The following is a 57,671-nucleotide window of genomic DNA, read 5'->3' as shown; positions in this document are numbered from 1 at the left end:
AGCCTGCGACAACTGGATCCAAAGACTGAGCATTTATCGTATCTAGAGTTCGCTGAGCTCGGTGGCACAGATTACTATGCAACTCTGATGTATTATGGCGACGGATCTCTGCACGGCTGCACATTTGTCACGCAGGAACCAGACGGCTTTTCACCGCAACATCTGGAATTGATTGAGGCAGCGCTGCCTGCTTTGTCTTCCGCTTTGGAACCTGTCACGATGCGCAAGTCAGCCAAGGGTCTATTGCGAACATATCTTGGCGATGGGCCCTCCGACGCCGTATGGAGCGGGCGGATCAAGCGAGGCGAACGAACGACCCTTGATGCGGTGGTCATGTTTTCTGATTTACGAGGGTTCACGGCGCTTTCAGAAGCCGCACCCGAGGCCGATGTGTTTGACGCGCTGAGCGGCTACTTTGATCTGGTTGTTCAGTCTGTGGAAGATAACGGTGGCGATGTTCTCAAGTTCATGGGTGATGGAATTCTCTCGATCTTCACCATCGCAACTCAGGCTGATCACGCCGACCGATGCCGAAAGGCTGCGCAAGCCGCACAAAGTGTATTGGCCGGTTTGACGGTCCTCAACCGTCGCCGCGCTGAAGCGAAAAAGCCGTCTTTGGACGTTGGGATCGGGATCAATGTTGGACAAGTCAGCTATGGCAACATCGGCAGCCCTGGTCGACTTGATTTCACGGTTCTCGGAGGTGCAGTGAACGTTGCGAGTCGAATTGAGGGGCTGACTAAATCTATTGGCCGGAGAGTGCTGGCAACATCTGCGATTGCCGAAGTCTCCCCTGATCTGTTTTCCCCTTGTGGGTTTCAAGAAGTTCGTGGACTTGCGCGTCCAATCGAATTGTTTTCTCTCGTCGAAGAAGAGCTTTGATTCAGCGCTGACTTAATTTTGGCAGCATCGCGAGAAGCAGGAACCAGATATTGGGCACCAAGTGTTAAGAGGCAGGTTTTTACCTCATTTGGGAGTTTGCAAAGCCCGACGATGGATGTCCGGTTTGGGCTGACTGCGGTCCTTTGAATTAAGAATGCGGATGGCTGCAAAGTCCGCAGAGCGGTCACTAAGTCTGAACGCAGCGAACGGCTGCTCTGAGCCCCAACTGGACCTTGCTTCTTGGCGCAGCATCCTCCTCAATGGGCGGAAAGCGGCCATTCGCTGCGGCTGCAAAGCTGACACTCTTGAAACTACGCGGTAGCCTTTTAGTTCGCGTGCGTCCTACCCTAATCGATGTAGTAAAAGTGCCTTGATGAGTTGCAGAAAACGTCGGTGTGGTTCTCCCTCGGGATAAGGAGTTGATATCGATGAGCAAGCTCTTCGTAAGTAGACGAAAGGCTATCAACCGGAAAATTTGATCCGAACATGCAACGATCTGCGCCGAATTTTGACAAGCAGGTCGAAACGATGTGGGAGACGCTTTCTGCGCTCCAGTTGTGGTCAAACATCCCGAGGCCAGAAAGCTTACAATAGACCTGTGGCAGGTTCGACAGTGCCGTCAGCGCGTCCGCCCATTTCTGTATCCCCGTTGCGGACCGGTCATGGGGCGAGCCAGCATGGCAGAGCGCGATCTGCGTATCCGGGGCCTTCGCAAGCACACTTGCGGTTTGTTTCATCAGCTCGGGCAACAGTTGAAGATCAAAGGACAAACCGCGCTCGCCCAGTTGCCTCAGGCCAGACAGGAACCTTGGGTCCTGAAGCAGCGCATTCGTGCCCGTTTTTGCATCCTCTCCCGGGGCGCGGCCAATGATTTGACGCACGCCGCGCACAGACGGCAACGTTTGGAGGCGGTCAAGCTGTTCGCTCAAATCACCAGCAGTCAGGTCGCAGAAAGCAATCTGAACCAACGGCCAATCCGGGGACTGATCGGCCACTGACTGCACCCATTGCGCCTCGGCCCAAGGATCGGCTGCGCCGACCTGAACGTGAACCGATGCGGTGAAGCCTTGAGCCTGGGCATCTGCGCGAAACTCCGGCAACAGATAGTCCCGTTGAATCGAGGCTGGGTCGCCGAAAAAGCGGACGGCACCTTTTTCCATGAGCCAGGGATAGGTTACGGCCGTAAGGTCCCACAGATGGTGGTGCGCATCTATTCTCATGGTGTTTCGATTCCTGTGGTGCGGCCCAGAATGTCTACCCCTTGCCCTTTCCAGAAATGCAGCAAGTCGATGAAAATCCAATTCTCGGCCAGCTTGTCGCCTGCGCGGCGATAGATATCAATCACCCTGAACTCACCGGGTTTTCTGGTGGCTGGCATCCCCATAAACCCACCCGAAGGAATTGCAGTGAAATTGGGCCAACCAAAAAAGCCGCCATAGTGCCCCTCGGCCAAACGGCAGATATGGCTGGTTTTTGTCCGGTCTGTGAAAGTGGCCCGGAAGGGGCCCGAATGTTGCCTTGCGTATCGGTCGATTGAGTAGGTCGCGCCAATCCCCTCTGGGCCCCACCAGATCATGTCATCATGCCAGGCTCGGGCCAGTTCATCCTCAATAGATAACCCGCTGTCCCATTGGCCGAGATCCGATATCATTGCGTTGATGACTGCTAAGGTCTTTTCGCCCTCGTCGACAGGTTGTTTGTTCCATAGCAGACCGTCATGGGTCATTGGTCCGGGCTGAACCAGATGCGCCGCCGTTTGTGGTGGAAAGGGGTTCTGTCCGGCCTGAACCATCAGATGCGGTATATCAAAATACATTGCCGTTTCGACAATCCTGTCACCGACAATTTTGTAAAATGCGCAATAGCGCAGGAAAGCCAACTTGCCAGTGGGGCGGATGCCCAGCCACGGCTGGTCGAACAACCCCATCAGATGCCCCATGGATACAACCCAGACATCCGCATCGTCCCGCAGCGAGTTTTGCCCTGCAAATAGGATATCTATGCGGTTTTGCAGCCGTGTCAGGCTGCTTTTCAACGGTTGCCAGAAATACCGGGCAACTTGGTTGGCACCGATGATCTGGTTGAAGGGATGAAAGCCGCGCCACAGCAAATCAGGGGCGCAGAATTGGCTCAGGACATTTGAGGTTTCTTCCTGTGTCGCGGTTTCCAGCGCGTTGTGAAATGCAGAGACAAGGCTTTTTTCTGTCTGAAAGGTCACGGTATTTACCATTGCGATCAAGTTTTACGGTTGGTTTACAGCCGTTGTGAGTCGGGTGTTCCGCGCATTCTTGCATACGTATGCAAAAATGTCTTGCCAGAATTGATAAGTGCATATTACAGTTTTGCAAACGTATGCAAAACGAATCCTTGCAGGGGGCATCATGGCGGAAATTCAATTGCGCAACGTCGGCAAGCGCTGGGGCTCGTTCGTTGGGGTTCATAATTTCGACCTGACAATTGCGGATCGTGAGTTTCTGGTTCTGCTGGGGCCGTCGGGCTGTGGCAAAACCACGACGATGAGGATGATTGCCGGGCTTGAAGACGTGACCGAGGGTGAAATTCTGGTTGATGGCAGAGTCGTCAACGATCTTGAGCCCAAGGATCGGGACGTGGCGATGGTGTTCCAAAGCTACGCTCTGTATCCGAACATGAACGTCTATGAAAACATCCGCTTTCCTCTGAAAGTGCGCGGGATTGATCCCTCGACCCATGACGAAAAAGTTCGCCAGGCCAGCGCGATGGTGGAATTGGATGACTTCCTGCATCGCAAACCTGCCGAACTGTCTGGTGGACAGCGTCAGCGCGTGGCGTTGGCCCGCGCCATCGTGCGCGAGCCGAACGTGTTCCTGATGGATGAACCGCTGTCCAATCTGGACGCCAAGCTGCGGGTGTCGACGCGGGCGCAGATCAAGAACCTCAGCCATGAACTGGCGGTGACGACGATCTATGTGACCCACGACCAGATCGAGGCGATGACGCTGGCTGACCGCGTTGTCGTCATGAAACAGGGCGTAGTTCAGCAGGTCGGCAGCCCGACCGAGATTTACGACCGGCCTGCCAATACATTTGTCGCCAGCTTTATCGGCTCGCCTGCGATGAACCTCATGGACGGAGAGGTGTCGGGCGGTGTGTTCCGCGCCGAGAACGTCCAGATTCCGGTCGATGCCCCCGATGGCCCCCTGACCTTGGGTTTCCGGGCCGAAGACGCGGGCCTTGCCGAAGGACAGGGCGAAATTACGGCTCCGATCTACACGCTCGAACTGCTGGGTGACGCGACCATGATCTCGGTCCGCGTCGGTGGTGCGCTGGTGTCCGTGAAAGCCGACAAAGCATTCCGCGCCGAGATCGGCGAAAGCGTCTCGTTCTCGGTGCCGAAAGACATCTGTCACCTCTTTGAAGCTGAAAGCGGTGCGCGGATCGGGGCATAGCCCCACAACAGCCCAACCGGGCACACAACCGGTCCGGACGTCGACGACGGACCGATCCTGACAGGGAGAAACGCATGAAACTCAAAACAATCCTCTTGGCCGGTGCCATGTCCTTTGCCGCCGCAGGCGCGTGGTCGGACTGTGCCTTTGAAAACGATGTCCCGCTAAAGTCGCTCTCGGCCGGGTTTGAAGCCTGGAAAGCCGTGACCGACGCGATGGCCGAGTGCGGCAATTTCAGCGCCTCGCTCGATCAGGAATTCCGCGAAAAACAGCCCGAAGCGTTTGCGGCTGATCCCGCGCTCTACCAGATTGGCGGCGTCTCGAACGCCACGCTGGTGCCGCTGCTGAACGCGGGCACTATCCGGCCGCTGGATGATCTGGTTGAGAAATACGGACAGGACCTTCTGCCGAACCAGTTGATCAAGGTGGACGGCAAAACCATGGCGATTGCTATGATGGTGAACGCGCAGCACCTGATGTATCGCGACGACGTTCTGGCCGAGCTGGGCATCGAAGAACCCAAGACCTATGCCGACGTTCTGGCCGCAGCCGCCAAGATCAAGGAAGCGGGCGCCATGGACTATCCGATTGGCGGTACGTTCAAGACCGGTTGGAATCTGGGTCAGGAATTCGTCAACATGTACCTTGGCGAAGGCGGCCAGTTCTTTGGCGACGGCAACATGCCCGCGATCAACAACGAACAGGGCGTAGCCGCGCTTGAGACGATGAAGGCCATGACCGAGTTCATGGACCCGGAATATCTGGTGTCGGACTCGACCTATGTTCAGCAGCAGTTCCAGCAAGGCAAGATTGCGATGGCGAACCTTTGGGCCAGCCGCGCGGCTGCCATGAACGACGAAGCCGAAAGCCAGGTGGTTGGTAAGGTTACGATGGCCGCAGCCCCGATGGGATCGGCTGTTCCTGCGACCACGATTTGGTGGGACGGTATCGTGCTGGCCTCGAACATGAGCGATGAAGAGGCCGACGCCGCCTTCCGTGTCGCACTGGAAGGTATGGATGGTGACATGGTCAGCGCCAACAACGACACGGCGGTCTGGCTCAGCACTGCGTATACCCCGGGCGATCTGGCCGCCGGTGCCGCGGCCTCGGCCGAAGGTGGCGCCAAAGCCTATCCTGCGTCCGGTCCGATGGGCATCATGCACACCTCTCTGGGCAATGGTCTGGCGGACTATCTGACCGGTGCCAAGGATGCGCAAACCACACTGGCCGACATTGAGGCGGATTACATCACCGCTGCGAAAGAGGCTGGTCTGATCAGCAACTGATCCTCTCTGGGGAGGGCCCTGCGCCCTCCCGCTTTTTCCACCCGAGAACTATGAGAAAGGCAGAGCCATGAATTTCCGGACATTTGCCGCCTTTGTCGGCCCCTCTGTCTTTATGATGCTTCTCTTTATCGCGTTCCCGCTGGTCAGCGTGTTCAAGCAGAGCTTTTACGTCACCCAGCCGATCTATGAGACGGTTGAGAAGGAAACCTGCACGCCGGGCTTTCTCACGCAGACCTGCGTGACCGAGCTGGTGTCGCAGCCGAAACTGGATGAACACGGCGAGATTATCACCCAGACCCAGTATGTCGGATTGCAAAGCTACCGTAACGTGCTAGAGCCCGAGCGAGCTTGGCGCGCGATCAGCGACGGGAATTGGCAGGTTCTATCCACGATCAACTTCTGGAAAGCGCTGCGCTTCACGCTGACCTTCACGCTGATCACGCTGCCTTTGGTGGTCGGATGCGGTCTGGGTATCGCGGTTTTGATCAACAATGCGGCCCGGTCGATACGAGGCCCCGTGATCTTTATCTCGCTGCTGCCCTTCATCATCACGCCTGTGATCGGCGTCTTGTCGATCAACTGGCTGTTTCGCGGCGACGGGATCATGACAGCGTTGATCGAATGGTGGTTGAACCGCGACATCGCGTTGTTTGCCCAGGCGTGGACGATCGAAATCCTGATGATGCTTTACCGCGTCTGGCACGTCGCGCCGTTTGCCGCCATCGTCTTCTATGCGGGTCTTCAGACCGTCAATCAGGACAGTCTGGAAAGCGCCGTCATCGACGGGGCAACGCGCTGGCAGCGGATGAAGTACATCGTGATCCCGCATCTGATGCCGCTGATCATCTTCGTGTCGATGATCCACCTGATGGACAGCTACCGGGTGTTTGAAGAGATCGTCGGCTTCTCGAGCCAAGGCTACGTCATCTCGCTGCAATGGCTGACCTTCGATTATCTGACGCCGGATCAGGCGGGTAACCGGTCGATCAGTCGGGCCTCGGCCAACTCGATGTTGACCATGATCGGTGTTGTCATCCTGCTTATCCTGCCGCTGCGCCGTACATGGCGCGATCACAAAGGAGGCCACTGATATGTCCTCACGCGCGCTTCGCCAGCCTTTCAGCCTGCGGCTGACCTCGAACATCTTTCTGGCGCTTTGGTGCCTGATTGCGGCCTTCCCGATCTTCTGGATCGTGGTGATGAGCTTCAAGTCACCCGTCGATGCCTTTGACAGCAACGCGCTGAACGTGATTTTTGGCCCCGCGACCTTGGGCGTCGGAAAGGGATTGTCCCTGCTGGATATCATTCTGGGTATCGCGATGATCTGGGGAACGATCACTCTGGCAACCAAAAAGCTGCCGTCGATGATCAAATCCTACACCAAGCCCAGGCAGGAGTGGTTTGGCTGGCTGATCGGCGTGCTGGCTTTGCTGGTTGGCTTCCTATTGGTGTTTTTTGTTGTACTTCCCGCCATTCTGAATGTGCTGAATCCAGTATTCGGTCCTTTGGGGCGGGACGTGCTGGGCCTGACCACCGAACATTACAAAACGGTCTGGATTGACCGGGGGTTCTCGAACAACTTCAAGAATTCTCTGATCGTTACGACCGGGGTGGTTACCGTGTCCCTGACCGTCGGAACGCTGGCCGGGTACGGTCTGGCACGGTCCGGGTCCACGCTGGCATTCTGGATTCTGATTGTGGCTTTGGTGTTCCGCGCACTGCCGCATTCGGTTCTGGTTGCGGGCTACCTGCCAGTTTTCATCAATTCGGCCGAATGGCTCAGCCCCATTCTGGGGGAAAACGCGCCGACCCTGTATGGCAAACCCTTCGCGGTCATCGCGGTTCTGGTTGCGATCAACCAACCCTTTACAATCTGGATGCTGCGGTCCTTCTTCCAGAATATCCCTGCCGAACTGGACGAGGCCGCCCGCGTCGATGGGTGCAGCCATTTTCAGGCGTTCCGCCGTGTGATCATGCCGGTGATGTGGCCGGGGGTCATCACAACCGGACTGTTCAGTTTCCTTCTGGCCTATAACGACTTTCTCGTCACCGCGCTGCTGCTGGATGCACAAAACCAGACGATGGTTCCCGCTATCGTCGGCATGTTCAACCGTGAGACCACGACCACCGATCAGGTTGTCGCCGTGGCCGCCGCCGTGTCGATCACCGCGCCGCTGATCTTCCTTGTCCTGATCTTCCAGCGTCAGATCGTCAGCGGTCTGACAGCAGGGGCGGTGAAAGGCTGATGAGCAACCACGCCCGCCATAACGCCATGTCGCGCCACCCGGCGCTGAACAGGATGCCCAGAGATTTTCTGAGTGTCGGGGGTCACGCCCCCAACACCACTCTCTGGCAACCTGAAAGGATATGGAAATGAAAGGTTCGCGCCCCGAACAAGCGGTTTTGACCCGTGACACTGACCTGAGCAAAACAGACGACACGCGCCGGGTTATCGAAACCATGGTGGATGGTCTGAATGACCATCGCATTGACGACATTGGCGAGTTTTTCGCGCAGGGCTTTCGCTGGATGGGCAATCAGGGCTGCGGCACGAAGACCGGCCTGCAGGAATTCCAGAACAACTGGCAGCGCCCGTTTCAGGCGGCGTTTTCCGACAAGGTCTGCATTGATGAGGCTCGCCTTTACATGGGGGAATGGGCTGCCGCCTTCGGCCGTCAGGAAGCAACCCATTCCGGCGAGTTTCTGGGCATCGCCGCGACAGGAAAGCGGGTCGAGATCCGGTACATGGATTTCTGGAAAGTCTTCGACGGCAAGATTGTCGACAACTGGGTGAACGTGGATTTTGCCCATGTCGCAGCCCAACTGGGCGTTGACCTGTTCAACGGTCAGGGCTGGGAAGCATTTGACCGAGGGGAAAAACTTCCACCTCGGCCCGAAAACTGAGGATTGAAAAATGGCGATCGAGTATCTCAAACGCGGTAAATCTGACGCTGACCGGGCCGAAGATGACGCCAAAACCCGTGCCGTGGTCGAAGCGACGCTGAAAGACATTGAAACCCGCGGCGATGTCGCCGTGCGCGAGCTGAGCGAGAAATTCGACAATTATTCACCGGCCTCGTTCCGGCTGTCGCAGGACCAAATCGAAGACCTGATCAGCCAGCTTTCCGACCGTGAGCTGGCGGATATCAAGTTCGCCCAAGAGCAAGTGCGTAACTTTGCGCAGGCGCAACGGGATTCGATGCTGGATATCGAGGTCGAAACCCTGCCGGGCGTTATACTGGGCCACAAGAATATCCCTGTGCAGTCCGTTGGTTGTTACGTTCCCGGCGGTAAGTTCCCGATGGTGGCTTCGGCGCATATGTCGGTGGCGACGGCGTCCGTTGCGGGGGTTCCACGCATTATCGCCTGCACGCCTCCGTTTCAGGGCAAGCCAAACCCTGCGGTCATCGCGGCCATGCATCTGGGCGGAGCACACGAAATCTATGTCATGGGCGGCATTCAGGCCATTGGCGCAATGGCGCTTGGCACTCAGACAATCAACCCCGTTCATATGCTGGTCGGCCCCGGCAACGCCTTTGTCGCCGAAGCCAAACGCCAGTTGTTTGGCCGTGTCGGCATCGACCTGTTCGCAGGCCCGACCGAAACCATGGTGATTGCAGATGAAACCGCGGCCGATGCGGAACTGTGCGCGACCGACCTGCTGGGTCAGGCTGAACATGGATATAACAGCCCCTGCGTGCTTTTGACCAACTCGCGCAAACTGGCCGAGGAGACTTTGGCCGAAGTTGATCGGCTGCTGGACATTCTGCCGACGGCGGACACCGCCAAAGTGTCGTGGGCGGAATATGGCGAGGTCATCGTTTGCGAAACCTATGACGAGATGCTGAAGGTGGCCGACGACATTGCCTCGGAACATGTGCAGGTGATGACGGATCGTGACGATTGGTTCCTTGAGAACATGACCTGCTACGGGGCGCTGTTCCTTGGGGCTCGCACCAATGTGTCGAACGGGGACAAGGTGATTGGGACGAACCACACCTTGCCCACAAAAAAAGCAGGGCGATACACGGGCGGTCTTTGGGTCGGCAAATACCTGAAAACGCACTCGTACCAGAAGGTTCTGACCGACGAAGCGGCAACTCTGATCGGTGAATATGGCTCGCGCCTGTGCATGCTGGAAGGGTTTGTGGGGCACGCGGAACAATGCAACGTGCGCGTTCGCCGGTATGGGGGCATCAACGTGCCATACGGAAAGGCCGCGCCGTATAGGGATGCGGCGGAATGAGTGACCAGCACAGTCTGCACAAAGACCTGATCGCCCCGCTGAGGGCAGCGATGTACGACTTTTCCGAAGCCGGGGTGCGTCGCGTCCTGGCTGATCTTTGTGCGCCCGATGCCTTGTTCCGCCTGTGTCATCCGTTCGGAGACATGACCGGCAGCGAAACCTACTACGATGGCGTTTACAAGGGCTTGCTGACGGCGTGGCCCGATCTGGAACGGCGCGACTATATCGTCATGGCCGGACCGGATGAGTTTGGCGCTGATTGGGTCGGTTGCGGCGGGTACTACACCGGCACCTTCACCGGACCATGGCTGGATATCCCGCCAACAGGTCATCAGGTCACGATGCGGTTCCACGAATTCTATCGGTTCGTGGACGGTAAAGTGGTCGAGATGCAGGCGCTTTGGGACATCCCCGAGGTGATGATGCAGGCAAATGCGTGGCCCATGGCCCCCAGCCTTGGCCGCGAATGGCACGTGCCCGGTCCTGCGACCCAAGATGGGTTCGTGCCCGGCCCCTATGATGCGGCCAAGGGCAAGGAAACCTGTCAGCACATCATCGACATGCTGGAATACCTCAAGAAACACCCGTCAGAGGGCGGTCCCGAAGTGATGGAGATGGAGCGGTTCTGGCATCCCCGCATGAACTGGTACGGCCCGTCCGGGATCGGCACAGGGCGGGGTATTTCCGGGTTCCGCAACTGGCATCAGATCCCCTTCCTGAATGGCATGCCAGATCGCGGGCAATATGTGGATGACATCACCTATCACTTCTTCGGAGATGGAGAGTATGCGGCCGTCACTGGTTGGCCCAACATGATCCAGACTGTGACCCATGACGGCTGGATGGGCATTGCGCCTTCAGGCAAAAAGATCACCATGCGCAGCCTCGATTTCTGGCGTCTCGAAGACGGCAAAATTCGCGAAAACTGGGTGCTGGTCGATCTTCTGGATGCTTTTCGGCAGCTTGGCGTTGACGTCTTTGCCCGTCTGCGGGAATTCAATAAGGCCCGCAATCTGGGCCGTATCGAAATACCTGACGGAATGAGCCAATGACAGACCTGCCCCGAACGCCATCCTTTTCCCTGAACGGCAAAACCGCCCTGGTGACCGGAGCGTCATCGGGCATCGGGCAGGGATGTGCCGTTGCTCTGGCCGAGGCCGGGGCACATGTGGTGTGTGCGGCGCGCGGGGCAGATCGGTTGCAAGACACGGTGGCCGCGTTGCAATCGAACAGCTGGTCCGCAGAAGCATTGGTCGTGGATCAAACGGATTTGGAGGCGCTGAAAACCCTGTTTGCGTCCCGTGTGTTTGACGTCGTCGTCAATTCCGCGGGATTGGCGCGGCACAGCCGGGCGACCGAGACAACGCCCGAGGATTTCGACGCGGTCGCAAATCTGAACCTGCGATCCGCGTATTTCCTGTCGGCCTATGCAGGCAAGGCTTTGATCAACGCGGGCAAACGCGGCTCGATCGTCCATATCTCAAGCCAGATGGGTCATGTCGGCGGGATTGACCGGGCGGTCTATTGCGCGACCAAGCACGGGCTGGAGGGTATGGTTAAGTCGATGGCCATCGAATGGGGCAAACAGGGCGTACGGATCAACACCGTGTGCCCGACCTTCATCCGCACGCCGCTGACGCAATCGACATTCGACAATCCCGAACGCGCCGCGTGGATCATGGACATGATCAAGCTGGACCGCGTGGGCGAGGTCGAGGACATCATGGGTGCCGTGCGCTACTTGGCGTCGGACGCGTCGGCGCTTGTGACCGGCACCTCCATGTTGATTGACGGCGGGTGGACGGCAGACTGATGGCTGAGAAAATTACATCCCTTCAGGTCGCGCAGCGCGCAGGCGTCAGCCAGTCCGCCGTCAGCCGCGTCTTCACGCCCGGAGCATCCGTCAGCAAGAAGACCGAGGAAAAAGTGCGCAAAGCCGCTGAGGAGTTGGGATATCGCCCAAACGTGCTGGCCCGCGCCATGGTCTCTGGCAAAAGCCGCATCATCGGTTTGGTGGTCGGTTATCTGGACAACTACTTTTATCCCGAAGCGTTGGAGAAACTGTCGAACGGTTTGCAGGAGCATGGCTATCACGTTCTGATATTCATGGCCTCTCGGTCGGCTGGCAACATAGACGACGTGATGGAGGAGATTCTGGATTATCAGGTCGACGGCGTCGTTCTGGCCTCGGTCCCGATGTCTTCCGATATCGCGACGCGGTGCCAGCAGGCAGGTGTCCCGGTTGTCCTGTTCAACCGTAGTCAGGATATCGAGGGGATCACTACCGTCACGTCGGATAACTACGCAGGCGGCCGAAAGGTGGCCGAGTTCCTTCTGGCGGGTGGGCACGAACGGATCGGCTATATCTCGGGGTGGCAGGGCGCCTCGACTCAGCGTGACCGCGAGGCTGGTTTTCGGGCGGTGTTGTCCGAAGCGGGTCGATCCGTGTTTGCGGTGCAGGACGGGATGTTTCACACCGAAAACGCCCAAGCCGCTGCGCGTCAGATGTTTGATGTAGACCCCGACGAACGCCCCGACGCGGTATTTGTGGCCAACGACCACATGGCATTGGCCGTGATGGACGTAATCCGGTTTGAACTGGGGTTGCGCATCCCCGAAGATGTCTCGGTCGTTGGTTATGACGACGTTCCTCCGGCTGGATGGCCAGCGTATAACCTGACAACGATCCGACAACGGGCCAATCTGATGGTCGCGGAAACCGTCGCGGCCCTGCTGGACCACATTCAAAATCCCGATGCAGCCGAGCCACGCAAGGTCGCGATTGACGGCCCGCTGGTCGTGCGAACCTCGGCGCGGCTGCCGCGGGGCTGGACTCCACAAAGGACAGAAACATGAAGGGCTTTGATCCGAAATTCCGGGATTTCCCGGACTATATCGTCGGTATCACCAAGGAAATCTGGGAAGATCGCGGTATCGCGACCTTGCACGACTACTACGGTGAGGACATCGTGGTCCGGTCGCCCGGTTCCGTCGTTTTGGGGAACCAGAACGTGATCGGCGCGACCATGGCGACCTTGGCAGAGTTCCCGGATCGCCAGCTTCTGGGCGAGGACGTGATCTGGTCCGGCACCCCGGAACAAGGCATGCTCAGCTCTCATCGCATTCTGTCCACGGCCACACATTTGAGCGAAGGCGTCTATGGCAAGCCCAAGGGAAGCAGACTGCAATACCGGATCCTCGCGGATTGTCATGCGAAAGATAACAAGATCGATGACGAATGGCTGATCCGGGATCAGGGGGCGATCGTCCGTCAGTTGGGCTGGGATCCCAAGGGCTATGCGGCCGATCTGATCGCGCGGGAAAGCGGCCCTGAAAAATGCGTCCGGCCCCTGACCCCATCCAACGATGTCGAAGGTCCCTATAAGGGAAAGGGAAACGACAACGCGTGGGGCCAGCGCCATGCCGATCTGCTGACCCGGATGATGAACGCGGATATGGGCGCGGTCGAGCGTGACTATGACAGGGCCGTGCAATCCGAATACCCAGGTGGTGTGACAGGGCATGGGTGGGATCCGGTTGACCGGTTCTGGATGTCATTGCGTGCCGCGATGCCCAACGCCACGTTCACCATCCATCACCAGATCGGGCGCGACGATCCCAACATGCCGCCGCGCTCGGCCCTGCGGTGGAGCCTGCACGGAACCCATGACGGTTGGGGCACATTTGGCGCGCCGACAGGGGCCGAGCTTTATGTTCTTGGCATCAGCCATGTCGAGTGGGGAGAGCTGATTGGCGGCGACATCAGGGTTCGGCGCGAGTGGACCCTGTTCGATGAAACCGCGGTTTGGAAACAGGTGCTGCTGGCCACAGGGGACGTGTAATGCCGCAAAGCCTTGCCTTGCTCGACACCAGCGAAGGAACCCGGCGACTGCATTGTCACCGGGCGTCTTTGCGGGCAAGGCGGCTGAACAATCGTCCTCCGGGCGCAATGGGTTCGATCGACCTGCCGCACTGCTATTCGTTTCGGAGACTATCATGAGCACAATACAACACCGCATCGTTCGCTATGGCGAACTTCGGCCCTGCAAAACCGCCTTTATCGACGCCCACACACCGGGATCGGACCAAAAGGAAAACTTCACGATCATCGGCGGCGGGGTGTCCGAGTCGCCTGATCAGCACGTCCACATCACCGATAAGATCGGGTTCAACATTGGCGCGGCGGGACAGCCGCCCAAGTGCCGCAACTCGCTGCACAGCCATACAACTGCCGAGGTGTTCTTTGTTGCCAAGGGCTGTTGGCGCTTTTTCTGGGGTCGCTATGGGACAGCGGGCGAGTTCATCGCCGAAGAGGGTGATATCTTCAACATTCCCACGGGTATCTTCCGTGGTTTTGAAAATGTCGGCCAGGACTACGGCATGATCATGTCGATCCTTGGCGGGGATGATGCAGGCGGCGGGGTGACATGGGCTCCGCAGGTGATCGAGGACGCGCAGGCGCATGGGCTGATGCTGGGTGACAACGGGGTTCTTTATGACTCCAAGAAAGGGCAGGAACTGCCTCACAACGTGCATCCTATGCCGGTGCTGACCGACGAACAGTTGAAAGACTACCCTGAGGTTCCGGTCGAAGATGTGGTTGGCAAATACGTTGCTCGTTACTGGGACCTGATGGCGCTGTCAGCCAATAAACCGGCCCAAGTGATCGGTGAAAACGGTCTGATTAAGGATAAGCCCGGGTTCGAGGTCGACTTCCTTGGGCGTGGATCTAGTGTGACCGATCCGGTTGTCGCTGAGAAACCGGTTGTTCTGATGCCCGCAAGCGGACACTGGCGGGTTTCGGTCGAGGGGTTTGAAACCACAATATCAAATGGGGATACTGCCTTGGTTCTGCCGGGGGAACGCTATAGCGTTGAACCGTCGATGACCGGGCAGGCGGGTCTGTACCGGATCAAGGCGACTGACGACCCGGCAGGAGCAACCTGGACTGGATGATCGCGGATCCCGAAGATACCCACGCCGTCTACGAGCGTCAGGCCAAGGCTTATGACGATCAACGGTCGCGTGAGCGCTGGCCAAATGCTGATTGGCGCCAGGCGGACGGGCGTACTTTTGAGTTGGATCAACTTTTCGATGGGATCATTGCCTGGAACAATTTCTCCCACCTGACTGCAGACCAACAAAAAGAAGGTATCGCCCGCATGGCGCGCCATGGTGGAATGTTGTTGCAGACCGTTGGCCCCAAAGCGGGGGTAGAGCACGGCACGGTTGGAACAGAAAGCGTTTATCACGCCTCGTTGTCTCCGACCGGCTATCCCGTGTGCCTTGATAAAGTGGTCTGCGTATGACTGGGCTCCTTGCAAAGAAAAAGGAAACCGAAAGCCACAGCGTGCTGATGGCGCGAAAGAATTAGGAGGGCTCAATGTCGGTCCAGACTACTCATGTCGGGTCTTTGCCGCGTTCGCAGGACGTGGTGGATTTCATCTTTGCCAGGGAACGGGGCGAACCCTATGACGTAGCCGCGTTTGATGCCTGCATGTCCGACGCCGTAACTGAAACGGTGAGCAAGCAAGTTGAAGCCGGGGTGGACATTGTTAGTGACGGCGAGACCTCAAAGATTTCATACGCGACTTACGTAAAGGACCGTTATACAGGCTTTTCCGGTGACAGCCCGCGTAACGCCCCCGCCGACCTGAAAATGTTCCCCGGCTTCCTGCAACGGTTGGCTGATGACGGTGGCACACCACAATACGCGCGCCCCATGTGTACCGGAGAGGTGCGCTCGAAGGGGCAGGGCGAACTGGAAAAAGATATAGCCAATCTCAAGGCCGCGATGACGCAGCATGGGGTGAAGCGCGGGTTTATGAACGCTGCGTCGCCGGGCGTGATCTCGCTTTTCTTGCAGAACGATTTCTATTCGACGCGAGAGGCCTATCTGGCCGCCCTGGCCGATGCGATGAAAGAGGAATACGAAACTATCGTTGCTGCCGGTTTGGACTTGCAACTGGATTGCCCCGATCTGGCCCTGTCTCGCCATATGCTGTTCACTGATTTGTCTGATGAGGAGTTTGTCAGGATCGCCAACATGCATGTTGAGGCCCTGAACCATGCGCTGCAGAACGTGCCGCAGGATCGCGTCCGGGTGCATATCTGCTGGGGTAACTACGAGGGTCCGCATTGCTGTGATATTGCGATGGACAAGGTTTTCAGCACGCTGATGGCCACCAAGTCGCGTTATGTCCTGTTCGAAACGTCCAACCCGCGCCACGCGCATGAATGGACCGTATTCCGCGACCGTAAAGCCGAAATCCCCGGTGACAAGGTTTTGGTGCCGGGCGTGGTCGATACCACCACCAATTTTGTCGAACATCCAGAGCTTGTCGCCCAACGGATCGACCGATTCACCAGCATCGTCGGTACGGATCGTGTGATCGCAGGCAGCGATTGCGGCTTTGGTACTTTCGCCGGGTTCGGCGCGGTGGACCCGCAGATTGCCTACGCCAAGCTCATCGCACTGTCCGACGGCGCAAAGCTGACTAGTGCATGACGCCGCTTATCTTCTTACCGGGCATGATGTGCGATGCCCGCCTCTTCGGTCCTCAGATCCAGGCTTTGTCGGGCAGGGTGCCCGTGATGACCTTCCCATTGAGCCAGCACGACGATGTAGAGGCGATGGCGGCCGATACCCTGAATCATGCGCCACCAAACTTCGCCCTCGCTGGCCTGTCCATGGGCGGTATCGTGGCGATGGAGGTGGTGCGTCAAGCACAAGACCGGGTCACGCAATTGGCTCTGCTCGACACCAACCCGCTGGCCGAAAAGCCCGAGGTCAAAGCCCGCCGCGCGCCGCAGATGGCGGCTGTAAGTGAGGGTCGACTATGGGATGTGATGCGGGATGAGATGAAGCCCAACTACCTTGCTGACGGTCCCCGGCAAGGGGCTATTCTTGACCTGTGCATGGCAATGGCAACCGATCTGGGCCCGGATGTGTTTCTGCGCCAGTCGCAAGCGCTGATGGGCCGTCCAGACCAATGCGCGACCCTTTCATCCTACGCGGGCAAAACACTGGTCCTGTGCGGGCGTGACGACGGACTTTGCCCGGTTGAACGTCACCAGATGATGCATGACCTACTGCCGCAAAGCACGTTGGAGATCGTCGACGGGGCAGGTCACTTGCCCACACTGGAAAAACCCAAGGAAACCACAGCGGCCTTGATCCGCTGGCTGGAGGACACATGACACCATCCCTATTGTCTCTGCTTCGCAAGGTCGACACGCCCACCGTCTGCAACGCCATTGAGGTGGCGCAGGGCAAACGCGGGTTTGACCGGTTCACGCGTGGCACCATGCTCAGTTCGGCACCGAACGAACCGGCAATCGTCGGCTATGCGCGCACCGCTAAAATTGCAGCGGTCCATCCGCCGACCGAGCCGCAGGAGGTCATCAAATGCCGACGCATGGCCTATTATAAATATATGGCCGAAGGCCCAAACCCATCAGTCGCGGTGATTGAGGACGTGGATTACCCGGACTGCATCGGAGCTTATTGGGGTGAGGTCAACACTACGGTTCACAAAGGCTTTGGCATGTCTGGCGTGGTGACCAATGGTGTCATGCGCGACCTCGGAGACCTGCCCGAAGGTTTCCCAGTTGTCGCCGGTTCGATCGGGCCGAGCCATGGTTTCGTCCATGTCCGCGAGATCGACACGCAGGTCTCGGTATTCGGTCTGACGGTCAATTCGGGAGAACTGATGCACGCCGACCGACACGGTGCTCTGGTGGTTCCCGAGGATGTCGTCGATCAATTGGAAGCCGCAATCCAAAAGCTATTGACAACAGAGCACATTATCCTCGACGCGGCGAGCCAGCCGGGATTTGATTTTGAAGTATTCGAAACCGCTTGGTCAGCCTTCGAGAAAGCGAGGGTATGAATTTAGGTCACTTCGTCTTTGCGTCAGCAATGGTTTGCCAAAAGTGAGCCTAAGTGAGGGTTAGTACTGAGGCTATCAAAAACCACTTTAGAATTAGAGCATGCCGCGCTGCGGCAAAAGCTGAAACCCGAAGGTCGGCTTTGGGCCGTTTTCATACATCCCAACAAGCTGACTTATCGGCAGCTTTGTCCGCAGAGCGGACATTAATGTCATAGTGTTTGTGCTCCGTATGGTGGGGAACTCGTACTTCAGTCCAAGTGTTTGAAAGCAAAAATCTCTACGGCTTCTTCAAACCCACGCATGGTTTGCGACCCAAGTGCAAGAGGCGTTTCGGATACAAGCTTTTCAAAATCACTCGTTGCCAGCAAAGGCGCATCAAGCGACCGAGTTAAGTTTTCCAATCTGCTGACCAAAGCAACTGACGTACCTGTCACCGTGAAGTCCAATCGTTTTTCGGTTCCCACGTTGCCATAGATCGCTGAACCCATGTGTAGGCCAATTCCAAAATCGGTTTGGTAATCAGGCGCAATTTCTGCGCGCCTTTGAAACGCTTCTCGAGCAGCTGACAGGGCTGCCTCGCACATGTCTTCCGGCAAACGTCGGTGACCGTCAAACGGGAAAATCGCCAGCAAGCCATCACCTACAAATTTCAACACTTCTCCGCCGTGGTCGTGAACCGCTCCGGCAACACATTCAAAGTAACGGTTAACGACAGCAACATAGTCTTCCGGCGACAGGCGTTGGCTCAGAGCCGTTGACCCGTGCATGTCGCTGAATAGAAGGGCACAATCGATTTCCTGAACATCGCCACGTGATATCTGACCGTTCAAGACTGATTGACCGGAAATCCTGCCCAGATAAGCTTCCATTAATTCTGCTGCCAAAAACTGCTCTGTATAAACACGAACCGTGCCAAAAAGCGGTATGGACAGACGCGCAAGACCATCGATTTCTCGTTGCGTAAATCCAGAGCGCCTCTTTGTTGCAAAGGATACAGAAGCACCAAGCACCCACTCCGATCCATTATCGAACGATACGGTGCGTGTGCCAAACGGAACGGACAATACGAGGTAGTCGGTGAAACCTGATGAAGCCAGTTTTTGGTATATCGGGTATTTATCCCGGATTGATTGGTTCGTCAGGTTGGCACGCAAAAGCGGCACCATTTCCAATTCGCCTACAAGGCTATCGGCAAGGTCCCAGATTTCTCGGCGAAAAAACCTGCTGGCCACTTGATCTGACAGTTTAGTGTTTTCGCCAAAGGGTGCACTGTCAAAAAGCTCATCCGTGATGGAACTGCGAGGCATGACAGTCCATTCAATACGATCCGTTGATATATCCCAAGTGGCATCGACCAAGCCAATGACGGGATGCATCATGAGGCGACCCAGAGAGACCCGGGCAACTGGCACGCCGCCGTCGATCAGCCTGTGGCTCAGATGCTCGACCAGACCACCTACCTCGCCTTCGAAGAAGGCTAATTTCTGCGACCAATCTGAAATTCGGTCGAAAACATCCGGCATAATGCTCTCCTCAAAAAGCACTTTGGAGCAGCCCACCGCCTATGTCATTTTTTTTGAAGCAAAACGTACGCTTTAGAGGGGCGAAACAATTGTCCACTTTGTCCGCTTGGCTAACACTTGTCGCGATTGAGCGAATGACGGCTCATAAGCGGCGCAGACTGGAAGGGCTGCGTCCTATCGCTCTCGATCCGATTTCGCCTTCATTGCACTGCGGACGAGCTTACCGAAAGCTCGATCTTTTTCCCGGCGTTCGGCCAGGCTGGCGGAGTTGAAGGCGTCCTCGGCCTGTAGCTTGCGCCAACGAGCGAGGCGCGCAGGGTCGAGGCTGCCGTCCTCCATGGCAGACAAGACGGCGCAGCCGGGCTCTGTTTCGTGCTGGCAGTCAGTGAAGCGGCAGCGCGCTGCCAGCGCTTCGATATCCTCAAAGACGTCGGCGATGCCTGTGGCCGCATCGGTCAGCTGTAGTTCACGCATGCCCGGCGTGTCGAGGACGAGGCAACCACTTGGGGTCACATGTAATTCCCGCGTGGTCGTGGTGTGCCGGCCTTTGGCATCATCTTCTCGGATACCTTGGGTAGCGATGGCCCGAGTGCCAAGGAGTGCATTCGTCAGAGTGGACTTGCCGACGCCTGAAGAGCCAAGGAACGCGACTGTGCGGCCCGGTTTGCACCAGTCGGCCAGCGCCTTTTCCGGCTCTTTACCACGAGCGTCAAGCGCCACCACAGGTACTCGGTTCGACACTTTTTGTGCCTCTTCGATATAGTGCGTGGTGTAATCGGTAAGATCCGCCTTGGTCAGCACGATCACAGGCTCGATCCCAGCCTCGAAGGCGACCGCCAAATAGCGTTCCAGTCGCGCCACATTCAAATCCAGATTGCAAGAAGTGACGACGAAAACCGTGTCAATGTTCGCCGCGATCAGCTGTACCTCACGACTGGTTCCTGGCGCCCGGCGCTTAATAAGGCTCTTGCGCTCCAGCACACGGCTCGACCGGGGACGCGCGCGATCGAGTAGCAGCCAGTCGCCGACAGTAGCCTCCGGTCCTGGTGGACTCGTCTCGTTGATGCCGTCGCCCGCCACCTGCAACCCGCTGCGGTGCACGGCGACAACGCGCACCGGAGGCGTCTCGGTCAATTCTCCGGCGTCGATCTGGCTGGCGAAGGCCGGGCCCCAGCCCAGGCGTTCCAACACCGTGGGCTCGCGGCGTGCGGGCACTGCACCCGGCAAGAAGGCGGAGTAATCACGTACCATCGATCTAACAGGGCGTGTCGTGGCCGCAGGCGACCAGTCGCTGCCCGATTCCCTCGCCCTGGCGTTCTGAAGCGACGGCCAAGGGGGCAATCATGAAAAATGCGCGCGGGTCGCGTGCGTTGTTGCGGCAGGTAAAGAAGATGCCGCCGAGGAGCGCGTCGCCGTGGCGCGGGAGTGCGCGCCAGTCTGCAAACGCCTTCTCCACCGCGAGGATATAGGCGCTACTCTCAGACCAGACCATGTCCCATAAGTGCTCGGTGGCCGAATTATAGACCATATCGACGTTCTGTGCCTCTTTTCGGTCGGCGAACCCAAATACGAAGATCCGCGACCTGAGCTGCTCCAAAGCGACTTCGGCTGTGTCTGTGTCGGTTATCCGTGTCTGCGTCACTTCGACCAACGTCATCGTCGCCATGCTAGTGTCACGTACGATTTCGAGGATTGTCTCAGGCTCACTCAGCGCCAAAGTAAGCACCGGCGTCTCGCCTCGGCCGTTCCCGGGCCCCACCAGTTGGGGCCCGCGAGAATCTCCAGGAAGCCAGCCATATTCGTGTTGGGCGCGACGCGTTCGACCTCTTAGTGCCAGTCTTTGAGGTTCGACTGTCCGAGCAGAGCTTCCAGAAGGTCGCGCGATTTGTGCTTCTCGGCAATTTCCGCGTCCATCACTGTGAATCACTGACGTGGCATATCGCGGTCGAGCTTGCCATCGAGACAAGCCCGACACTCCTGCTAGGTCAGCCTGCGTGGATGAAACTGCTGCATAGGCCGCAACCGCTGGTGGTCGACGTCCGAATAAACGCGACAACCGTTCGCCCTTAAGTAGCCCGGGCTTCTCGTAATTCGGTAGCGTGGTGCGCGACAGGCCCACGCTCTCCGCCGGTTCCGAAATCCGCACTGCCAATCACCTTTTCCGCTCAAACCGTTTCTCGATCGTAATGATTATCCTAAAGTGAGAAGCTACAGACAGGTCAAGCTCCTAATACGATTTAAGTCAGCTTTGTCCACAGAGCTGTCATTCCGCGCAACTCTCTCTCATGTCTGCGTCGCGGACGATTTGGTCATTCGCTGCTCTGGCAAGAATGTCCACTTATTGGGCAGTGCAGAAATTGAGTGGAATTGAGTACTGTTCGCCAGGAAGCGGCTTATGAAGAAACGCGGGTCGGATACTCCTGGATACAGTTTCTGTCGAACGCTCAAACAGACGAACACCTAGTTAAGTTCCGAGTATGAGTCCCAATCTACCCAACTGCACCGCTCTGAATTTTTGAGAGTTAGTCAAAAGTAATCTGATCAAGCAGATTTTGGGCGTTGTTCACGTCGACTGTTAGCTCTCCTCCTATGATAGTTTCTAAGACAGCATTTAAGCCAAAGTTGGGAGTGGGGTTCTGTCTAAATTTTTGGCAACTCTTGATGTAGTCTACAACAATCCGAAGTTCGTACATCCTTGCCTGCTGTCGTTTCGCCGTGTTCAAAGCCTCACAAAACTCTACTTCGGCGAACCGACTTTCAGAAATTGCGAGAGCATAAACGCGGTCGGTCTCAGCTTGCGCCCATCCTTCGTTTGTAAGGCTTTGGTACCTGCGGGCCTCGGCTAACAACTGTAAGGCACTTTCCCGATCACCCGTTTTCAACGTGAGTTCCGCAATCATCGTCAAAAAGAAAGGTTTGTAATTCCCAGCTCCGCTGGCCCACCACGCTTCCGATGCTTGTCGCAATGCGTGGATGTTTTCGGGCTCAGGGGAAAGGTAGGCATCCACCCAGCTTCGCCAGAGCGTTGCAGTCAGCGACATGAAGGTGAACGAGTGTTTTGAAGACAGTTCCTCCAACTGATTTGCGGATTCAATGACTTTTCCAGGTTCGCGGCGCAAAAGATAGAGCATACACTGGTAGGTTAGCGACTGTGCTATGCTGTGCGCATGCTCCAGCTTTTGAGCTGCAGCAACCGCTTGTTTTTGTATCTCAAGTGCTTTGTCTGGCGCACCGCGCATCCATACAGCCATGCTTAAAAAGCACGACGTTATCGCTGCGTGGTCCGAACCGTATATGTAGGCCAGGTGCCCATCGCGTTTCCGACTGTAAAGCTCTAGCGCTTTACTCAAGTGCTCGTATGCAGGGTTTAGTTCTCCAATATGAAACAGCACAGCGCCCATGGCTCGATGCCCTACCATCTGATGGTGTGTCTCACCCGTTGTATCTGCCAAATTCAGCAACTGCGCTGCAACACTTCTGGCTAAATCATATTCAGCACGCACCAAATGGAAGGAATACAAGCCATTCAAAACAGGGAACAGATGTTCTGTTTCGTCCACCCGTTCACACAAGTCGCGTATTCTTGCATAAACGGTCCCTGTTTCATCGGCAGCTATTCCTGCAGTCGATCGTAGAACACCTGCTCTGAGAACCTGAACCTCAATTTCTTTCTGATCCCGCTCAACACCATGAGACAGTTGGCTCAACTGCTCGATCGCCAAAGAAAGCTGTGTGTTCGCCTCGATATTGGCAGAACGTTGGACTGCGCGTTGGCCTGCGAGATAGCGATAGTCGATTGCCTCCTTGCTCATACCCGCCATCGTGTAGTGGTGCGCAAGTATTTCCGGACTGGCATCGCCAATATGGGTTGATTTACCACTTAACGCTCGCGCAACACGTGCGTGCAAGACCCTGCGCTCGCTCTTCAAGAGACTGTTGTAAGCTGTGTCGCGAATTAGCGCGTGGCGATAGCTGAAAGTTTCAAGGTTTTCTTGTTCAGAAACTGTCACAATGCCCGCGTCGACCAAAAGTTCCAATCCCGCGCGCAACGCCTTGTCGCTGATCCGAGCGACCTTGGCGATCAACGGAAAAGAAAATTGAGGTCCGATAACCGCCCCAATCTGGGCGACCTCCTTGACGGAACTCAGTCGGTCAAGCCGCGCCATTAGTGCATCATGCAACGTGCTTGGGACCGAGCTTGCCGGGGACGCCCCACCCTTTGAGTATGCGTCCCTTCCTTTTGTCAAAACCCCTGATTCCAATAGATCTTTTGTCACTTCTTCGACATATAGCGGGACGCCATCGGATCTGGCAGCGACGACATTGTACATTTCGTCAGAAATCGAATGCCCTTTTGCAACTTCGTCCACAATGTTTTTGACCTGGTGAAAATCCAATTGCTTCAAGACCAATTTAGAAAGGTTGGATTGCAATGCCCAACCCGGGTCAAATTCAGGTCTGAACGTCATCACGACCAATACTGGAAGGTCACGAATCCGATCGGCAACTCGGTCGAGCAACAATTTAGTTGTCGGATCAATCCAATGCGCGTCCTCAAACAAGAGCAACACTGGCTTTTCCTCAGCCTGCGAAGTCAGATTGCCCAACAGCATTTCTAAGGTCTGATCCATGAGTTGCTGTGGCGTCAGATTCAGTTCACCCAATTGGTCTTCAAAAGGAACTGAAAGTAGGGACGCGGCCAGTTTCAGTGTGTGATCCGACTGGTCACTTAGAACAGAGGATATCTTTCTGAGTTTCACTTCGTTCTTGTCGTCTGAACGAAGGCCCGCAGCATTCTCAATTTGGCGAATGGCCGGATAAAACGCACTCGCGTAATGGTAGGGAGAACACTGATATCGCGTTTGAGCGTGCGACATCGTCGGAATGCTCTGCCTTAATTCTTCAACCAATCTAGACTTGCCAATTCCTGGCTCGCCGGACACCAGCACAACTTGTCCTTGACCGCCACTTGCCAACTTCCACTTTTCATTGAGGGTTTCATATTCTGCGGCGCGTCCGATCAAAGGGTTCAGTAACTCGTCTTCTTCTGCCATGAAGCGGCTGACTGTTTCCCGTGCTCCTGTCACCTGCCAAGCTTCGACCGCTCTGGCAAAACCTTTAAGCTTGAATGCGCCACGCAGAACGTATTCGAAAGCATCACCCGCCAAATGATGAGTATTGGGAGCGACGATCAATGTCCCGGGCTCAGCCATTGCTTGTAGACGTGCGGCCAGGTTCGGCGTCTCCCCCATCGCCGTTCCGTCCTCAAACATTTTTTCTCCACGTAAATCACCAACTACAACCAACCCAGTTGCGATCCCAATTCGGACATTCAGTTTCGCATGAGTGCGGATAGCTGGAATTTCCTGGATAATGCGAAGACCTGCGCGAATGGCTCGCTCTGGGTCATCTTCGTGCGCATGAGGAAACCCGAAAAAGACCATTATCCCATCACCATAGTAACTTGCGATGTGGCCATCAAAAGCGGCCACCGACGCAGCGCAGGTTTCTTTGAACAGGCGGAGTACTTCCGCCAAATCTTCCGGATCGACGCGCTGGGATATTTCCGTTGATCCAACCAAATCTATAAACATGACGGTAAGCTGCCGGCGCTCAGCGACGATCGCGGGACCTAACGCGGTGTTGTGCGGGTAAGTCACTCCCTTTGCTTCAGCTCGAACAGCTTTCATGAAACGGCGCCTCGGACCTAGGGGAAGCCCGATTGTAGTGAGATCTTTGTCCGTTAATTCGGTTAAATCACCTAGTTCGATTTCATGCTCTGCAAACGACCCAGCATACTTGGACAAGCCATGTTTCTCTAGCCAGCGCGAGATTTCAGACATTTGATCCTTTCGCGTGCGGCGGCTGCAGAACTATCGCCTGCGATGCACCAGCATGCATCCCTTTCTCCGGTTGGTCGTTGCGGTTTACTGAGTCGCAATTTCCGCGCACTTGAACTCTTTTTACGCATTGAAAATCGCCGTATCTAATTTGGTCAAGGACTTCGTCGCTCTGGATGGGACGGGTCCTTCGGCATCGGGTCGGTACAACGTGATGGTATCGTAACATAGATATTTAGTGCGGTTCCGTATCCAGTGGATAGCTGTATTTCTGCTCTGGGCTTGGCACGGACATTCGCTGCACTCGGCGTGAATGACTGTTATGCGGACAAAGCTGACATTCCGGGCTAGTGTATTTAGCTGCCACTTTGCTGCAAAAGACTGCTTGAGCGGTCTTTCGAACCGTTCGCAGCGCAGCAGAAAACACTGAAAGAAATCGCCTTTTTTGGCATGCGGCATGCCCAAAAATAGCAGAAACGGCTCCCTACATTTATCGGGAGCCGTGTTTACTGAATAGGAGATTCTTTTAAAAATCAGGCGTGTCCGCCACCGATCAGGCCGATGCCCGAGGTCAGACCAAACCAGGCCTTGACCCGTAGACCAACCGCCTTGATGATACCCATGGCTTGGATCCCATGCGCGACAAGTGTCCCTTCCATGTCCCCTTCGAAACTGGTGGTGTAGGACTGAACAATACAGCCGCTGCCGGGGCACCAGAAGATCACGGTGTTCGGGGTGTACAAGATCAAGATGGACAACGATCTGACCCCGTTTTGCCTTTTCGCTGGGCTCAATCAGTCGACCGCTGGGCGCAAGCTGGCCGGAAGAGATCGACTCTTGAATACGCACGATCCTTGCTGGAAGAACCGTATTGCGCATCGAGATGTTGAAGTTGCTTTCGCAGGCCACTTCCGCCGCCATGCCTTCGTACAATTCGGTGCGGGATACCTGCGAGAACCCGGCCACGATACGTCCACGCTCGGCCTCTTTGCGGTCAGGGACGATCAGCATGGCTGGGCTCATGGCCGCCTACGCGGCACGCGATCCAACGTTGAGCGTGACCTGCTCAACCACACCGTCTACCGAGCTGAGCGTCAATGTCTTGGACAGTTCCACCCGGGCCTGTTTCAGCGACGCACGCGCCGACGCAAGCTGGGCTGGCAAAACGGCGTTTGCCTGAACTTGCGCTACACCCAGTTGTGTCTCAGCGGCCTCAACCTCTGCCTCACGCGTATCCAAGGTCGCCTGGGCGCGTTCCAACTGGCTAACCTGAAACGCGGCAGATCCTTTGGCCTGCAAAGCACGATGATCCAACAGAACCAGTTTTGCCTGCTCTCTGGCGGTGAGCGCCGCGTCCAGAACGGCCTGTGCCGTTTCGACTTGCAACTCGGCGGCCAGTTTCGCGCTTTCGATTTCCTCGACTTTGCGCTGCGCGAAATCAACCGCAGCCTGCTCAGACGCGTTCTCAACGGCGAACAGTGGATCACCGGGCTCGACATGGTCTCCGCCCTTTACGAAGACGTCCGTGACGGTCCCACCATTTTCGGCCACGACAGGTACAGTCCTGAACGGAACAAGGCCGGTGTAGGATTTGGGATAGTAGTAGAACACCGCAAAAAAGACGATCAGGGCCAGTACAAACCACATAAAGACGGCACGGTGAACGTTGTAGAGCGTTACGGGCATCCCGCGCCATTTCAGATAGATCACGCGCAGGACAAACGGAAAAGATGTGACGAGAAGTTCGATCATTTCACCATCTCCTCTTTCGATGGACGCCACCACAGCATGAAGTCGCGAGCGATTGCGGTCAGGATCAGGGCGCCCGGCAGCAGGTTGCTAAAGTGGCTGAGCGCAGGCATCAGCTCATACGCCAGCGCCACGGTCAGCATCGTCGGAATAGTTGTCCGCAGCGGAGTGCCGATTGATTTGTGTTCCAAATCATTCGATGACGGACAAGCTGGAAGCCTCTGGTGACCTGCCGTTGCGGATTTACGGGTCTTACTACTGGAACGACCCGGAGATTGACCCAATTCCTATGATCGAGGAATTGGTGAAGGAGAATAACACCGAACTTGTGAAAGCCAGAAAAATCAAGGTCAATATAGACGGTGGTGACGAACACCACACGGCCTTGTTTGTGGATCCATATTCGGACAAGCCCGATGTCCAGGTCGCCCCGATTATTCCGTACGATACCCTGAACGAAACTGTAAAACGTGCCGACGCAAAAGGGCTTGACGTTTTTTGTCACTGCCACGGCGATTTGGCCGTGCGCAAGATGCTGGACGCAATCGAATTGGCCATTGAAGAAAACCCCGAGCGTGACCGCCACAACGTGATATCGCACGCGATGCTTATTCATCCGGAGGATTACGGTCGGTTTAAAGAACTTGGTGTTGTTGTCGATCTGCAGGCCCATTGGGGTACGCTCGACCCGTTTCTGGTGAACGTGACCAAGGTCCGGTTGGGAGAAGAGCGATTGAACAGGTATATTGCTATCAAGACAATGATGGATAATGACGCGACGGTCTCGATTAGCTCAGACTGGCCAGCAACAACCTACTTCGCCGCTGTTGAGCCTCTGACCATCATTCAGATGGCTGTAACGCGCAGATTGCCCGGTCAACCGGAGATGGAGCAGCTCGGTGGTGCGGAAGCGATGGTGCCGTTAGCTGATGCGTTGCGCGCCTACACACTAGATTCAGCGGCCGGAATTGGCATCGACAATATGGTCGGATCGCTCGAAGAAGGAAAATTGGCCGATCTGATCGTACTGGACCAGAATCCGTTCGATGTTGCGCCCGAGGATATTAGTAAGATCAATGTGCTCTACACAGTGATGAATGGGCGCCTCGTTCATGAGGCTAGGGTCGAGTAGATCAGATTACTAACAGACCTCGATGCTCTCTAGCTGGCGGCCATCCTTGGGGTTTGCATTTATCATTCATAGCCCTCCGGTTCCTGGACAATGCAGTCCATTAGATGAGGCACGGTGCGTCCGACCGATGGTGGGGTTCAAGGTCTGGGCTATGCTCGCTTTCATCAATTCGCGGAATTGGTTGCTTGATCTAAAAGTACTGCGTGAATTATTCGGCTAGGGGAACTTTCGCAACACCTCCAACTAAAGGAGTCTCTGGAGGCTTTCAGCACATTATAAATATCGCGATTATTAAATAGTGCTTATAGTGTCTGGGTTACTGAGGGTTGGGGGGGGCAAGATTGCATGGCAATAGCTAGGTTATCGGTGCTAATTTTGGTTTGCAGCGTCGCAGCCAACTCTTCGATGGGTCAATCACTCGATGACGGAAGCGGATATGATGTCCGCGACAACATCAAGGGAGCTCTTGCAATTCTGGGAATATCGGCGGCACCAAATGAGTCGGCTAGCGTCCTTTTATTGGATAAAAATGTTCAAAACGGCGATGACTACGACCTTCGAGGCGGTCAAATAGGGGGCGGTTTCAGGGTTTCAGAAGACATTCCGGTTTACCTGGAAGGATATATTGGGTTCACCAATTATGACCCGGAGTTTTTGTTGTCCGGGGTCAGCACCAGCACAAGCATTTTGTCCCATTGGACAAGTGTAGCTGCAACCGGTGGGATCGGTTGGCAATTTGACATTAACGAAAACTGGAAATTTCGTCCGATGGTCAATTTTTCAATTGGCCGGGTTCAGAGTGACAGTTCCATTGCTACCCAGGTTATTAGCAGCATCCTGGATGCCGATTTGGATTTTCTGAGTGACGGGGGCATAACGGCGCTGGGATACGGAGGATCGTTGGTTGCTGAATTTAATCGTCGTTGGGCGAATGACTATGAACTCGATCTACGATTTAGACATACGCACATCATTCTGGAACCGCTGGACACCGATCTTGTAGGTCAGGCCGAAGCGATATCAACCGTTGCCTGGTCCCGGATCAGAGTGCCGACAGGTGTTCGGGTGTTCTCCCAGCCCACGCGTTGGGTTGGCGAAATTTCGGCCTCTTATATCCCAGGCGATCAGGGAATCGTTTTGGACAGTGAGTGGCTTGCCCAGTTGGGCGCCGGGATTGAGCTGGACCTGTCCAAAAACGATTCTGCCTGGGTCGAAGAACTGCGCCTTATGGCTCGTGTAGCGAAAGGCGACAATATTGAAGGTTACTCAGTCGGTGTAGCCATAAAATTCTGAGATCAGGGACCTGACACTCGGAGGACTTCTGAGCTTCCGTTGGATGAAGTTCGGATTTCCTTGAAGTAGTGCCGCCCGCGGTTCGGGAGAGATTGGTACGCTCGGTTTGGACCGGCCTCCCGTAATGAGTCTGAACCGGATTGTCTTGCCACATGTCTGTGGAATGCGCGCTTGAAACAGCCGTTACCAACACCGCAAGGGTGACAATCACCGAAATAGTCCATCTGTACGTCATCAAAAGCCTCCTTCGGTATTACCCGTTTTCCAAGATGGCTTTCAGTTAGGAATGTGATGGGATTGGTGGGAGGAAGTAACATGTTGCTATACAGTAATTTACATTGGCAAACTTGATGACGTGACGATGCAGGAGAATTGCCGTGCCAGAAAAATTTGACAAAGCGGATATCCTGAAACAGCTGGAACGCATTGTAACATCCGAAGACTTTGATGGCAGCGCGAGGACAAAATCGTTTCTTGAGCACCTTGTTCACCGTGAGCTTGAAGGGCGCGGCGATGAATTAAGGGGAACCGCCCTGGCTATGGATGTTTTTGGACGAGGTGCTGACTTTGATCCCAATGTGGATCCGATTGTCCGTATCGAGGCTGTCAAATTACGCAAAGCGCTGGACTATTATTACCTGACCTCGGGGGCCAATGACCTGGTGTCTATAGCTATCCCCAAGGGGCAATATCGCCCGCAGTTTGAAAAAAATTTTGCTAAGGAAAAAACGCAAGGGAAATCGCTGGTAGACGGTGCTGGATGGCCAATTTTGGGCATCTGTGCCTTTTCCGGATCAGATACGATACGTGCCCGGTTTTTTCGCGATGGTTTTCCCGAGGAACTGGGGCTTGAGCTTGCACGATTTGCCCATATCCGCGTTCTGACGGGGTATGATGACGCGCCTTCGGACGATACTTCGGCGCACTTCATACCGCGTTGTGACTATGTTCTGGATGGATCAGTGAGGGACGCCCAATCCAGCCTGCGTCTGATTATGCAACTTAAAAGAGCTAGTGATGGATCAATTTTGTGGTCTGATCGGCGCGATTTTGATCCGGACAACATGGACTGTTTTGATTTTCAGGAACAAGTAGCAAAAAAATGCGCGGTGAAAATAGCCGACGCTTACGGAGTTGTCGCCACGGATGCACTAGAGCGTTTCACAAGTCGCGCAACATCCGGGCAAAGTGCATATCAGGCTTTATTGGCTTTCCATGCTCACCTGCGTACATCCAGATCAGGCAGCTTACAGCAAATGATGAATCTTGCTCGGAATGCCACCGAAAACAATGACTCCGGAGGTTTGGCCCATGCCTTGGTTGCGCTGGGGTATGTGGAGGAAGTTGCGCTCGGCCAAAAACGCCTGAGTGCGGTATTGGAACAAGGGAAGGCCCATGCAGAAAAGGCTGTTGCGCTTGAACCACAATGTCAGGAAGCCTTGTTTGCTGCGGCTATTTACGCGCAGATGGCTGGGGACAGTCCACGGTTTGAGCGCTTGATCGGCGCCGCGATACAGGCCAATCCCAACGGTGCCTTGTTGATCGCATTAGCAGGAGCATGGTTGGCGCTTGTGAGCGACACAAAGATGGGCGGCCAAATGGTACGGCAGGCTTTGGACATTAATCCACTGTTGCCAATCTGGACGAATATCACCTTGTGCCTCGAGGATGTCGAAAATGGAGATTACGCATCGGCCTCAGAAAAAGTGCGCCTGATTGATGCCCGTGAACATGCAGGTGATTGGCTGTTGATTGCTGCTATTCACGGACTAGCAGGCGAGGCTGAGTTGGCAGACGATGCGCTGTCGAACTTTCCATCCGATCAATTTACGCTCGACGAATATCTTAGCGATCTCCCTTATGCAGCCGGCGTTGTGGATTTAATACGGAGAGGCACAAAGCACTTGGCTTCGGATGAGATGTGATACTAGCGGAATTGGTACTAGGGCCGGACCATTAACGTGCGGGCGTCGTACGATATCCAGAGCTTGGGAACTTAGGAACGGGTTATGAATTCTTCGACTGTTGAAGGTCGGCACGGGTTGGAAAGCCGCGCCATGAATGTGGGAATGGCCGGAAATTTGTTCATGGCTGCGGCTGGGATTGTAGCCGCGTATTATTCCCATTCTCAGGCCATTCTGGTGGACGGGCTGTTTTCACTTATCGGCTTTACTGCTGCCGTTTTCGGAAAACGGGTGGCACGTAATGCGCAAAAGAAACCGGACAAATTTCGCCCCTATGGGTATGCTGGCGATGAAGCGCTGTTTACCACCTTCAGATCGCTGTCTTTGTTAGGATTGGTGGTCTTCGCGATTTCCAACGCCGCCCTGAGCATTGCGGGATACCTGAACGGAGAAGCCCAACCGGAGTTGGTGTTTGCTCCAATGGTTGGGTACTTTGTTGTTGTCGGTCTTACCTGTCTGTTGCTTTGGGGGTTTCACACCCGGTCATGGCTGAAGACCGGAAAGCAAAGTGACGTTCTGCGGCTGGAAAAGAAAGCGGCCGCATTTGACGGCATCATCACCTTTGCTGCTGCAGTTGGACTTTTGGGCATTCATTTCTTCAAAGATGGTTTTCTGGCACCAATTGCGCCTGTCGGGGACTCAATCATAGTGCTTGTTCTATGTGCGACCGTCATCGTGCAATATTTCAGGGACTTTATGTCAGGCGTGCAAGAATTGGCAGGGGCGACTGCGGCACCTCAGCACATTGCTGCGGCACGCAGGGCCGTGCGTAACACATTGCGCTCAGATGGGGGCACACTAATTGATCTGTCCGTATCGAAGCTGGGGCGTGGTTATACTATTATGGTTTACTATGATCCGCAGCATCCGTGCCTGGCCGCGCAGATTGACCAGCTTACGTTGCAACTCCAAACGGATCTTTCGGCTATTTTCGATTCGCTGGATGTTATCGTGGTCGTGTCTCAGCAGGGAAGGGTTTTGGAACCTGCTTGAGCTGGAAGTTTACTGAAAACCGGCATCAAAGTTGGCTTTCAATCGGAAGCCAACCGGACACTTTAGCAACCAGTTTACGCCAGATCCCTGCCGACGGTTCTTGGGGCAATAGCTTTTTGTTCTTTGACGCTGTTTCTTCCCATTGAAGTATTCCGGCGTCACTTATCGACACCTTGTAGGTGTAGATCGGTAGAGCCGCATCTAGTTGTTTTTGGATTTCTTCGGCAAGGCTAGGGCTGCGGATCAACATTCCGATTTCCGAGTTCTGCCGAATGGACCTTGGATCAACATTTGCAGAACCCACAAAAACATAAGCCTCATCTATCAAAGCAATTTTTGTGTGAAGGGTCAGCGGTATTTCCGCGCCCTCATTCGAACGCGATGTACTGGCACGAACCTCAAAGAAGTTTACTCCGGCCAATAACAGGCGTTTACGATACCTTGCATAATGGCCATGGGTGTAGGGATGGTTGGTTGAGGCAAGAGAATTTGTCACTATCGTAACATCAATGCCGTTTCGGACCAGCTTTTCCAAATACTCCGTGCCGTACTCCTCGGGTATAAAGTAAGGGGTCACTACCGTGATACTACTTTTCGCACGTCCCAGGCTGTTATAAAAGGCATCCCCTACCGCAAAAGGCCCGATGCCAGAAGGCGTGCGAAGTTTCTTAGGATCTTCGGCCACGATACGCGCGCGACCAAAGTGGACAGGCACCTGACCATTCTCGAGCTTTCTAATATACTCAGAACCCAGAGCCCGTTCATAAATAGAAACTTCTTGGTCCAGAGCGCGTGCTTGAAACTGTTCATATGCTTCGCTCAGAGGCGCAACGTCACCATCGTGTACGATGGCAAATGGCAAGGACCAGGCGTCGTTCCAATATGTGTCAAAAGTCTCGGACAATTTTTGAACAGGATAGCCAGCGACAAAGAGATCGAAATCCGCAAAGTCGTATTGCGTTCCTATGCTGAAATATTCGTCTGCAATGTTTCTGCCGCCGATGATCGCAAAACTGCCGTCCGTGATCGTCACCTTGTTGTGCATTCGGCGGTTTACTCGGGCGAAATCCAACAGGAAATTAACAGCCGCGGTACTGTTCCGGGACAGTGGATTGAAAACGCGAATTTCCACATTTGGATGTGCGTTCAAGGATGCAATCTGATCATCACGCGCCGTCGTGAAAACATCGTCGAACAGCAGTCTGATTTTCACTCCACGTTCTGCCGCGGAATACAGGGCAAGCCACATCAGCGAACCGGCCAAATCGGGCTTGATCAGAAAAGTTTGCAAGTCAATTGAGCTTTCCGCCGTTTCGATCATTCGCAATCGCGCTCCGAGCGCATCATTGCCATCGAACAAAGGTGCCATTGCCATCGACTGTCTGTCGGGACCAGTCAGATCAGACACGATTTGCTGAGCGCGGGTTCCGTCTGCTGGGATGGCACGGGAACTCACCTTCGGTGTATCGAACGGAACATAGGTACAGCTGCCAAAAATTAGCAGCAGACAACATCCAAGGAGAAGTTTTAGTGTAACCCTCATACGTAATACCTGCTAGGCAGTAGCAGCTGCGGCATGAACTTGACGGTGCTTAACCAACTTATTTGACCCGGAGAAATCAGGCCCGAATGGTTGGAGGAATGCAAGTCTGGTCGCAAACTCAAGGTGTTTTCCGCGATCATCAAACAGCACCCCAAATTAAGGTTCAGCACCCACCAGTTTGACCCTTTGAATTGGGTCGGGTTGCGAGGATAGGCTAGGGCATCACCATGTCAATTGTTGCGGTTTCGGTTGTGGTTTGGGTAACGGCAGAATGTGAGAAAATGTGGACGGTGGACACAGATGCCTCCGCAACACGGTAGTACCTGAACCAACAGATCATCTTTTCACGTGTGGATTCGGGTTTTGGGAATTGTTTTGATTTGAGGGCAGTTACTTTGTTGAAGCAAACTCAAGGTCAGGCGGATCGCCGATTTTTCTCGACTAGCCAATTGGTCTCAACTATTTCTTGTAGAATGGTTTTCACCTTCAGGACAGGATTACGACGTTTGTCTAACTTGGTCATATTCGACAAAGTGAAACGGGCAGCACCAGTCATGATTTTAGCCTTTGTTCTATTCACCATACTTGCAGCTTGTGAACGTGAAAGACCTAAACCGTCAGGCGATCTGAATCCTCAGCGATTGTTGGCCGCCGTAAAGAATGGGGAGGGAATTGACCCGTCGAAATACAAAGGCGACATCGAATTTCTACTGCCCAGTGAAGTCCCTGTCGGCAATGAGGTGTTTAATGTTGCATTTTTCATAGGGTTGAGCCCTGCGACCGAAACCCGCCTACGTGTGACGGCCATGGCTGACCTGAGGGCAATTCAGGCACGGTTCCCGGAACTGGCATCAGGGGTCTATGACGATAGTTGCTCGCGAGAAGTGTCGGTTAAGATCCATGAGACGGAGGCGATCGAAGATCACGTCGAATTGCGCGGATCGATGTTTGTTCGATTTTATTCCTGTAGCCAGAATGCTTCGGGCGAAGAACGTGGAGGTCTTTGGCTGACGCAAGAAATCGACACCAAAGCCAAGGTCGAGGCTTTCGTCGAAGCACAATGTGTACGCTTTTCTGTCGTTGAGCTTGAATTGGATCCTAGGGGATTTACAGGCTTTATCGCAAAAATGTTTGGAGTAATTGAAGAGGCACGTACAGAAATTCTCGAGCAAGCCGAGAACTATTTCGATGCCAACCCGATTTGCCTGACAGTTCCCAAAGAACTGAAGCCGGTGTCACCGAAAGCCACACTCGTCCGAGCGCTCGAAATCGGCGAAGGCGGCATTGGTGCTGAAATTCAGGGGTCGATTGACACAGACGCCACTACACTTGTCAATCTGCTCAGCGTAATGGAGTTGAGCGATATTATCGAGGGGCAGCAATGAGACACACACATCTGGCGGTGTTTCTGATTGGCAGCATTGGCCTTGTTTCCCATACCGCCGCACAGCAAGCAGAATTTGACATAGAGGACACTCTGGTCGTCGGTGCAACAGAGATTGATTACGGTCTTAACCTGGTAATGACGGCGGTTTCGCCAACACGTGTTGGCGTCGAAGCCGCGCTTGATTTTAGCGACCTGCAGACCCGATTACCCGGCCTGCTTTCTGAAGAGCCGATCCTGGACTCCTGCGGAAGCCGAACCGATCTCAGTGAGTTTGTGGTTGAGGCACAAGGCGAAATTGTCTCTCTCAGTGGGAAACTTGATACTCAGTTCTTTGAATGCACCAAAACAAGGGAGAACGTCTTTGCGCGTGGCGAGCCGACAGACCGGTGGATTTTTGGTTTCTCGGCATCAGCTACAGCCCGGTTTAGCGACAAGTGCGTCACATACGAGCTTGTAGACGCGGTTGTTCAACCCCTTGAGCAATTACGGGATATAGAGGGGTTTGTCGAAGATGTCGAAGCGCTGCGAGTTATTTTGTTAGAAGTCGCGGGACGCTTTTTAAGCGAACGACCATTTTGCCCGGCTTTTCCCGAGGAGTTCGAGCCTTTGGATCCGGTGTATGAATCCGGCGGTCCACGTGAAATAGGAGATGGCGGTTTAGGAGCCTATCTTAAGGGATCCATTGATACCAGCACTGCTACAATCATAGGAATACTGCACGTACTACAAGAGGAAGGCGTTGTCCCAGGTCCTCCGTAACACATATCATGTTCGCTAAGAATTTGTATTGTTTTCAAACCACTCACCACGGCCGCAGTTGGTCACTTTCGCTCATTCAGACCTATCCAACGGGGTTTTATCACCAGCACCTTGTCAAAGGCCAATCGTTGGCTTGAGTTATCTTCCTACAATAGATTTGTGAAAAAATTCATTCATTGTAAGGTATTGATAGATCGACGCACTCGCACCTAATCTGAAAGACGCTAGGAAATTCTGCAGTAGTCGTGCCATTGATTGCGAAGATGGACTGAACCCGTGTGAGAGAATACATGACGCAATTCAATCTCCGGAACGTCGCCAGAACAACGGCGTCAATAATACCTACGGTTTTGTCTGTTGTGTTGCTGTCGTCTTTGTTTCTTGGAGCGGCACGGGCACAACAGTTGGATCATACGGATCCGTATCAGAATTCAATTTCTATTTCGAGTGACCCAGACGTTCACGACAAAGTTCTTGCCCGGCATTTAGTGGCTTTGGGCGTAGACGATCTTACAGAAATTGCAGACGTTTGGCAGCGCCGCGTCCAAACAAATCTCTCTAGAATAGCCGAGGGTGTAACACTACTGGATACCGCAGCAGATGATCAAGTTCCTGAACTTGTTGCAGAAATAAAAGCCGTAAACCAAGAGAATATTGGTTATTTTCAAAATTACATGATCGTGGTTTACGCTTTGGCCCGCAAAGGTGGACCAGAAGAAGAAGTGAAAAAACACGAGGACTTCATCTGGGGCTTCATAGGTGAACTTATGCTGTCGTACCAATGGATCACAATCGCACATCTATCTTGGGACTGGGTGCGATCTGGGAAAGGCGGGCTTAGGGCGCTAAGCGGTTTATTTCAAGCGATTTTAGTTCTGATCGCGGCTTTTATTCTCGGGAGCATCCTAAAAAGAGTATCTGGCAGATGGCTCCGGAATCGAGATGATGAAAATGAAGTTGCGGCAGTCGTAGTGCCGAATATTATTCGCTGGGCCGTTTTACTACTTGGATTTCTTTTAGCCCTGTGGGGCCTAGGCGTAAATATAGGTATCACAACTGCCGTTGTCGGTGGCTTTGGATTTCTGATTGCCTTTATGATGCAGAATCTTTTTCAAAGTGTGATTGGTGGTTTTCTGCTTCAAGCAACTAACCCCTATTCAAAGGGAGATGTTATTTCAATTAATCAGATCATGGGAACAGTTATCGACGTAAATGTGATTTCGACAAAGCTCAGAACTTTTGACAATCGCCTAGTTCAGATTCCAAATCAGACCATCTGGCAGGGGTCTATGGAAAACCTTACCAAGTACCGTGTGCGGCGCGTCGATCTTGTGTTTGGGATCGGTTATAAGGATGACATAGAAAGCGCAAAAGCGGTCCTTAACGAGATGGTGGTAGAAGATGAACGTTGCCTCAGAAACCCGGAAACCCGGATTTTTGTCGGTGAATTGGGGCCTTCATCCGTGAACGTTTTTTGCCGGCCATGGGTGAGAACCGATGACTACTGGGATGTACTTTGGGATCTGACAGAGATTGGAAAGACACGCTTACAGAACAAGGGCATCTTTATCGCATATCCGCAGATGGATGTGCATGTTCACACCGGAGATGAACCTCCGTCTGCTGATTGAACGAAACCCTTAATGGGCTTCTCGTGTCCAATTTCAAACCAACCCGGACCCGGTCAAAAAGTACTTAATCGCGTCAACGATGTAAGCACACCCTAATATTCCAAACAGAAGTGGTACAAGCCAAGACGCGGTAATGCTGATGAATCGGTTGAATGACTTCAGCCTTTCAACGATTGAGCCCCCCATTAGTTTGTAAGCCAGCGGAGCCAACAGAAATGGAATGGCGAAGGCGATATTGTAGAGCAGCAATCCGGCAAGCTTGGACTGAACGCTAAAACGATACATTTCATTGATGAAACCAAAGTAAGGAACCGCGAACGGTATCCCAACCAAGCAGATGCTTGCGCCCATGACGAATGACGGCAGAACTCCATCTTTCTGCCGGATGGCTTCAGACTTGCCCGATTGCTTTTTCATTGAAGCATTTATGCTTAACGTAAATGCAAGTGTAAGAAAGACTATTCCCAGTAGAAACCCAATTACAAAGTAAATTGGTATCGGATTCACGAATGTATCAATGACAAAGTCTACCACCGGAGCAATGAACTCTGCCAACCCGTAAACTATCAAAACTCCAACCAAAAAATATGCAGCCGTATGCCCTAGTATCAGTGCAAGACTGCTTGCAATCGGCTTCGCGCCGGTTAACGCGATAGCAGTCGCTGCCAAAAGGACTGGGCTGACCACGTCAACAAGCAGTATAGGTATTGCAATGATCCATATATCATTCATCTAATAGCGCCTTTTGGTTTTATCGTAGCAGCGCCGCAACCGTCATTATTGGTTATGAGTCCTGACCCTAGTGTTGAGCTTTCAGGGCCAACAAGCATCATTCGTACACCGTGTTCTTTCTGCGCTCGAAGAGGGAAAGAATATGTGCCGCAATCACCATTACCAGCCAAATCAAAGACGAGCTGATATTTTCGGCAGCGGCAAGTGGCAAAACCGCAAACCCAAATAATATTGAAACGAGATCACTTGCCTGCCAGCCATCGGAAAGGAGGTCAGGCAACAATCCAAAAAAGCTGCCGAACGCGCCTGCAATGAATGTTGACAAAAGTCCGCCAACCAATGCTGTGACCCATCCTCCAACGCCTGAACGACCAAACATTGGAGCGAGCAGAAACCCCATGAAGGCCCCACCTATGGTCATTGCGATAACATAGCGTATCACAAGCCCGAAGTTCTGTTTTGCCCAATCGTCACCCAACCCGCCGGGAAGGTCGCGAGAAAGGAAGAGCAGGAATAAACTGGCCCCAATCACGGCCATTACCAATGTTGTTGCTCGTCGTGGTGCTTTTTTTGGGGATTTTGCGACTGTCATTCAATCGGTCCAATTCGAGTGGGATTTTGAAGGGCGCGAAGGGAAGCGGCTCTGTGGTACGGTATTTTCGCAGATACTGGTCAAGTGTATCAATGTACTTGTTAGATCATACGATAAAACGCGAGCGCGAGGCTAATGGACGGGCAGGGGAAATGTATCCTTGCATAACAACCTGGAACTGTAGCGCACATATGTCGCTGTGAAATGCTCAGGCGCTGCTCAATCGTTCCAAACGGAAACAGTTGATGACCGTGGCGAGCAAGTCACCGCCTATTAACAAATAAACAAATATGACTATGATCGCCTTTCTTAGGCGGCGGGGTGCTCCATTATGAAGTGGTTTTGGAATGTTCTCAAATCTACAAAATCAGCATGTGCATTTTTTCCTGTTTCGACAAATGTTTCGGCAGTCCTCGGCACTCTGACATTCATTGCAGTTTCGATTATCGGCGGCACGGCAGCGGCTCAATTTCCAATAGCAGGAAATTACGGGCTAGGTGCCGGGTTGGGACAAACTTCAGCTGTTTTGCCACCCCAGGGAACCAGGGTGATCGAAAACGGTTGGATCAACTACGATATCCAGCGATATGTCGATGACGACGGAAATGACATCGGTGCACCGACGCCAACAGTCAACGCGGCCCGGTTGACCTTCAGATATGTTTTTCGGGACGTCAGGATACTGGGTGCCGATTATGGGGCAGGCGTCGTCCTGACATACAGAGATCAGGTATTGCGGCCTGAACCTGGATCGGGAACAGATTATCATCTGGGAGATACAGTTGTCACACCAATCGCGTTGGGGTGGCATCATAATAACTGGCACTTTCAAACGTCCTATACCTTTTGGGCTCCAACCGGAGAATTTGAAGCGGGTGGAAGCACCAACACCGGCAAGGGCTTGTGGAGCCACATGCTGTTCTTAGGATCAACGTGGAAGCAGGATGCAAGCCTGCCTTGGGCGGCAACGTTTCAGGCACGTTACGAAACGTTCGGACGCCAGAAGACCACCGATATTCGCCCAGGTGACGTCCTGTCGTTGGAGTTTGCTTTTGGAAAAGAAGTCGTCCGGGGCTTCAATCTGGGGCTTTTGGCAGCAAGGTCATTCCAGGTTTCAAAGCAAAGCGGGACACCCGGAGGTAATCCCTCAAAATATGAGATCAACTTGGTCGGAGCAGAAGGTGTCTGGAAACCCAAAGATCTTCCAGGCGCTCAGATCGCCTTGCGCATCGGGAAAGAGTTTGACAACCGAAATACAACGGAGGGCTTTGCGACCTTGCTGTCGCTTGCCTACGCATTTTAACCGGTGTGCATGGGGTCATTCGGTAAAACGTTTACCTTCAAGGGAAAAATGAGAAAAGATCATGCCTGCGCAGCGATATTGGCTATGGGCGTAGGCTCTGTAGCGACAGCGCAAAGCGCTGATCCAGATGCCTCAGAAGCGGCGGCACGCGCAGCATTGTCAGTTTTGAGTATTGCTGCCACGCCAAACGAAACAATGTCCTCTTTTTCTTTTCTAAGGGCAGCTGGCGACACAAAAAGCCTTAGATCAACCCAACTCCGAGGCGGGTATCACCCACTCGATAATGGCCTATATCTTGAAGGGCTTGTAGCTTACCAAAAATACAACCCGGTGCTTTTCTTTCCAGAAATTGCACCTGGTGTAGATGTAGACGTAACCTGGGCAAGCGTAGCGGCAACCTTTGGCGTCGGTTGGGAGTTTCCATTAAAAAATGACTGGCGCATTCGTCCGCTCGGGCATGTATCAATCGGCCATGTTACGGCTGATGCTTCAATTATCGACTTCCCGTTGCTTCCAGTCAATTCGGGGTCGGCGGATTCTGTTGACGGAAACCTGAATGCACTGGGACTAGGGTCATCTGTCGCCGTATTCAAGGAAGCACAAATTGGCCTTTGGCAGGCAGAATACCGATTGCGCCAAACGTTTCTGGAGTTTCACCCAATTGACGAACCACAGGCCGGTGGGGCCAAGGCCAGCTCCAACCAAACGACGCTATTTTCTCGCCATCGCTATCCTTTGAAGGATGTCAGGTTCTTCAACTTGGCCACTCTCCTCGTTCTGGACGCTGGGCTGGTATATTATCATGGGGATGCCGCAAAGGTTCTGGACACGGATTGGTTGGCAACTGCCGGCGTCGGCATCGAGATTGACACAAGCCGAGCTGGTATTCCATCGGTGCAAGCCGGGCGGATCATGCTGAATGGTGTAATCGCCGAGGATTTTGACGGATTTTCCATAGGCTTGGGCCTCAGGTTTTAGCGTCGCGCTCAACTTCGAGCTAAAGATAATGTTCGGACGTAAGATTCCCTGATGGAATCCAAATCTATAAATCTTGTAAATTTTTTGCGATTTACCTCAGCTTGGCAGATAAAACGAAAATTTTGGCTCATTTTCAAATGAGGAACCGGATCGCCACCTCCAATATTGGATCACAGTACCTTTTAAGGTGCGTTGCCAATTGCAGATACAAAGTCGGAGCGTCAGTCATGAAGACCGAAGCGATCAGTGCCGTTGAAGTAATCAGCATGCATTTGAACAGACATTATGAAGCCGACCAACGCGCAGATGCCGTGGTCGAAATGCTTCTTGAAAATGAAATCTCCAGCTGGGACTTTTGGCCCTTGTTGCAAATCTTGTGGGGTGGGTTTGAAAAAATCGACCACACTATGTTTGTTCACGCTATGGGAGCAGAAAAACGTAAGTCAAGTTGGACACCTACCGCTGAGTGGCGCCTGCTTCCCATGGAAATTTCGATATTTCGCGGGCAAAGTCTTGGTAAAGAAGTTGGATTATCTTGGACAACCAGCTTTGACGCTGCATTGGACTATGCGACCAGGTTTGGTTGTCTGACGAACAAAACTCCGGTCATTCTCGAAACCAAAATTCCGAAACATGCAGTGGCTCTGGTCATCGACGACTGCGACCAGAACGAATTTGTTTTGTGGAAAGCACCGCAGATTTCAGACTGCGCGATCACCCCTGTTCCGTCGATTCACTAACCTGTCAGGGGTGCGCCCCAATCGTGCCCCGGCAAATAATGTAGACGGCAATACAGGGCCTTTCAGCTTTTTTGAAGTTGAAACTGCCGCGGTGTTAAACCTGTCCAGCGCTTGAAGGCCGTTGAGAATGCCGCCTGTCCCGCAAAGTCCAGATAAAACGCAATCTCACCTATTGTGAAGCCGTCTTTCAGATACGTTTGGGCAAGGTCGCACCGGATGTCATCGACGATATGGCGAAAACTCAAACCCTGCTCGCTTAGACGTCGCGATAGTGATCGCGAGCTGAGCCCCAGATCGGTTGCTACCTGTTGTAGATTTGGAATCCGCCCCGGCAGTTCGTTCAGCAATAGGGCTTCGACCCTATTGCGGATGCCCGACTTTAGACCCACCCTCTCTTTCAACAGGTTGTCCCCGTAATCGGTCAGATGCTTTTTAAGAGCCGGATCGTAGCTTGGAATTGGCAAATCAAGAGATGAAAGCGGTAGAATAACTTCTGTTCTTTCAGAGCCAAAGGAAATGGCGCAGCCAGCGGCTTTTTGTATTTCGGGCCCTGCGGATTTGACCACATGCTGAAACCGAACCTCTAATGGGTAGAGTTGGGTTTTTGTGATAATGCGCACCAGAGAAATCGCCGAGAAGATAAGAAACTCGGTCCTCCTGTGAAATTTAGTGAGACCTCCGTCAACGATTTGCAGCTGAAGGGAGGCATGATTTCCCGATACAACAAGGGAATAGCCAATTGTGTCATCAATCAAAGCGCCATAATATGATGCATTTTCAATCGCTTCTCTTAGATTTTGTGAATACTTTAAGATGTACCAAACGATGTCTCGCGGTGAATTGAAATCCAATCCGGCGATCGTAGCAAAGGCTGGCATCTTTAGGTGATCGCAAGCCAGGCGGACAAACTGACCTTCTTTGTAAGGGTCAATGAGTTTCGAAGGCTCACTCAGATCGCTGCGCGTCAAACCGGAGTCCTGTAAAGCGTTTTTAAAGGCACGGGCATCTGACAGCCGTTCCTCGAACATCCTGGCAAAATGCCGTAGCCATGCGTTATCGACGCCCATGAGCATTTCCCTTTAAGTGCGCAGCGGTCCTGATGCGGGATAATACTCGATTGTTTGTGGGCGGCAATTCGTGTTCCACTTGACGACGCTCTTACATTGCTAAACCCCGGCTAATACATTTCTTGCGATTTGCCGGGGCCAGGTTGTGCTGGGCTGAGCGTCAGAAGCGGTAGTTGACCCCAAACGTAGCAGTTGTCGTTTCCAGGTCGAACTCACCATCGGAATTGTCAAACCTTTCTTGTGTGATCTCACCAAATATCGAAACGCCGTCAGATAATCGGTGTTCCAGTCCGGCACCAATTGAAGAACCCCAACGGTCATTAACGTCTCCGCCCCAGACGTATGCGGGCCCGGCGGTCGCGTAGGCCAAGGTGTTGCCAAAGGCATATCCTCCACGAAGCCTGATACGCGTGAGTGTGTCTGGATCGCCGCAATCACAGGCGAAGTTTAGATGGTTGGCGTCGATTGCGATGCCCCCCACCCAGTTTGAGGCTTCCCAATCTCGCCCGAGTTGAAATCCGATAAGACCATTGTCATGGCTTAAGCCATTTTCAAGCTCTCCATAGCCGAATTTCATGCCGATGTAGCTGTTGTTCCAATCTGCGGCCATGGCCGGCGCGGTGAATGCTGCAAGAATAATTGTCAGAATTGCAGCTGGTATGCGGTGTTTATGATTGTATTTTGCGGACATCGGTTTGCCTCACTGAACAGCATGGTTGAAAGGGGAAGAAGGCGAGTTTGCGTACAAAGGAAAGACAAGATGCTGATCCTTCGATGCTTCCAACTTCCGCTTTTTCGACGAATGTTCTCTTTTTACCTGCTCCACCGCGTCATCAAGTTTCGAGGGTTCTGAACTGGTGAGGTCCAGTAGATAATCCGATATTTCCGGGAGCACCTTGTACCAGCTGGGGTATTCCAACGAGAATTGTGCGAAAATACTCATCGTGAACTTGAACAGTCGCTCAGAGCTGAGTTCGCGGGATTCACGCGCAGCCCAAAGCAGGGTTTCTTTCATTGCGTTTTCGAAGGCGACTTGCGCAGTAAAAGTACCGTTAAGTTCGATACGGATTTGATATTCGCGCGCCCGCTTCAATTCTGCGGCCCGCATAACCAGATTTTGAGCTGCTGCGGTTGTTGAGGGATAGAGAGCCCGCAGCGTAACAAGTTTCTTGTAGTTGGACATCTGATTGCTCCACTCTTCGTTTCTGCAATTCAGATATCGGTACAGAGTGGAGCAATTAGCAGGTAATTTACGGTATTATAACAGTTTGAAGAGACGCTAATAGTTTGATAACTGTGATCTTTCTTTTTTCTGCGAGTCAGGATCGCTTAACTGTGTCAATCGGCGACTCTCCAAAGAACCGACGATAGGCAACAGATGTTCGACCAAAGTGATTGAAGCCTGCTTCCCCAACAAGTTTAGACACGACACCTTTCTCATATGGCGTATTTAGAAGCAGCGATCTGAGGCGATGCAATCGAATAAGTGTCTGAAATTTACCCGGACCAAGCCCTATCTGTTTTTCGAACGCAGCGTATAGCGACCGCCTGGGCACCCCAAGCAAGCGACAAAGTTCCTGAATAGTTATTCCGGCATTGTTATCGTCCATCAGAAGCGCTTCTGCGGCAGTGACGATTTTCCAATGGCCATGATCCGATTTGCTGAAAACCTCTTCACGACCCGAACAGAAAAGGGCATCGCCCATCAGGTGTTCAAGGTCTTGGGCAAGTGCATTGAACACAGGATTTGGATTGGTTGCGGATTTCGACTGACCCAGGATCAAGCAAGTTTCCAAAGAGCGTATATAGCTGTTCAGGGCGTCAGATTTTGTCAGCCGAATGGGCGCACCAAATTCTGTCCACCCTCGGTGTTCGGCAACTGCCCGAGGTACCTCCAACACATAGATTTGTGTCCCAGCCTCGACCACGTAATCAAATTCTGTTGGCCTCAGGCCCTGCCAGCAAACAATAAATGGGGTTTGGTACAAAAGCCCCTGAAAACGGACTGGATCACCGTGTGGGAGAACAAGACCATAGTAGATTGTGCCGCGGTACTGAATTTCTTGGTACCGCATGCGTGTGAAAATAGTCTCAATATGTATGCCCACATCTGCAAACATTGCGCTTTGCCAGGTCAGTCGTGGACCCTGCGGGCAAAGCACGGTCGCGTTGAACTCCACGTCATTATAGACGGGCAAGTCTTCAATCGAGCGGATCTCGGCGCTCTGGTACATGACACCTCTGACTGTTCATCCCATTCCTGCGAGATGAACCCCAAGATTTATAATAGTTTGCACAAATCGGATAGCCAACTTTAAACTCAGAATGCACTGTTGATCGCAAATACCTGAATACATGTTTAAACTTCTCGGAGTTACTAATGAAAAAGCTTTCGTTCTCTATTGTAGCACTACTGGTTTCATCAACGGCTCTGTATGCGCAGGCAGCAGACCTGGTTTTTACCAACGCTTCAGTTCTTACCATGAATGATGATGCGCCAACCGCGCAGGCCGTAGCCGTCACAGGCAACAAGATTACCTACGTTGGCGACATCGCTGGAGCTGATACTTTGATCGATGACAACACCGAGGTTTTGGACCTTGGAGGCGACACGCTGTTGCCGGGCTTTGTCTCGGGTCACGATCACATCGTCGCATCAGGTTGGACGTCACGTGGTGTCAGCCTTTTTGGAATTGAGACCCTTGAAGAGGCATTGGCCACGATCAAGGAATACGCCGAAGCGAACCCCGATGAAGATTTGATCCTGGGCTATGGGTTCAATCAGGTTGCCTACGGGGGCTGGCCGACAAAGGAAGATTTGGATTCAGTGGTGTCTGATCGCCCTGCCTTCATCCTTGACTTCACCATCCATGATATCTGGATGAACTCCAAGGCCTTCGAAGCGGGGCAGGTCAGCCCTGACGAAGAAGATCAGGTGCCGGGCGTTATGTTTTGGCAGCGTGACGCTGAAGGAAATCAGACTGGAATTGGCATCGAGTTCCAATGGGCGGCGGCGTTCAGAAATGCGGGCGCTTGGGACCCGGCGGGTGAAATTCCCGACATTCAAAAGAATCTTTACGATCAGGCCGTCAAAACAGGGATAACGGCCGTTCACATACCCCTGATGGCCATGCCAACGGTCACCGATCTGTCGCTTGTGAAGGAAGACGAGAAACTGGTCCTTTCCCATTTGCATGAGCTCGAAAAGAAAGACGAACTTTCGATCCGCACTTTTGTCGCCACGGGATTCAAGGACCCAACCGCAACTGCTGACGACATTGTTCAACACACGCTTGATCTGCGAGAGCAATACGACAGCGACATGCTGCGCATCTGGGGCATCAAGATCCATCCAGAGGGGAACTGGAGCTCAAAAACTGCCTGGATGCTGGACGATTATGCTGATGGGTCAGCAACGCGCGGCGCGGCCGCCATTGAAGGCCCAATGATAACTTCGGTCTACCTGCAGGCCAATCAGAACGGGCTTCCGGTGGGCACTCACGTCGATGGGTCACAAACAGTGCGCAACACGGTGGAAGCGATCATGACCGCGCGCGGAGCTGGCTATGACGTTCCGAACAACCTTTTGCACCACTATTTTTGGGTATCTGATCAGGACCATGAGACTGTTATCGAAAACGAGATCATGGTGAACACGACCCCACTTTTCCACGTTGATTGGGAAGCACAGGACGTAAACGCGTTGGACTTGTTGGGGCGTGCTAAGGTCGAGGCGATTTTTGCGCGCTATTCCTCGCTGATGGCATTGGGGCACAATGTGTCGATTTCTTCGGATGTTCCGTCCGCGCCGATTGATCTGATCGGTCCGCTCCTGAACGTTGAAATTGCGATGACCCTGCAAGACCCGCTAAACCCGGACAGCAAGCCGTTCCCATTGTCCCGCAAGCCGGCCTCATTGGAAGAGTCGCTGAAGGCAGTCACAATCTATCCTGCCGCTCAGCAGGCGATGCAAGATAAGATCGGTTCAATCGAAGTGGGCAAGTATGCCGACCTCGTCGTTCTCGATCAGGATATTACCGCTGTCGAACCGCGTGAAATCTCGAACATCAAGGTGCAGGGCACGCTGATGGACGGTCGGTTCACTCATCGCGATGGGATCTGACAATGTGATGGCGGTCAGCGCGTCATCGTTGCGCTGGCCGCTCCTACGGGCTTTCTGAATTGGGCACACTTGGTGAAATTCCGGACGTTCCTGAGCCCTTGGGGTGTATCAATCGGAATTCGGATCATCAGAAATAACCCGTACTAATGAATGGAGGCTGAATTGAACTTTCGACCCCACATCACGGTCTTGGGGCTGATCGCAACTCTGGCGACAGCAACTGCTGCGTTCGCGGAAGAAGTGGCTTTTATTGCAATCCTGAAAGTGTCTGATGAAAACGCACAGGCCTTCGATACCCTAGCCAAGGAAATGGTCGCGGCGTCTGCCACGGATGACGGGCTTTTGGTTTATGAGTTCGCCCGGGTTGGAGAAACGGTATATGGCTATGAACGCTACGTTGATGCCGCGGCCCACGCACGACACGAGACACTTATCGAACCGTTTCTACCAAAATTGGTGGAACTTGCGCAGTTTGAACGGATTGTCACCCTTTCACCACTCTCAGGTAGCCATCAAGAGCTTTTTGAAAGCATTGGCGCAGAGATTGGTCAACCAATTGCAGGCGTAGCACAGGACCGTCCCCAACAGCCCTAAGCTTTAGGACGTAGATCAGGGGAACACTAAGATAGATCAAAGAGTATTGTTCATGACAAATCGGGTTTTCATCGTCGCCGCGCTCCTGACCGGAGTTCTGCTTGCGCATCCGGATCATGTATTCGCCTGTGACGCAGCGTGTCAGGCCGCGCGAAAGGCGGCAAACCCGCTCGCGGACACAAAGGCTTTGATAACGGACAATACTATCGCATTCAGGACCGGAACCAATGACGACGACAGTTATAACTTTCAGCTACAGCCGGTTTACTCGATTCCATTGGAGAATGCCTCGCTTGTGCTGCGAGGGATCATTCCCATTCAGGGTGTTCAACCAGGTGCGGTGCTGCCGCCCGGTATAGTCGACCCTTCTTCTGACGACGATCTGACCTGGGGCATTGGCGATTCAACGGTGCAGGCGTTTTATGCACCGACGCCAGGAGCAAGCGGGATTGCATTGGGGTATGGGTTGCAGGTTTCCATGCCAACCCACACGGATGACGCACTGGCCGGTGCAGGCTGGGGTGCTGGACCCGCGTTCGTGGTATTCGGGCAGTCTGGGGAACTTTCTTGGGGTGCCGTCGTCGCCCATATGTGGGGTGAAGACGATTTCAGCGTAAGTATCCTTCAACCCATTCTGAACTATGGGCTGGGTGAGGGTTGGTACGTTGGGTACAATAATGTCATCTCCTACAACTGGAATGCCCCGGGAAATGACGAAGCATGGGCCGTTCCGCTGGGTTTGACTGCGGGCAAGACCTCGATCATCAACGAAGCCAAAGGAACGGCTATGGATGTGAGCTTGGGATACTATGTTCTAGAGCGTAGACCTGAAGGCGGTCCGGACAGGCAAGTCAAAATTGGCCTTTCATTCTTTTTCTGATTGGCTGCAGAAATGCTGGAACTGAATACGGATCAGAGATCAAAACGATAAAGCGGGCAAAGCTGCAATTTGTGGTTTGCCCAAAGATATGAAGGGCCGGCTCGCATTAATGCATGGTGAAGAAACGATGACTGTATGTAACCGGAACGCTGACATGATACGCACCGTACTTACCCTTTTTGCATGCCTTTCAATTACGATATGCCCTCAGATCAGCCTAGCGGAATTTGCTGGGAATACGCCTGAATCTTCAGTTGGACGCGCCCCTTCGGGGGCTCCAAGGATCAATCTCGATACACGCGCAATTGATGCCTCGGCATTCTCGGGTGTTTCTGGCTTAAGTGAAACTACTCAGAAACACTTGGCCGTAAGTTGGAAAGAACTTTTACCTCCGCTTACATCGCTTGAAACTCCGTTCGCATCACTGTCGGCACCACAACTGGAAGCCATGCGAACACATGTGCGCTGGCAGACGTCCAGCGCACATAAGCGTTCAGATGAGAGCTTTATTGCGGAACACGATGCAGCAACCGCCCTTCTCGCAAAACACAAGATTGATGTGGAAAACCTCATGCGGGATCGCCGAAAGATCATTGCCCAAAACAATGCAAATGGTCGCAGCCCGAACCCTCGTATTCTTGGCAAGACGATAGTGATCCCAGGTTACATTGTACCACTCGCGCTCGAAGGCGGTATGGTTACCGAGTTTCTTCTTGTGCCTGTTGCCGGTTCTTGCGTTCACACGCCTTCACCGCCCCCAAATCAGATCATTCATGTCGTTTATTCGAAGGGTGTCGAGTTCAGATCAATTTTTGACGCGTTTTGGATCGAAGGTGAGCTAAACGCGCAAGAACGGCTTAGTGATGTTTCTTTCTATGATGGTGCAGCGACAGTGATTTCCAACTACAGCCTCGATGCACGCGCCGTTCTTAAGTTCGATGGCTAAGTATTGGACATCTACGAAGGGTTTGAGGAAGTTACTGCTGAACCGTTCAGTCAACATCTTGCGATTTAGTGAGCGATTTCGGGGTGTAAGCAAAATTATGGTAAATAAAATGGTTCGGCCCTTTGAGTCTTGCTACTTTCGGTTCCATCCATATTTTTGGAAGTTGGCTCACTTTGTTTTGATTGAGTTGAGGGAGTGTCGAAGAATCGGAGTTCAAAGTGGCAATCAACGGGCTTCGCTGGTTCGAAGCCGCCCGCCTGAGACCGTCTATTAGCAAGGCTTTTGAAAAAGCCTGACAATCCTGAGACAAACTGAAGTATGCGAACGGAATTACTTGTACCTATTTCCTTGTTTCCATCTTCTGATTTGACTTTTTTCATTGAAACTGACTCCTGTGTCAGACCGCCTTACCGATAGTAACACGATTTCGTCGTCCAAGTGCTTAATAAAGTACTCCATTCGGCAACTCGTTAGTCAGCAATCTCGGTGATTAATCGTGTCTCAAGCAACTGACCATTCCGGTACAGGACCGGGTAGGCGATCGAAGCGATGTGGCTGTTGAATTCCCGGAATGCCCGTAAAGTCTCCAGATGAATGTCGCTGGTCTCGAAGCTTTCCGCTGTGCCGTGCTGCAGTCGGCGTAGGTGTCGTTTGCGGCTGTCCCGCTCCACGCGTTTGATTTCGGTTTTTTCAAGGCTGAGAAGCCGGGCGCTTTCCAGATCGTCCGAAATCAGCACATTCGATGCCAGTTTCATATTGGCCAGAATTCCCTCGTGCATCTGAACAAGTTCCGACCAGCCTTCCTGTGAAAAACTTGATCCCTTTGCGCGCATTTCACCGGCCAATACTGTCAGGCGTTTGGCGACGACATCGCCCGCCGTTTCAAGCCGGATAGCAAACTCCACAAGATCGCGCGCTGTTTTTGCATCCTGTTTTTCATATAGCTCTGAGGGCATCGCAGCGACAAAGGCTCGAATATCCGAAAGGCATCTGTTTACGTCCTCGTCAATAGCCTGAACCGAGCGGATCTGTTCTTTTTCTCCGCTTCGGTAAAGCTCCAGGACAGGACGGAACATGGTTTCGAGAAAGTCACTCATCCGCAGAAGCTCACGCTTGAGGCTCGGCATGGCCTGGCTCGGGTTAGCCACATTTTCCATGTCCAGTGCGCAGGTCGGGCGCGCAGGTCGGGATTCCTTTTCTTTCTTCTGGTCGGGCAAGAGCTTTTCGAACAAGCCCTCCACGCGTCCGCAAAACGGAAGAGCCAGAACCAGAAGCGACAGGTTGAATGCAAGATGTACGTTAACCAGCATCTGGCCCCCTTGCGGGTCGCCCAACAGCCCGGTCCGCAAGGCGAAGTTAGCGGCAAACAATGTGACTAGTGCCCAACTGCCCCGTAGCGCCAGATTGGCATAGGGTATACGTCGGGCGATCACGGGCATCCCTCGCGTCAGCCAGACCGGTATGAAGGCTGAGCCGAAATTCGCGCCAAAGACCAATGACATACCGGCGGCGAACGGGATTGCGCCAATCTGCACAAGCGTCACGCACATAAGGATGGCTGCGACCGAAGAATGCATGACAAAGGCCAGCGCACCTCCGACAAGGAAGGCGGTAATATAGTCGCGAGCCAAATAGTCGGCTACGGCGGGTAGAAATGCGCTGTCGCGAATGGGGTCCATCGCTTCGCGCAGGAACCTGAGCGAGATCAGGATAAAGGCAACACCCATCAGGATACGCCCCAACTGTCGGGCTTTTTTAGCCTCGGTCTTGACGAACAGATAGCCGCCAACGGCCAGCAGCAGCGGAACAAGCCAGTCCAGTTTGAACGAAAGAATTTGAATGATCAGTGCCGATCCCAGATCGCCACCCAGCACAATGGCCAGCCCAGCCGGAAAGCTCAGCAATCCGCTGGCAGCAAAACCGGAGCTTAACAGAGCTACCGCCGCCGAGCTTTGCAGCACCATCGCCATCACCACGCCCACCAGTGAAGCTTGCACGTAACTGCGTTGTTGCGTCATCACCCGCTGGAACGACGCGCCGTAGCTGCGTTCTATCCCGGTACGCACCATGCGGACCGCGTACAGCAGCAGCATGGTGGCCCCGGCCAGGCTGATTAGGAAGGTGACAATCGCCATACTTCACTCCGACTTCAATATAGGCTCAGTTCACCGCAGCTCTTGTGCGATGATCTGCAAGTAGCTTTTACTTTTTTGACCACGGCGCTAGAGACGTCGGGTTCAATCAACTTCGCGTTGAGCGCCCGCGCCGTGTCATCCGCGTCAGGTTTTGATCGGTTTGGAAGGTGCTCCCGGGCGCTAAAGTTTTGCACGGCGTATGCGGACCGACCGGTCAGACCTCGTTTTCAATCGCTGCAACTACAATATCGATTGCCCGGTCTAGTTCACCTTTCGAAATTGTCAGCGGCGGCGACAGCGTCAGAACGCTTCCCTGGCTGATCTTGTAGCTCAGCCCGGCTTCGAGACAGGCATAATAGATCCGTTCCGCGCGGGTATTTCCCGGTGTCTTGGTGACGCGGTCCTCGACAATCTCGACCCCAAACATAAGGCCACGGCCCCGAATGTCGCCAACGATGGGAACGTTTTGCAGTGCATCCATCAGGCGGCTTATTGCGTGTTCCCCCAATTCTGACGCCCGTTCGACCAATCCCTCATCCTCAATGATCTGCAGTGTAGTCAAAGCTGCGCGGGCGGTAACGGGGTTCTTTTCGTGCGTGTAGTGCCCGATGGCAAAATCGCCGCAAACATCCAGATTCTTGCGGGCGATGCAGGCGGCGATGGGAAGGATACCTCCGCCCAGTGATTTGCCAATGGTGACAATATCGGGAACGATCTCGTCATGTTGGAACGAGAACATCTGCCCGGTCTTACCCAGCCCCGTCGGAATCTCGTCCAGGATCAGCAATGCACCATGGCGGTCGCAGATTTCGCGTACCCGTTTCCAGAAACCCGGCGGTGGCACAATGGGGACGGCGCGCATCGCTTCGGCCACCACGGCGCAGATGTCGCCTTCGCGCTCCAGCACATAGTCGATCATGTTGGCGCAGGCTTCGGCGCTGGCCTCAAGCGTTGTGTGCCCATAAGGGCAGCGGGTGGGGTGGAAGGGGGCCACATGCTCGGTTCCCGGCAAAAGCGGCCCGGCAATATGGCTGCGGAACGTGGCCTCGCCGCCAACACTCGCCGCGCCAAAGCCCGCACCGTGAAAGGCGTCCCAGAAGCTGAGCGTCTTGAAGCGGCCCGTAGCGGCGCGGGCGATCTTGAGCGCGACTTCATTGGCGTCCGAGCCGCCGGTGGTGAATAGTATCTTGCCCAGATCATTGGGGGTGATAGCGACCAACTTTTCGGCCAGTTCCACCGCCGGGTCATTGGTGAAGCGGCGCGGGGCAAAGGGCAGGTCGTCCAGCTGATCCTTGATCGCTTGCACCAGCCGGGGATGGCCATAACCGATGTGATGCACCGAATTGCCGTGGAAATCCATATAGCGGCAGCCATCGAGATCCTCGATCCAGATCCCTTCTGCCTTGGCAATCGTGCTGACGCAGGGGCTGGACAAGGATTGATGCAGGAACACATCCGCGTCGCGTTTTAACAGTGGCGAAGATTTGGGTCCGATAGACTTCTTCAGCCAGGTTTTGCGGGCTTCCGAAGTATTCGATTCCCCTTCGGTATGGACAATCTGTGGCATATCCGGTTCTCGCTGTCGCTTCGTAAAAGATGCGGACCCCGAAAGGTCCGCCAGTAGGGGGAGGAATTTTGAAGCCCCGCCCGCTATCGGGAAGGGCAGGAATTTCAGCCGGGCCAGGGCAGTGAATAGGTTTTGACGTTAGTGAAGAACTTCATGGCTTCGATGACGCCTTCTTTGACGCCGTTGCCGCTGTCCTTGATGCCGCCAAAGGGTGACATTTCGATCCGGTAACCTGGTTGTTCCCAAATGTTGCAGGTGCCAACATCTAACCCGTTGATATAGGCAATCGCGCGATTCAGATCGTTGGTGCAGACGCCCGAAGACAGACCAAACTCGGTCGAGTTCGAAATCGCCATCACCTCTTCATCATTGTCGGGCACACGCACGATGGGGACGATCGGGCCAAAGGTTTCCTCCATCACCAATTCACTGTCATGTGGCACCTTGTCGACCACGATGGGCGGTAGCAGTGCACCCTGACGGCCGGGGTGATAGAGGATTACTGCGCCTTCTTTCTCGGCCTGATAGACGCGGTTCTCAAAAACTTCCGCCGCCTTATCGTGGATCACGCAGCCCAGTTCGGTTTCCGGGTCCTGAGGATCGCCAAACTTGATCTTCTTGGCTTTTTCCAGAACCAGCGGCACAAACTTTTCCGCCACGCTTTCCTGCACCAAAATGCGCTTGACCGCCGTACAGCGTTGGCCCGAGTTGCCCGTCGCGCCCGCAACCGCAATTGTTGCCGCCTTGTCCAGATCCGCGTCGCTGAGATCATTGAGAATAATTAGGGGGTCATTGCCGCCGAGTTCCAGAGCCTGGCGTTTGTAGACACCCTTTTCGGCGATCATCTTGCCGACCGGTACACCGCCGGTGAAGGTAATGATGTCGATGTGATCGTTGGTGATCATTTCATCACCGATGTCGCCGGGCCAGCCCGTGACAACCTGGAACATCTCCGGCGGCAGCCCCGCTTCATAAAGAATGTCAGCTAAAGTCAGCGCTGTCAGCGGGGTCAGTTCCGTCGGTTTGCAGACCATGCAGTTATTGGTCGCAATAGATGGAGCAATTTTGTGGCTGACCATGTTCAGCGGGTGGTTGAATGGCGTGATCGCACTGATCGCGTTTACGGGTTCTCGCGTCGTGAAAATCTTGCGGGCTTTGCCGTTGTGGGTCAGATCGCACGAAAATATCTCGCCGTCGTCTTTCAGCGCTTCGGCGGCGGCAAACTGATAGACGTCCTGCGCGCGCTTGGTTTCATAGATTGCGTGCTGATGGCAAATGCCAAGTTCCAGCGTCAGCCATTTGGCCAGATACTCACGCTTTTCTCCGATCAGTTCTCCCGCGCGCTGCAGGATCTGGCTGCGTTCATAACGGGTGAGTTTCGGCTTGTAGTTCGCCGCAATCTCGAAGGCCTTGCGTGCATGTTCAGCGGTTCCGGCCGGGACATGACCCACCACCTCGTTGGTATAGGGATACAGCACCGGAACGGTTTCGTCAGTGAATACAACTTCACCACCGATCCGCATCCCTTCGTTTCGTACTTCGATGTTCGACATGGTTTGATCTTTCATGACTTACTGTGCCGCCGCTGTGGTTGCGTAAAAAAAGGCGTCGAAGTTGCGTAAAACCGGCTGGTTTGGCAGGTCAATGACACGGTTCACGATGAACGGAACCTCTTGTTCGGTCAAACCGCCATGGCTGCGCAGCGGTTCTTTCAGGGCCGCCAGATCATGGCGGTGCTCTGATGTGCCAATGCAGATGTTCTCACCAGAAACCATCACGATGTCGCCAATCCGGTCGCCCGGCAGTTCGAATTGCTCAATGGCCTCGGCCTTGGTCAGCACATGGGTTATACCTTCGGTTGCCCTGAGTTTGGCAATGATGTTGTCCTGATCTGCGCCTTCGGGCAGATAGGCCGTTGCGAACGAGCCCAACGCACCGTGATGCACCACGTACGGGTCGGTGATCGGCAGGATGACGCGCGCTGCGTCCTTACCAAGCCATTCATCCATCAGATCCTGTGCGTAAATAACGGCCGGGGAACCATCAGCCAGATGCTTTGGTTTCATGCCATGATCAGCGGTTACAACAATGGCAGCACCCAGTTCGTCCAACTCCCCCAAATAGCGGTCGAACATGGCGTAGAAATCAAGCGCGCCTTGCTGTTCAGGCGCAAACTTGTGCTGAATATAGTCGGTGGTGGACAGATACATCACGTCGGGCTTGAACTCTTTCAGCAGCTTAACGCCAGCAGCGAATACAAACTCAGACAATTCGGCTGAATAGACCTCAGGGACGTCCATGCCCAGCCATTTGCTTGCATTGTCGATGCCGTGCTCAGCCATAGTGGTTTCGCCCGAACGTTCCGAAGAAAAGGCGACGGCGCGACCTTCGTCGAATTTAAGCCCCGCACCAAGAAGTGCACGCAGCTTGTCCTTGGCGGTAACCATAGCGACGCGGAAACCAGCATCGTAGAATTGTGAGAAAATGGTCGGCGCGCGCAGGAAACGCACGTCGTTCATCATGACCTCTTCGCCGCTGTCAGGGTCGATCAAATAGTTGCCGCAGATACCATGCACGATGGGCGGCCGGCCGGTGGCAATCGACAGGTTGTTGGGGTTGGTGAAGGAGGGGATCACGGAATGGGCCAACCGGTCGGTACCGGTCTCGCGCATCCGTTTAAGGTTGGGCATCAGACCCTTGGCTATTGCGACTTCCAGATATTCCGGCTCGCACCCATCAAGGCAGATGGCGATTGCGGGCACTTTCGGCGTCGGATAGACGCGTTCGTTTGCTTCAACGGGTGTTTGGATGGTCATCTTATTATGTTCCTTGATAGTTAAGCTGCCAGTTTGGCGCGTTCTTCCAATGCCCGGAGGGGCGGTGCAGCGCTTGTGACACCCATCTCCTCCAATGATTCCTTTGCTGCGGTCACAACTTTGCGCATGACGTGCTCGTCCATTTGGCCGATACATCCGACACGGAAACTGTCGACCACCGTCAGCTTGCCCGGGTAGATGATGAAACCTTTGGATTTCATAAGGGTATAGAACTGATCGAATACGAAATTCTTGTCCGCCGGGCAGAAAAAGGTGACGATAATTGGGCTGAGCCAGCGATTGTCCAGCAGAGTTTCAAAGCCCAGCTCGCGCATGCCGGCGACCATGACATCACGGTTGCGGGTATAGCGCTCGCCACGGCCTGGTACGCCCCCTTCGGCGGAGTGCGCCCTGAGTGCTTCGAGAAACGCCGCAACCACATGAGTCGGCGGAGTGAACCGCCACTGGCCAGTCTTGTTCATATGCGCCCATTGCGCATGCACATCCAGCGACAAAGAATGACTGTTGCCCTCAGCCGCCTCAAGTTCGGAATTTCGGGCGACGATGAATCCGAATCCGGGGACGCCTTCGATACATTTGTTGGCCGAGGATACCATGGCCTCGTACCGGATCTCGCTCGGTTTCAGCTCGATCGCTCCGAAAGCTGACATCGAGTCAATCAAAAGCTTGCGCCCGGCGGCATAGGTCGCCTCGGAAATCTCTTCCACGGGGTTCAGGATGCCTGAACTGGTTTCGCAATGAATGGCAACCACGTGCGTGATATCGGGGTCCTCGACGAGAATACGGGCCACTTCGTCGCCGCGGGGCGGCAGGTAATCGCCTTTGTCCAGAACCACATAAGCGCGGTTCAGATATTCCAGGGTCTTTGCGGAGCGTTGCCCGTAGGCACCATTGGCCAATACCAGCGCTTTGCCGTCGCGCGGAATGAATGACGCAAGCATCGCTTCAACCGAGAATGAGCCGCTGCCCTGCATAGGGACACAGTCAAACTCATCGGCACCTTCGCCCAGTAGCGCCAGCAAGCTGGTCCGCACTTCGCGCGTCATGGCGCGAAAGTCGTCATCCCAACTGCCCCAATCCTTTAGCATGGCTTCTTTCACCGCATAGGATGTCGTCAAGGGACCAGGCGTCAGAAGATAGGGTTCACCAAGGCGCGGTTGCTCAATCTTTGGTTTGGAAGGCGTCATAACCAGGCTCCAGAAAGGTATTTTCAAGAACACAATTGCAGCAAATGTTGCTATATGTGAAATTGCAAATATCAATCTAATTATAAGCACAGCCTATGATCAGACTTCGGAGTACTGCTATGCGGCACAGCCAGCTCAAAGCCTTTCATTTTGTAGCCAAGCATGGCGGATTTTCGCGTGCTGCAGAGGCTCTTTTTCTGACGCAGCCGGCAATTTCGGAACAGGTGCGAAAGCTGGAACAGGATCATGATCTGTTGTTGTTTCAACGCGAGCGCAAACGTGTGACTTTGACACCCGACGGTGAGCAGCTTTACCGATACACGAAGCAATACTTCGAGATCGAAGGTCAGATCGAGGATTACCTATCCGAGACTAAGGCCGTGGTCGATGGAGAGTTGCGCATCATCGCCGACTCCGCGCACCACATGACAGCCTTTCTGGG

54 protein-coding genes (2 of these 54 cut by a window edge) are annotated in these 57,671 nt (G+C 53.9%); 32 read left to right on the top strand and 22 right to left on the bottom strand.

Annotated elements, in window-relative coordinates:
• Positions 1-882, top strand: partial view of an adenylate/guanylate cyclase domain-containing protein gene (locus GOX75_RS16275; RefSeq protein WP_170332093.1) — the 3' portion only. 291 nt of this gene lie to the left of the window's left edge; only the last 882 of its 1,173 coding nucleotides appear in the window; its start codon lies beyond the left edge, outside the window; its stop codon occupies positions 880-882.
• 347 nt (positions 883-1,229) lie between these two features.
• Here the strand turns inward: GOX75_RS16275 and GOX75_RS16270 are convergent, their stop codons facing one another.
• Positions 1,230-2,102 (bottom strand): amidohydrolase, encoded by an 873-nt coding sequence (locus GOX75_RS16270; protein WP_171124874.1) that lies wholly within the window; start codon positions 2,100-2,102, stop codon positions 1,230-1,232.
• Positions 2,099-3,100: an ester cyclase gene (locus GOX75_RS16265; RefSeq protein WP_371808186.1), complete on the bottom strand. Its 1,002-nt coding sequence runs from the start codon at positions 3,098-3,100 to the stop codon at positions 2,099-2,101. The genes GOX75_RS16270 and GOX75_RS16265 overlap by 4 nt, the downstream gene beginning before the upstream one ends.
• 163 nt (positions 3,101-3,263) lie before the next feature.
• Between GOX75_RS16265 and GOX75_RS16260 the strand changes: the two genes are divergently transcribed.
• The 15 genes from GOX75_RS16260 (at position 3,264) to GOX75_RS16190 (ending at position 17,734) form a co-directional block, all read left to right on the top strand.
• The gene (locus GOX75_RS16260) at positions 3,264-4,310 is read left to right on the top strand and encodes an ABC transporter ATP-binding protein (protein ID WP_171124870.1); all 1,047 of its coding nucleotides are present in this window, start codon (positions 3,264-3,266) and stop codon (positions 4,308-4,310) included.
• 74 nt (positions 4,311-4,384) lie between these two features.
• Positions 4,385-5,596, top strand: coding sequence for an ABC transporter substrate-binding protein (locus tag GOX75_RS16255; protein ID WP_171124868.1), 1,212 nt, complete (start codon positions 4,385-4,387; stop codon positions 5,594-5,596).
• A gap of 67 nt (positions 5,597-5,663) precedes the next feature.
• Positions 5,664-6,686: a carbohydrate ABC transporter permease gene (locus tag GOX75_RS16250; protein WP_171124866.1), complete on the top strand. Its 1,023-nt coding sequence runs from the start codon at positions 5,664-5,666 to the stop codon at positions 6,684-6,686.
• Position 6,687: 1 nt separating this feature from the next.
• Positions 6,688-7,842, top strand: coding sequence for a carbohydrate ABC transporter permease (locus GOX75_RS16245; RefSeq protein WP_171124864.1), 1,155 nt, complete (start codon positions 6,688-6,690; stop codon positions 7,840-7,842).
• A gap of 127 nt (positions 7,843-7,969) precedes the next feature.
• Entirely contained in the window at positions 7,970-8,500 is a 531-nt protein-coding gene (locus GOX75_RS16240) for an ester cyclase (RefSeq protein WP_171124862.1), read from the top strand.
• 10 nt (positions 8,501-8,510) lie between these two features.
• Positions 8,511-9,842, top strand: a complete 1,332-nt coding sequence (gene hisD / locus GOX75_RS16235) for a histidinol dehydrogenase (protein ID WP_171124860.1) — start codon at positions 8,511-8,513, stop codon at positions 9,840-9,842.
• Positions 9,839-10,894: an ester cyclase gene (locus GOX75_RS16230; protein ID WP_171124858.1), complete on the top strand. Its 1,056-nt coding sequence runs from the start codon at positions 9,839-9,841 to the stop codon at positions 10,892-10,894. The genes hisD and GOX75_RS16230 overlap by 4 nt, the downstream gene beginning before the upstream one ends.
• Positions 10,891-11,655, top strand: a complete 765-nt coding sequence (locus GOX75_RS16225) for an SDR family NAD(P)-dependent oxidoreductase (protein WP_171124856.1) — start codon at positions 10,891-10,893, stop codon at positions 11,653-11,655. The genes GOX75_RS16230 and GOX75_RS16225 overlap by 4 nt, the downstream gene beginning before the upstream one ends.
• Complete coding sequence (locus GOX75_RS16220; RefSeq protein ID WP_217351012.1) at positions 11,655-12,698, top strand: LacI family DNA-binding transcriptional regulator; 1,044 nt, start codon at positions 11,655-11,657, stop codon at positions 12,696-12,698. Before GOX75_RS16225 ends, GOX75_RS16220 begins: the two co-directional genes overlap by 1 nt.
• Positions 12,695-13,684 (top strand): ester cyclase, encoded by a 990-nt coding sequence (locus GOX75_RS16215; RefSeq protein WP_171124854.1) that lies wholly within the window; start codon positions 12,695-12,697, stop codon positions 13,682-13,684. The genes GOX75_RS16220 and GOX75_RS16215 overlap by 4 nt, the downstream gene beginning before the upstream one ends.
• A 154-nt stretch (positions 13,685-13,838) precedes the next feature.
• Positions 13,839-14,798 carry a cupin gene (locus GOX75_RS16210; protein WP_171124852.1) on the top strand — a complete coding sequence of 320 codons (960 nt, stop codon included), beginning with the start codon at positions 13,839-13,841 and terminating at the stop codon, positions 14,796-14,798.
• Positions 14,795-15,151, top strand: a complete 357-nt coding sequence (locus GOX75_RS16205) for a trans-aconitate 2-methyltransferase (RefSeq protein ID WP_171124850.1) — start codon at positions 14,795-14,797, stop codon at positions 15,149-15,151. Before GOX75_RS16210 ends, GOX75_RS16205 begins: the two co-directional genes overlap by 4 nt.
• A gap of 74 nt (positions 15,152-15,225) precedes the next feature.
• Positions 15,226-16,350 carry a cobalamin-independent methionine synthase II family protein gene (locus tag GOX75_RS16200; RefSeq protein WP_171124849.1) on the top strand — a complete coding sequence of 375 codons (1,125 nt, stop codon included), beginning with the start codon at positions 15,226-15,228 and terminating at the stop codon, positions 16,348-16,350.
• Complete coding sequence (locus GOX75_RS16195; RefSeq protein WP_171124848.1) at positions 16,347-17,042, top strand: alpha/beta fold hydrolase; 696 nt, start codon at positions 16,347-16,349, stop codon at positions 17,040-17,042. Before GOX75_RS16200 ends, GOX75_RS16195 begins: the two co-directional genes overlap by 4 nt.
• Positions 17,039-17,734, top strand: coding sequence for an RraA family protein (locus GOX75_RS16190; protein ID WP_171124847.1), 696 nt, complete (start codon positions 17,039-17,041; stop codon positions 17,732-17,734). The genes GOX75_RS16195 and GOX75_RS16190 overlap by 4 nt, the downstream gene beginning before the upstream one ends.
• A 248-nt stretch (positions 17,735-17,982) precedes the next feature.
• Here the strand turns inward: GOX75_RS16190 and GOX75_RS20620 are convergent, their stop codons facing one another.
• From GOX75_RS20620 to GOX75_RS16175, 3 genes are all read right to left on the bottom strand, one after another.
• Positions 17,983-19,293, bottom strand: coding sequence for an adenylate/guanylate cyclase domain-containing protein (locus GOX75_RS20620; protein ID WP_171124845.1), 1,311 nt, complete (start codon positions 19,291-19,293; stop codon positions 17,983-17,985).
• Positions 19,294-19,431: 138 nt separating this feature from the next.
• Positions 19,432-20,508 carry a ribosome small subunit-dependent GTPase A gene (gene rsgA, locus GOX75_RS16180; protein WP_171124843.1) on the bottom strand — a complete coding sequence of 359 codons (1,077 nt, stop codon included), beginning with the start codon at positions 20,506-20,508 and terminating at the stop codon, positions 19,432-19,434.
• 4 nt (positions 20,509-20,512) lie between these two features.
• The gene (locus tag GOX75_RS16175; RefSeq protein WP_171124841.1) at positions 20,513-20,983 is read right to left on the bottom strand and encodes a hypothetical protein; all 471 of its coding nucleotides are present in this window, start codon (positions 20,981-20,983) and stop codon (positions 20,513-20,515) included.
• Positions 20,984-21,087: 104 nt separating this feature from the next.
• On the opposite strand from GOX75_RS16175, the gene GOX75_RS16170 reads away from it, so the two are divergent.
• The gene (locus GOX75_RS16170; protein ID WP_171124839.1) at positions 21,088-21,327 is read left to right on the top strand and encodes a hypothetical protein; all 240 of its coding nucleotides are present in this window, start codon (positions 21,088-21,090) and stop codon (positions 21,325-21,327) included.
• A 452-nt stretch (positions 21,328-21,779) separates the two neighbouring features.
• Here the strand turns inward: GOX75_RS16170 and GOX75_RS16165 are convergent, their stop codons facing one another.
• From GOX75_RS16165 to GOX75_RS16155, 4 genes are all read right to left on the bottom strand, one after another.
• Complete coding sequence (locus GOX75_RS16165) at positions 21,780-25,100, bottom strand: adenylate/guanylate cyclase domain-containing protein (RefSeq protein ID WP_171124836.1); 3,321 nt, start codon at positions 25,098-25,100, stop codon at positions 21,780-21,782.
• Positions 25,101-25,630: 530 nt separating this feature from the next.
• Positions 25,631-25,855 carry a hypothetical protein gene (locus tag GOX75_RS20260; RefSeq protein ID WP_217354444.1) on the bottom strand — a complete coding sequence of 75 codons (225 nt, stop codon included), beginning with the start codon at positions 25,853-25,855 and terminating at the stop codon, positions 25,631-25,633.
• A gap of 271 nt (positions 25,856-26,126) precedes the next feature.
• Positions 26,127-26,849, bottom strand: coding sequence for an HlyD family secretion protein (locus tag GOX75_RS20255; RefSeq protein ID WP_217354443.1), 723 nt, complete (start codon positions 26,847-26,849; stop codon positions 26,127-26,129).
• On the bottom strand, positions 26,846-27,037 hold the full coding sequence (locus tag GOX75_RS16155; RefSeq protein ID WP_171124697.1) for a hypothetical protein: 192 nt from the start codon (positions 27,035-27,037) through the stop codon (positions 26,846-26,848). The genes GOX75_RS20255 and GOX75_RS16155 overlap by 4 nt, the downstream gene beginning before the upstream one ends.
• 8 nt (positions 27,038-27,045) lie before the next feature.
• On the opposite strand from GOX75_RS16155, the gene GOX75_RS16150 reads away from it, so the two are divergent.
• The 4 genes from GOX75_RS16150 (at position 27,046) to GOX75_RS16135 (ending at position 32,228) form a co-directional block, all read left to right on the top strand.
• Positions 27,046-27,978: an amidohydrolase gene (locus GOX75_RS16150; RefSeq protein ID WP_171124834.1), complete on the top strand. Its 933-nt coding sequence runs from the start codon at positions 27,046-27,048 to the stop codon at positions 27,976-27,978.
• Positions 27,979-28,323: 345 nt separating this feature from the next.
• Complete coding sequence (locus GOX75_RS16145; RefSeq protein WP_170484313.1) at positions 28,324-29,271, top strand: autotransporter domain-containing protein; 948 nt, start codon at positions 28,324-28,326, stop codon at positions 29,269-29,271.
• A gap of 377 nt (positions 29,272-29,648) precedes the next feature.
• Entirely contained in the window at positions 29,649-31,196 is a 1,548-nt protein-coding gene (locus GOX75_RS16140; protein ID WP_171124832.1) for a hypothetical protein, read from the top strand.
• An 84-nt stretch (positions 31,197-31,280) separates the two neighbouring features.
• Positions 31,281-32,228: a cation transporter gene (locus GOX75_RS16135; protein ID WP_171124830.1), complete on the top strand. Its 948-nt coding sequence runs from the start codon at positions 31,281-31,283 to the stop codon at positions 32,226-32,228.
• 25 nt (positions 32,229-32,253) lie between these two features.
• Here the strand turns inward: GOX75_RS16135 and GOX75_RS16130 are convergent, their stop codons facing one another.
• Entirely contained in the window at positions 32,254-33,771 is a 1,518-nt protein-coding gene (locus tag GOX75_RS16130; protein WP_171124828.1) for a phospholipase D family protein, read from the bottom strand.
• A gap of 395 nt (positions 33,772-34,166) precedes the next feature.
• Between GOX75_RS16130 and GOX75_RS16125 the strand changes: the two genes are divergently transcribed.
• The 3 genes from GOX75_RS16125 (at position 34,167) to GOX75_RS16115 (ending at position 37,548) form a co-directional block, all read left to right on the top strand.
• Positions 34,167-35,156, top strand: coding sequence for a hypothetical protein (locus GOX75_RS16125; protein WP_171124826.1), 990 nt, complete (start codon positions 34,167-34,169; stop codon positions 35,154-35,156).
• Positions 35,153-35,917: a hypothetical protein gene (locus GOX75_RS16120; RefSeq protein ID WP_171124824.1), complete on the top strand. Its 765-nt coding sequence runs from the start codon at positions 35,153-35,155 to the stop codon at positions 35,915-35,917. The genes GOX75_RS16125 and GOX75_RS16120 overlap by 4 nt, the downstream gene beginning before the upstream one ends.
• 290 nt (positions 35,918-36,207) lie before the next feature.
• On the top strand, positions 36,208-37,548 hold the full coding sequence (locus GOX75_RS16115) for a mechanosensitive ion channel family protein (RefSeq protein WP_171124822.1): 1,341 nt from the start codon (positions 36,208-36,210) through the stop codon (positions 37,546-37,548).
• 33 nt (positions 37,549-37,581) lie between these two features.
• Here GOX75_RS16115 and GOX75_RS16110 read toward each other — a convergent pair whose 3' ends face one another.
• Complete coding sequence (locus GOX75_RS16110; protein ID WP_170484325.1) at positions 37,582-38,280, bottom strand: hypothetical protein; 699 nt, start codon at positions 38,278-38,280, stop codon at positions 37,582-37,584.
• Positions 38,281-38,377: 97 nt separating this feature from the next.
• The gene (locus GOX75_RS16105; RefSeq protein WP_170484327.1) at positions 38,378-38,872 is read right to left on the bottom strand and encodes a hypothetical protein; all 495 of its coding nucleotides are present in this window, start codon (positions 38,870-38,872) and stop codon (positions 38,378-38,380) included.
• A 331-nt stretch (positions 38,873-39,203) separates the two neighbouring features.
• Between GOX75_RS16105 and GOX75_RS16100 the strand changes: the two genes are divergently transcribed.
• The 3 genes from GOX75_RS16100 to GOX75_RS16090 all read left to right on the top strand — a co-directional run bounded on the left by GOX75_RS16100 (position 39,204) and on the right by GOX75_RS16090 (position 41,893).
• Positions 39,204-40,175, top strand: a complete 972-nt coding sequence (locus GOX75_RS16100) for a transporter (RefSeq protein WP_171124820.1) — start codon at positions 39,204-39,206, stop codon at positions 40,173-40,175.
• 9 nt (positions 40,176-40,184) lie between these two features.
• Positions 40,185-41,153 (top strand): autotransporter domain-containing protein, encoded by a 969-nt coding sequence (locus GOX75_RS16095; RefSeq protein ID WP_171124818.1) that lies wholly within the window; start codon positions 40,185-40,187, stop codon positions 41,151-41,153.
• Between the two features lie 227 nt (positions 41,154-41,380).
• Positions 41,381-41,893 carry a hypothetical protein gene (locus GOX75_RS16090; protein ID WP_171124815.1) on the top strand — a complete coding sequence of 171 codons (513 nt, stop codon included), beginning with the start codon at positions 41,381-41,383 and terminating at the stop codon, positions 41,891-41,893.
• A gap of 62 nt (positions 41,894-41,955) precedes the next feature.
• Here GOX75_RS16090 and GOX75_RS16085 read toward each other — a convergent pair whose 3' ends face one another.
• The 4 genes from GOX75_RS16085 to GOX75_RS16070 all read right to left on the bottom strand — a co-directional run bounded on the left by GOX75_RS16085 (position 41,956) and on the right by GOX75_RS16070 (position 45,194).
• The gene (locus GOX75_RS16085; RefSeq protein WP_171124813.1) at positions 41,956-42,960 is read right to left on the bottom strand and encodes an AraC family transcriptional regulator; all 1,005 of its coding nucleotides are present in this window, start codon (positions 42,958-42,960) and stop codon (positions 41,956-41,958) included.
• Between the two features lie 160 nt (positions 42,961-43,120).
• The gene (locus GOX75_RS16080; RefSeq protein ID WP_171124811.1) at positions 43,121-43,651 is read right to left on the bottom strand and encodes an outer membrane protein; all 531 of its coding nucleotides are present in this window, start codon (positions 43,649-43,651) and stop codon (positions 43,121-43,123) included.
• Between the two features lie 9 nt (positions 43,652-43,660).
• The gene (locus GOX75_RS16075) at positions 43,661-44,143 is read right to left on the bottom strand and encodes a hypothetical protein (RefSeq protein WP_171124809.1); all 483 of its coding nucleotides are present in this window, start codon (positions 44,141-44,143) and stop codon (positions 43,661-43,663) included.
• Positions 44,144-44,279: 136 nt separating this feature from the next.
• Entirely contained in the window at positions 44,280-45,194 is a 915-nt protein-coding gene (locus GOX75_RS16070; protein WP_171124807.1) for a helix-turn-helix domain-containing protein, read from the bottom strand.
• Between the two features lie 146 nt (positions 45,195-45,340).
• Here GOX75_RS16070 and GOX75_RS16065 point away from each other — a divergent pair, with 146 nt between their 5' ends.
• From GOX75_RS16065 to GOX75_RS16050, 4 genes are all read left to right on the top strand, one after another.
• The gene (locus GOX75_RS16065) at positions 45,341-47,083 is read left to right on the top strand and encodes an amidohydrolase (RefSeq protein ID WP_171124805.1); all 1,743 of its coding nucleotides are present in this window, start codon (positions 45,341-45,343) and stop codon (positions 47,081-47,083) included.
• 162 nt (positions 47,084-47,245) lie between these two features.
• Positions 47,246-47,677, top strand: coding sequence for a putative quinol monooxygenase (locus GOX75_RS16060; protein WP_171124804.1), 432 nt, complete (start codon positions 47,246-47,248; stop codon positions 47,675-47,677).
• Between the two features lie 52 nt (positions 47,678-47,729).
• Complete coding sequence (locus GOX75_RS16055) at positions 47,730-48,557, top strand: hypothetical protein (protein ID WP_171124802.1); 828 nt, start codon at positions 47,730-47,732, stop codon at positions 48,555-48,557.
• A gap of 109 nt (positions 48,558-48,666) precedes the next feature.
• The gene (locus tag GOX75_RS16050) at positions 48,667-49,503 is read left to right on the top strand and encodes a DUF3299 domain-containing protein (RefSeq protein ID WP_171124800.1); all 837 of its coding nucleotides are present in this window, start codon (positions 48,667-48,669) and stop codon (positions 49,501-49,503) included.
• 95 nt (positions 49,504-49,598) lie between these two features.
• On the opposite strand, the gene GOX75_RS16045 is transcribed toward GOX75_RS16050, so the two are convergent.
• The 6 genes from GOX75_RS16045 to GOX75_RS16020 all read right to left on the bottom strand — a co-directional run bounded on the left by GOX75_RS16045 (position 49,599) and on the right by GOX75_RS16020 (position 57,229).
• Entirely contained in the window at positions 49,599-49,883 is a 285-nt protein-coding gene (locus GOX75_RS16045; protein ID WP_171124798.1) for a hypothetical protein, read from the bottom strand.
• Between the two features lie 90 nt (positions 49,884-49,973).
• Positions 49,974-51,638 carry a Na/Pi cotransporter family protein gene (locus GOX75_RS16040; RefSeq protein WP_171124796.1) on the bottom strand — a complete coding sequence of 555 codons (1,665 nt, stop codon included), beginning with the start codon at positions 51,636-51,638 and terminating at the stop codon, positions 49,974-49,976.
• 214 nt (positions 51,639-51,852) lie between these two features.
• Positions 51,853-53,205, bottom strand: a complete 1,353-nt coding sequence (locus GOX75_RS16035) for an aspartate aminotransferase family protein (RefSeq protein ID WP_171124794.1) — start codon at positions 53,203-53,205, stop codon at positions 51,853-51,855.
• Between the two features lie 104 nt (positions 53,206-53,309).
• Complete coding sequence (gene phnY / locus GOX75_RS16030) at positions 53,310-54,773, bottom strand: phosphonoacetaldehyde dehydrogenase (protein ID WP_254428827.1); 1,464 nt, start codon at positions 54,771-54,773, stop codon at positions 53,310-53,312.
• 3 nt (positions 54,774-54,776) lie between these two features.
• Positions 54,777-56,021 carry a phosphonoacetate hydrolase gene (phnA, locus tag GOX75_RS16025; RefSeq protein ID WP_171124792.1) on the bottom strand — a complete coding sequence of 415 codons (1,245 nt, stop codon included), beginning with the start codon at positions 56,019-56,021 and terminating at the stop codon, positions 54,777-54,779.
• A gap of 20 nt (positions 56,022-56,041) precedes the next feature.
• A complete protein-coding gene (locus tag GOX75_RS16020) occupies positions 56,042-57,229 on the bottom strand; it encodes a 2-aminoethylphosphonate--pyruvate transaminase (RefSeq protein WP_171124790.1) in 1,188 nt (395 codons plus the stop codon).
• A 119-nt stretch (positions 57,230-57,348) separates the two neighbouring features.
• Between GOX75_RS16020 and GOX75_RS16015 the strand changes: the two genes are divergently transcribed.
• A protein-coding gene (locus GOX75_RS16015; RefSeq protein WP_170744499.1) for a LysR substrate-binding domain-containing protein crosses the window boundary here: on the top strand, positions 57,349-57,671 show its 5' portion. The gene runs 562 nt beyond the window's last position; 323 of the gene's 885 nt are visible here — the first part of the coding sequence; its start codon is at positions 57,349-57,351; its stop codon lies off the right edge, out of view.

It is taken from the genome of Ruegeria sp. HKCCD7251, assembly GCF_013031165.1.
GTDB lineage: Bacteria > Pseudomonadota > Alphaproteobacteria > Rhodobacterales > Rhodobacteraceae > Ruegeria.
Note: the sequence above shows the minus strand (reverse complement) of the source record. Positions and strands in the feature narration are given on the sequence as shown.

Excerpts from the sequence above, each read along its gene's own strand:
- GOX75_RS16270 (WP_171124874.1), bottom strand. The coding sequence starts at position 2,102 with ATGAGAATAGATGCGCACCACCATCTGTGGGACCTTACGGCCGTAACC.
- GOX75_RS16260 (WP_171124870.1), top strand. The coding sequence starts at position 3,264 with ATGGCGGAAATTCAATTGCGCAACGTCGGCAAGCGCTGGGGCTCGTTC.
- GOX75_RS16255 (WP_171124868.1), top strand. The coding sequence starts at position 4,385 with ATGAAACTCAAAACAATCCTCTTGGCCGGTGCCATGTCCTTTGCCGCC.
- GOX75_RS16250 (WP_171124866.1), top strand. The coding sequence starts at position 5,664 with ATGAATTTCCGGACATTTGCCGCCTTTGTCGGCCCCTCTGTCTTTATG.
- GOX75_RS16245 (WP_171124864.1), top strand. The coding sequence starts at position 6,688 with ATGTCCTCACGCGCGCTTCGCCAGCCTTTCAGCCTGCGGCTGACCTCG.
- GOX75_RS16240 (WP_171124862.1), top strand. The coding sequence starts at position 7,970 with ATGAAAGGTTCGCGCCCCGAACAAGCGGTTTTGACCCGTGACACTGAC.
- hisD (WP_171124860.1), top strand. The coding sequence starts at position 8,511 with ATGGCGATCGAGTATCTCAAACGCGGTAAATCTGACGCTGACCGGGCC.
- GOX75_RS16230 (WP_171124858.1), top strand. The coding sequence starts at position 9,839 with ATGAGTGACCAGCACAGTCTGCACAAAGACCTGATCGCCCCGCTGAGG.
- GOX75_RS16225 (WP_171124856.1), top strand. The coding sequence starts at position 10,891 with ATGACAGACCTGCCCCGAACGCCATCCTTTTCCCTGAACGGCAAAACC.
- GOX75_RS16220 (WP_217351012.1), top strand. The coding sequence starts at position 11,655 with ATGGCTGAGAAAATTACATCCCTTCAGGTCGCGCAGCGCGCAGGCGTC.
- GOX75_RS16215 (WP_171124854.1), top strand. The coding sequence starts at position 12,695 with ATGAAGGGCTTTGATCCGAAATTCCGGGATTTCCCGGACTATATCGTC.
- GOX75_RS16210 (WP_171124852.1), top strand. The coding sequence starts at position 13,839 with ATGAGCACAATACAACACCGCATCGTTCGCTATGGCGAACTTCGGCCC.
- GOX75_RS16205 (WP_171124850.1), top strand. The coding sequence starts at position 14,795 with ATGATCGCGGATCCCGAAGATACCCACGCCGTCTACGAGCGTCAGGCC.
- GOX75_RS16200 (WP_171124849.1), top strand. The coding sequence starts at position 15,226 with ATGTCGGTCCAGACTACTCATGTCGGGTCTTTGCCGCGTTCGCAGGAC.
- GOX75_RS16195 (WP_171124848.1), top strand. The coding sequence starts at position 16,347 with ATGACGCCGCTTATCTTCTTACCGGGCATGATGTGCGATGCCCGCCTC.
- GOX75_RS16190 (WP_171124847.1), top strand. The coding sequence starts at position 17,039 with ATGACACCATCCCTATTGTCTCTGCTTCGCAAGGTCGACACGCCCACC.
- rsgA (WP_171124843.1), bottom strand. The coding sequence starts at position 20,508 with ATGGTACGTGATTACTCCGCCTTCTTGCCGGGTGCAGTGCCCGCACGC.
- GOX75_RS16165 (WP_171124836.1), bottom strand. The coding sequence starts at position 25,100 with ATGTCTGAAATCTCGCGCTGGCTAGAGAAACATGGCTTGTCCAAGTAT.
- GOX75_RS20255 (WP_217354443.1), bottom strand. The coding sequence starts at position 26,849 with ATGATCGAACTTCTCGTCACATCTTTTCCGTTTGTCCTGCGCGTGATC.
- GOX75_RS16150 (WP_171124834.1), top strand. The coding sequence starts at position 27,046 with ATGACGGACAAGCTGGAAGCCTCTGGTGACCTGCCGTTGCGGATTTAC.
- GOX75_RS16145 (WP_170484313.1), top strand. The coding sequence starts at position 28,324 with ATGGCAATAGCTAGGTTATCGGTGCTAATTTTGGTTTGCAGCGTCGCA.
- GOX75_RS16135 (WP_171124830.1), top strand. The coding sequence starts at position 31,281 with ATGAATTCTTCGACTGTTGAAGGTCGGCACGGGTTGGAAAGCCGCGCC.
- GOX75_RS16130 (WP_171124828.1), bottom strand. The coding sequence starts at position 33,771 with ATGAGGGTTACACTAAAACTTCTCCTTGGATGTTGTCTGCTGCTAATT.
- GOX75_RS16120 (WP_171124824.1), top strand. The coding sequence starts at position 35,153 with ATGAGACACACACATCTGGCGGTGTTTCTGATTGGCAGCATTGGCCTT.
- GOX75_RS16115 (WP_171124822.1), top strand. The coding sequence starts at position 36,208 with ATGACGCAATTCAATCTCCGGAACGTCGCCAGAACAACGGCGTCAATA.
- GOX75_RS16110 (WP_170484325.1), bottom strand. The coding sequence starts at position 38,280 with ATGAATGATATATGGATCATTGCAATACCTATACTGCTTGTTGACGTG.
- GOX75_RS16105 (WP_170484327.1), bottom strand. The coding sequence starts at position 38,872 with ATGACAGTCGCAAAATCCCCAAAAAAAGCACCACGACGAGCAACAACA.
- GOX75_RS16100 (WP_171124820.1), top strand. The coding sequence starts at position 39,204 with ATGAAGTGGTTTTGGAATGTTCTCAAATCTACAAAATCAGCATGTGCA.
- GOX75_RS16095 (WP_171124818.1), top strand. The coding sequence starts at position 40,185 with ATGGGGTCATTCGGTAAAACGTTTACCTTCAAGGGAAAAATGAGAAAA.
- GOX75_RS16090 (WP_171124815.1), top strand. The coding sequence starts at position 41,381 with ATGAAGACCGAAGCGATCAGTGCCGTTGAAGTAATCAGCATGCATTTG.
- GOX75_RS16085 (WP_171124813.1), bottom strand. The coding sequence starts at position 42,960 with ATGGGCGTCGATAACGCATGGCTACGGCATTTTGCCAGGATGTTCGAG.
- GOX75_RS16080 (WP_171124811.1), bottom strand. The coding sequence starts at position 43,651 with ATGTCCGCAAAATACAATCATAAACACCGCATACCAGCTGCAATTCTG.
- GOX75_RS16075 (WP_171124809.1), bottom strand. The coding sequence starts at position 44,143 with ATGTCCAACTACAAGAAACTTGTTACGCTGCGGGCTCTCTATCCCTCA.
- GOX75_RS16070 (WP_171124807.1), bottom strand. The coding sequence starts at position 45,194 with ATGTACCAGAGCGCCGAGATCCGCTCGATTGAAGACTTGCCCGTCTAT.
- GOX75_RS16065 (WP_171124805.1), top strand. The coding sequence starts at position 45,341 with ATGAAAAAGCTTTCGTTCTCTATTGTAGCACTACTGGTTTCATCAACG.
- GOX75_RS16055 (WP_171124802.1), top strand. The coding sequence starts at position 47,730 with ATGACAAATCGGGTTTTCATCGTCGCCGCGCTCCTGACCGGAGTTCTG.
- GOX75_RS16050 (WP_171124800.1), top strand. The coding sequence starts at position 48,667 with ATGCATGGTGAAGAAACGATGACTGTATGTAACCGGAACGCTGACATG.
- GOX75_RS16045 (WP_171124798.1), bottom strand. The coding sequence starts at position 49,883 with ATGAAAAAAGTCAAATCAGAAGATGGAAACAAGGAAATAGGTACAAGT.
- GOX75_RS16040 (WP_171124796.1), bottom strand. The coding sequence starts at position 51,638 with ATGGCGATTGTCACCTTCCTAATCAGCCTGGCCGGGGCCACCATGCTG.
- GOX75_RS16035 (WP_171124794.1), bottom strand. The coding sequence starts at position 53,205 with ATGCCACAGATTGTCCATACCGAAGGGGAATCGAATACTTCGGAAGCC.
- phnY (WP_254428827.1), bottom strand. The coding sequence starts at position 54,773 with ATGAAAGATCAAACCATGTCGAACATCGAAGTACGAAACGAAGGGATG.
- phnA (WP_171124792.1), bottom strand. The coding sequence starts at position 56,021 with ATGACCATCCAAACACCCGTTGAAGCAAACGAACGCGTCTATCCGACG.
- GOX75_RS16020 (WP_171124790.1), bottom strand. The coding sequence starts at position 57,229 with ATGACGCCTTCCAAACCAAAGATTGAGCAACCGCGCCTTGGTGAACCC.